This window comes from Agathobaculum sp. Marseille-P7918, assembly GCF_900625105.1.
In the GTDB taxonomy this organism is placed as follows: Bacteria; Bacillota; Clostridia; order Oscillospirales; family Butyricicoccaceae; genus Agathobaculum.
On the sequence record NZ_UYYD01000005.1, the window covers coordinates 1 to 52,563 of the forward strand.

The following is a 52,563-nucleotide window of genomic DNA, read 5'->3' on the forward strand; positions in this document are numbered from 1 at the left end:
GCCGCAGGCCGGACGCAAAGCCCAGATCGTCCTCGGTCAGCGGCAGGCCGTCTGCCTGCACCGCGACCTCGCCGTCGTGTTCGATGTCCTTGGTCACGCTCCCGAACAGCAGCGCCGCGCCCGTGCCTACGGACTGCGCCGCCTCCGGATCAGGCAGGCAGCGCGCCAACTCAACCACTTGGCTCATGTCTCCACCTCGCTTCCGCTCTCGCTCTCGCGCATCTCATTTTTGAAATTCAGCGTCAGGCGGCAGGTGTACACCCCGTTCTGCCAGACGTGCGTGTCTTCATCAATCCAGCAGGTGTTGGCCAGACCGGTGTACGGCTCGGCGATGTAGATCGTGTTGCCGGTGATGAGCTTTAAGTGCCCAAGGCAGGTCACGCTGGCGCGCCGCTCGACGCCGTTATCCGCAAGGATCTCTTTTGCCTCGGCGGTCGCGTCCTCGCCGTCCGACTGCGTCAGCACATCGGCCAGCAGGCCGTATCTGCGCACCGCATCGTCGTCCGAGATCGCGCGCAGGGTGTTGCCCTCGCTGTCGACGATGATGACGCGGTTTTTCATGTTCTCGATGCTCTCGCCGTAGGTCGCGGTCTGCAAATTCGTGCCGCGCTGCAAAATTACCGACTGCGGCGTCACCGTGCGTTCAATGACGTCCAGCTTGCGTCCGGAAAAGCGCAGCAGGTACTTCTTGCCGGTTTGCTGACTCGCGAGCGTATAGGCCGTGTCAATGATGCGGTAGATCTCGGTGGCTGAAAACTTGCGTCGGATCGCGACGCCGGTCTGCGCGAGCGACCCGACCGGCACGCCGTAGGTGCTGCACAGCTGCCGCGTGATGGTTTCGGGTGTCTCGCCCGTGTACTTGCGGCTGGCGCGGCTGTTTTTGAGGTAAAAACCGTTGTCATAGCAGGTGACCGACATGGTGGACGCGTCGGTGGACTTGTCCTTGCTCACCACCTGCCCGCAGAACAGCGTCTCACTGCCCACGCCCATCGAAATGCCACCCGCCAGCGGCAGGTAAACGTAGGGCAAACGCGGATCGGTCGCCGAGACGATCATCTCCAGCTCGAGCGACCGGCACACGGTGTCCACGTCGCCCGACCATTCGATGCGACGGAACATGTGAGACACATCCCACTCGCCGTCGCTGTTGCGCACATGCACCCACGGGTGGACGTACTGGTATTGCTCCATGCGTCCGCCCCCTTACAGCGCCGACGCGGGCGGGATTTTGATAACGCTCCCGTCGTAGATCAGGTCGGGGTTTTTGATGTTGTTGTATGCCGCGAGTTTGGGGTACAGGTTTGCGTTGCCGTAATACTTGCGGCAGATGCCGGAAAGCGTGTCGCCCGGCTGCACCGTGTGGTTCTGCACGGCGGTCTGGGCGGGTGTAGCGGTTGCGCGGGCGGGCGTAGTCACGGCGGAGGTCTGTCCGGAGGACGTGCCCTCATCGCCCACCAGCCGCACGGGGTTGGGCTGCCGGTGCCGCCGCATGGTCAGCACACAGTAGTAGTCGCCCACGCCTTCCTGCTGGCGGTATTGCAGGTTTTCCAGCAGCACCTCGCATTGCGTGCGGCTGTCCGAAACGATGAAGCGGCACACCTGCTTGTTGTCGCTCGTCATCTCAAAAAAGTCGATGTAGTGAAACGGGTCGAGCACGGTGGTCGCGTCGTTAAAGGGGTAGTCCTGCACAGGCAGCATGAACTCCAGCTGCTCGGTAAACAGCGTGCGGTCGCCCGCGAGATGTACGTCACCGAAGCCGGTCAGGTTCACGGTCTCGATGTTGACGCCGCGGTCGATCATATATTCCTTGGGCGTCACCGGCAGCACGACCTCCTGCCCGGTGGTCAGGTTGACAAAGATAATACGGCGTTTGCCGGTGCGATAGGTTTTCAGCTGCTGGGACACGATGGTGCTGACCATGTTGCCGACGATGCCGCTGATGATCCCACCGCCGATCAGAATGGACATGGGGTCGTTCCTCCTTTCACCTGTTATGTGCGCACGATGCGGCGGGCACGCAGGATACGCGCCGCGACCGCCTCCGCGATCGCTGAAATGTCGCTGTCCTGCCGGACGGTGTAGTTGCCGCCCATGTTGATGACAACGCCGCCTGTGCCGCCCTGGTCCTGCGCCCGCGCTTCGCGCGCGGTCAGCACGCGCTCGCCCTCGTGGAGCAGATAGAGCGTATTGTCGCGCGGTACGCGGTTCTCGCCGATCGCGCGATAGGGCGAGGTCGCGCCGGTCAGGTGCGAGCCGGTGGTTGTGCCGACAGATGTGCGAACAGACACCCCGGCAGCAATACCACCGCTGGTAGATACACTCTCATACAGCACCGGCACCTTAATCGGCGGTGGTGTATAGCTGTTGATATGACGGGTGATGCCTTGCGTCAGCTTTTCGCTAACCGAATAGCCCGCATTTTCATATGCATCCCCAGCACCAGCGGCGATACTATCTGCTAAAGCGATATTGGCGGCTGTCATCGTGTCAGCTGCATCGGAAGTCATATAAGTATTGTAAGCAAGCTCCTCTGCCGCACCCTTGAGCATGGCTAATTCTTCGCCTGCTGCAAATACCTCTTCCTCCGACGATGCAGAACTTTCAATGGTCGCCATCGCATTCATGTACCGCTGGTGCAGATCCTCCACCTGCGCCGCGATCTTGGCATCCATGTCCGCGGGTATCTCGCCGTTGAACATGCCGTTGAACACGTCCTGATAGATGTCCTGCTGGAGATTTTCCGCGTCGGCCTTAAAGCGGCCGAGCTGCTCATTCATCTCCATCATTTTCTGTCCAGACTCGCCTTCCAGCCAGTCGATCTGGTCGGACATGCCGATCTTCTTGCCCTCGTTGTAGCCCTCGCCCATGGCGTTTTGCAGTTCCTGATTCCAACCCTCGAGCGTAGAGGACAGGCCCTCAAAGGTCTTGCTCTGCTGCTCCATCGCGCCGGCATACATCTGCTCCATGTAGGACTGGATGATCTGCGCGGCCTCGGTGCCCGCGATATCGCCGTCCGAAATCATTTCGTACGCACCGCCCTTGCTCACGCCCTTGGCGTTTGCCAGCGCCCCGACCGCGTCGATACCACGATCCTGCAGGATGTTGAGATCCTCGAGCGTGGTCTTGTTGCTCGAGCGCATGCGGCCGAGCGCGGTGGACACATTGGTCATGTCCGCCGCCGTCATGCCGAGCGCCGCGCCTGCGTCGCCGATCGAGGTCAGCGCGGGAATCATCTCATTTGCCGCGTAGCCGTAGGTCTTGAGTGTCTTGCTCATGGCCGTCAGATCGCTGTACAGGAACGGCGTGACGTTGGCCATGGTCTTGAGCTGGTTCAGGTACTGCTGTGCTGTGTCCTTTGAGCCGAACAGGGTCGTAAACGACACCAGATCGGTCTCTCGCTGGGACGCCAGCGCCGAGCCGCTTTCCAGATCGGCCGCTTGGCGCTCCTGCACGGCGTTGTACTGATCCTGCACATAGCTTTTGAACGCCTTGTCCCGGCTTTCAAACTGCTGCGTCGCGGCCTCGATGCCGCCGGACACCGCACCGATCAGGCCGCCGACTGCCGCACCAATCCCAGCTGCCGCGGGGCCGCCTACCATCATGCCCGCAGACGCGCCCATGGACGCGCCCGAGATCGCGCTGCCAAGGAAGGACTCGACCGCTGCGCCCTCGGTCGAACCGTAGTACGAGCTGAAGAACGCGCCCGCTGCACCTGACAGGCTGCCGCTGAGCATATTGCCGAAGCCCGCCGTCGCCAGCGCCGAGCCGAGCGAACCGAACATCGATCCGGTGCTGCCGCCAGCTTCGCGGTTGGCCAGTTTGCTGCGCGTGCCTGCCAGCGAAGTTTCCTCGTTTTCTACCATGCGGATACTTTTCGATACCGCATAATACTGCTGCTCGAGCTTTTCCAGCTCGGACAGCTTATCCTTGTAGTTCTGCTCGCTGACCGAATCACCCAGCTTGCGGAACTCCTTGCGCGCTTCGCTCACCTGCTGGCGTACTTTGTCCAGATTGGTTTTTAGGTTTACTTTTGCGGCAGAAAGTGTATCCAGACTGTCCTGCAGCTTATCGATCTCATCGGCCGTCTGGCCAGACACCTGACCGACCTTTTTCAGAATGGACGAAACCTTGTCCTTCGCGCTCAGCGCAATCGAAACGTCAGGCATACGCGGCGGCCTCCTCTTGCTTCATTCGCTCGCTCTCCGCCCGCCAGCGGATGCCTTCGAGCGCCTTGGGCAGGCACTCGGCCATGACAAACGCCTGCAGCACCAGCTTCTCGCCGGGCGGGAGCTTTACATAGTCGGACGGCAAGACGTGATGCTGCCGAAAGAGCAGATACATCAGAAACGTCTCGTCGTCCTCTCTCAGTTTTTTTCGATATCCGCAAAGATCTGCAGCGTGGAGCCGCGGTAGCCGGACAGCTTCTCGATCGCGGCCTGCAAGTCCTCAAGTTCGCCTGCGCGCAGCATCTTGCGCACAACCTCGTAGGGCGTCGCCGCGCCGCACGCCTGCTGCAAGCGCTCGTCGCGCAGGTTGGGTTCGACCACGCCCGCCGTGATGATCGCCGCGGGGAGATCCTTGCCGGTGTTCATCTCCTGCAGCTCGCGCACCTTGTCATAGCTCAGCTCGCGGATGCGGAACACGACGGGATTGCCGTCCGCGTCCGTCCAGCTCTTGAACTGCAAACACTGCTCGCCGGGCGCGCGGTTGCACGCGCCCAGCAGCTTCTCGACCGTGGTCGGGGTGGGATTCTTCTTTTTCTCTGCCATGTTCATTTCCTCCTGTTATTTCGGCTGGATCAGGTCAAGGTAGTCCCAGCGCGTAAACGTGAACGGACACTCGATCTGCCCCTTGGTGGCGGCTTCCCAGTCCGCAAGCGTCAGGTCGTCGAAAGATGCGTCGTAGATGACCACGCGCTCCGCGCCGTAGGCGTCCGGGTCGTCGAGCAGCGAAATCAGCTTGACACGCGTATCCTTGCCCGCCTTGAGGTTGTCGCTGATCTTTTTCGCCATGCGGCTGTTTACCTTGTGGAAGCGAATCGTACCCGTTCCCTTGGCGCTCATCAGCTTGGTGTCGACCATAAACTGGCCGCACATCGGCACGTCCTCTTTGTTGCCCGCGACCTTGGCCTGCAGGCCGAGCGTTTCGCCGCACAGCTCGTCGTCCATCCAAGCCTGCCCGTGCGTGCCCGAAATGACGCGCGCGGCAGAATCCATGCTTGCACTCATACGTTTCGCCTCCTTTTATACCGTGATGCGGATCGTGACGTCCTCAATCGCATCCGCGATCGTGAACTTGCCCACGAGGAACACCTGCGAGCCGGTGTCCGCGTGGCGCAGCTCGTCGTCGCTCATTTCGTCGGCCGCCTCGCCCAGATAGTCGCGCACCGCCTCGGTATCGATGTCAAGCGTCGAGCTGCCCTCGATCAGCAGACCCGCCGTCTCGAGCGTATGGAAGTAATTCCGGCCCGCGGTGACGAGCAGCATGCGGTTATCGTAGGTGTTCGCCACCTTGCCGATGAAGGTGTCCTCGATCGTCGCGCGGAAGTCCGCGTCCACGCGGTCGATGACCTCGAGCGCCTTGATCTTCTGGAAGATCGCGCCGTGGTCAAGGGTGGTCGTGGTCAACGAGTTGACCGCGCGGCCGATCTTGACCTGCCGACCGTCGTGAATGAGGATCAGCTTGCCCGCGTCAATGGCGGCGTCCGCCGTCTCCTTGTCCAGACGGGTGATGTCGGTCAGCTCGGGCAGCGGCGCGTAGGTCGCGCTCATCGTCCACGGCGTACCGGCAAACAGACCAGCCATGCGCGAGCAGTATTCGGCGGTGGTGAACACGGTTTCGCCGTCGGTCATGCCGTCCGCGTCGAAGTCGATGACCGGGTCATAGTCCGCCACCGTCCCCGGCAGCACCAGCTTGATGTGGCTGTGCGCCGCGCGCACTTCCTTGAGCCACATGACCATTGCCTCGGCCTCGTCCTCGCTCAGATCGGGCGGGCCAACGAGGTAATCAACCTCCTGCGTCTCGAAATAGGCGAGCGCTTTGGCGAGGTTGGTATCCTCCGCGTCGGTGACGTACAGATACACCGCCTTGGGCGGGTTGATGTAGCCGAGGAAGGTGCGCGTCAGGTAGGCGCGGTTGTCCTCGGTCAGCTCCGCGGGGATCTTGCCCACGCGGGGCAGGTAGTGCGCGCCCGCCTGTGCGGTGTCGCGCACGATCACGCCGACATAGCCCTTGTCGCCCATGGCGATCGTGGCCTGCGCGGCGGTCTGGAACGAAATATCAATCGAAGGCAGTCCCATTGCCTTATCCCTCCTTTGGATTGGTCGGCTGCGCGCCGAGGGTCACGTCGGTGACCAGCGGCTGGGTGATGGGCGCGGCCGGGCGGTCGTCCTCGTAGGTGACGACGATCGTTACATCCGCGATGTCAAGCGAGCGCGACACATCGACGCGGTCGGCGGTCAGATGCCGGTCGCCGCAATGAAGCGCGCCGCGCTGCAAAAACGCCGCGGTCAGCGTGTCGGTCACGCCGTACAGGCGGGCAGTTTGGGTTTCGTAGTGATCGCCCACCTCATCGGCGCACTGTACCAAGATCATCTGCTCAACCTCGACCACCGCCACCGTGCGGCTGGTGATCTTGCGCCCCGCTGGGCGCAGGAAAAAGCTCGGCCGCTCGAACTGCTCGGGCATCACATCGACGTACACCGTGCGGTCAGGGTAGAGCCGGACGAGGATCGCGTTGACCCCCTCCATAATCTGCTGAACAGAAAGCATTTATCGGCCCTCCAGTCTGGCAGCCATTTCGTCGCCCCAGCGCTCGACTTCGGCTTGCAGCATATCCGGTAGCTCAGAGCGTACCGCATCGTAGAAGTTGATTCCATTCACACGCAGGACATGGATATCTGGTTTATACCCGCGTTTTGCCCTGCCGCTGGGTCGGCGGATCGCATGCCCACTGACAATCGCATTGGTGATCGCACCCGGACTGCCTTTTCCGGTCGGTGGACTGACCGGACGGACAGCGGCGTAGCCGCCGCCCGAACCGATATAGGTCTTTTGCCAGCTTGCGACCTTATCCCGGCCTCCGTGAGCGTTATTCATCATTCCGGCGATTTTCCCATGCACCTCGGTCTGCATCCGTGCACCCAGCCGCTCGTGGAGCGCGCGCTGGTCGGCGCGTTTGCGTTTCACCTCGGCGTCACAGCGATCGGCAAACTGCCGCAGGCCGTTCACGCCCTGTGCCATCAGGCGTCCACCTCCCGCGTGATCTCGTACTCGTTCTTGTACTCGGACAGCGTGTGTTCGATTTGGACACGATAGCGGGCGTCACCGATCGTCACGACCTCACCCGCCCGCAGCGTCACCGCCTTGGGGCAGATGGCGACGAGCGTGTGCGTGAGGGTGTCGTGCACGTCGCCCTGCGCAAAACCCTCGTACTTCTCGGTCAGGCAGGCCGGGAACGAGAGCACCCGCTCGGTCGCGAGCGTCGGGTTGTTGAGCGCGTTCTTCTCGACCTTGGTGCGCTGCACGGTGCATTGCACCGGCTCGGCCTGCACGACCGACAGCTCGATGTGACCGCGGTCGGGATGCGTCAGCTCCGCGAGAAACAGGAAATGCCCCCGCCAGCGCAGCGCCTGAAAGAGCGTAAGCTTCTGGCGGCGCATGGTGACGCGCCACTCCGGACGGCTCATGCCGACCGTCGAGAACAGGCTGCGCTTGCCGGTCTGCTCGACCTTGGCCCACGTCGTCTTGCCCTCCTGCCAATCCCAGCCCGTGCCGTCCGGGTTATCCACAAGGCTGAGGATAACCACGCGCTCCCGCAGCTCACCCGCCTGTACCATCGGCCGCACCTCCGTAATTACACCGGATTTTGAGCTGGTTGAACATCGACCGCACGAGCGGCGGCACGGTCTCGAGCGCCTGCTGGGGCGTGTCCGCGCCGCGCGCGTCGTACATCTGCAAGGTCATCGCCTGCACGATCAGGTCATGCTGCGCTTCGTTGACCTCGCGCCGGATGCCCGCGCCGATGAGGTATGCGTCGCTCGCCTGCATCAGCCCGGCAATCAGCTCATCGTCCTCATCGTAGTCCACGCGCATGTAGCGCTTACAGGCTGCGAGCCGCTCATCCTGCGCGGCCTTTTCCTCGGTGGTCATCAACCCGCACCCGGCAGCGTGATCTTGCCCGCAGCGACGGCGGCAGCGTCAAACTGCTTCGCATCCAGACGGGTGATCGCGCGCACCTCGGTCGAGTTGGTGTTCCACGCGTTGCCGCCGACATTGGTGGACGCGATCTCCATCGCCTGACGGCGGAACAGCGTGCCGAAGCTCATAAAATCGCCAACATACAGCGGCGCGGTCGTGTTGTTCGGCAGCACAGCGTCGCTCACGACGTGCACCGCGCGGCCGCCGACCATGTACTGCGTGCGGTCGGCCGGGTTGACCTGCAGCAGCGGGCGGCCGTTGCCGTCCTCGAGCGAATCGAGGAAGTTAAAGCCCGACTGGTTGGTCAGGAACGATGCCGAGACGCCAAAAATCGGGTCGAGCGTGACGTTGACCAGCTTTTTGATGGTCTTGAGCGCGCTTGCCTCAGCGATCGAAGTCGCAGAGCCATCCAGCGCGGTGAGCAGCGTCAGCAGCAGCTTGTTCTCGGTGATGACGGCCTTTTTGCCCAGCCAGCGGGACAGGTACGCGAGCAGGTTCTGGTCGGTGTCTTTCAGCAGGTCATTGGACACCGGCACGATGAGCGCGTAGTCCTCGACCGCGTACTCAACCTTGGCAAACGCGGGCTTGTCGTCCTTGCTGATCGTGCCCATCTCGGAAACCTTGGTGAAGCCGCTCGTCGGCGCGGTGTCACGCACGCGCGAACCGGTATTGGCGCTGACGTTCTCGACCGAGAACAGCTCGCTCAGCGGGTTCAGCGCGCGCATCTGCTCGCGGATCATGGTCTGGATGTCGGACGGCACGATCAGGCCGCCGTCGGCGGGCGTGCCCTCGGTCATGCCCTCGTTTTTCACCGCGCGGTGCACGATGTCGGCGTTCTGCAGGTAGCGCGTGCGGTCGCCTGCCGCGCCCGCGCGCACGCACTCGCAAAAGGCGTGGATGCACTCGCTCGAATTCACCAGCGCACCGGTTGCACCCTGCGCCGTGGCAGCGTTCTGCGGTTCGGGCGTCGCGTTTTCCTCGGCCTGCATCAGTGCCTTCACACGCGCGATCTCCGCGCTGATCGGCGCAAGTTCGGCCTGCGCCGCATCAAAGGCGGCTTGGTCGCCCGCCGCGTCGGCCGCCTTCATGCGCTCTACGATCGGCTTTGCCTTGGCCTGCAGATCCAGCAGTCGCTTCTTCATATCGTTTTCCTCCTTATCAATACAGTTCCGCCTCGGCCAGCGCGATCGCGCGGGCACGAGCCTGTTTGGTGTTCAAATTGGACACATCTTTCTCGGGCGGGTTGCCCTGCTGCGCTTCGCGGTACGCCGCGCGCAGCTTTTCGATGTCCGGCGCGCCGCCCACGGCGTTCCAGACGTTCATCGGGTTCGCGCTGCCGGTCTCGCCGAGGATTTCATCCACCAGCCCGGCGTCCAGCGCCTCGCGGGCGGTCAGGAAGGTCTCCCGGTCCATCATGCGGCGCAGCGCATCTCGGCTGGTCTTGCCGCCGCACTTGTGCTCGTAGGCCGCGAGGATCGAGCCGGTGACCGCCTCGAGCATCTGCACGCTCTCGCGGTGCACGATCTGGTTGCCCTCGGTATAGGTGCTCGGCAGGTGGATCATCACCTGCCCGACCGGGCTTGCCGCCACGGTGTCCGCACCCGCCATCACGACCGACGCCGCCGAACCGGCAAGGCTCTGCACCTCGGCGCGGGTGTGGACGCCCGCCGCGCGCAGGATGGAGTACATCTCAAAACCTGCGTAAACCGAGCCGCCGCCCGAGTTAATCTCGAGCACGAAGTCCTCGCCCGCGGGGTTGTCCGCGATTGCCTGCCGGATGTCCGCCGGGCTGACCGCCGCCATGCCGAAAAAACGGTAGATCGGCGCGTCCTCGTCCGAGGAAATCACGCCTTTCAGGTTGTATCTCATATTTCACCTCCTGCTGCGACGTAAAGGTTTTGCTTGTATTTCATTAGTGCAAGCCCGTTGGGTTCCCCGCACGCTAAAAACGATTCACCGAATCGTTTTTGCGGTTCGCTCGAAAATCGCTCACCGCCGCGCGAATTCGGGTGCGCGCCGCTCTGCGGCATTTTATGGCGCACCCTCATCACCTCCCCCATTGTTTGCCGGTGCATTACGGTTGACTGACAGCTCCCGGAACAGGTCGGCCGGAATATAATTGAGCGACGCATAGCGTTCATCGCCACCCGGCACGTCCGGCAAATCCTCCAGCGCCAAAATATCGTTGATGCTGTACGCACCGATTTCGCGCATACTCTTAAACCATGCGGCACGCGCCGCCCAGTCGCCGCGCAGCTCGCCCATCATGTTGCGGCGCAGCTGCAGGCCCGCGGCCTGCTCGCTCGTGGTCAGCAGCTTGTAGGTGTCCTCCTGCTCGTGCTCGGACACGATCGGGGACAGCGTTCGCTGCATGTACTCGATCGCCGCCTGCACGTTGCTCGCGTAGGTCTGCTTGCCAACGCCCAGCTTATAGAGCGGGATGTTGAACAGCCGCGCGACGTCCTCGATGCTGGCGGACTTGTTCTCGATGAACTGCGCGTCGCGATTGCTGGCTGTGATCGGCGTGTACTTCATGCCGAAATCGAGCACCGCCGTGCGGTAGGCGTTGTCCGCGCCGGTGTACAGGTGCTCCCACTCGCGGCGAATCGCGTCCTTGACCGAAATCTTTGTGCCGTCCTCCAGCGTGATGTCCTGCTGGTTGGTGAGGTCGGTTTCGGCCGATAAAACGCCCGCGAGCTTTGCGCCGTTCTTATAAAACCCGACCTCGTATTTCTGCGCTTGCAGCGCGGCCTCGATGGTTTCCGCGCCGCGCCGGAGGTAACTCACGCCCTCCAGCCCGTCCACAGAAAACGCCTTATAATGCAACACATCGGCGGGCCAGAACTTGCGGAACTCGCCCGTTCTGGGGTTGGTGCCGATGTACCACAAGCGCCCGTTGTCATCCAGAAACGGCTGCATGTAGCCGGGCGCGATCGGCAGCAGCTCAGCCGGTGCGCCCCAGCGGTCGCGCAGGATGAGCGCGTAGGCGTTGCCGTGCGCGATGCGGCGCGACTCCATCAGCTTGTGGTAGTCGAACGCCGTCAGCGCCTCGGTCGGGCGGCCGGTCAGCAGCCGCAGCGCCGGGTGGTCGGCCTGCCGCTCGCGCGTCGCGCTGTCCATCAGGTAGATGGGCATTTTGGCGACGCTGTCCGAGATGATCTCGATGCAGGCATTCACCGCGGGCAGCTTCATCGCGCCCAGCGTCTTGCCGTCGTATAGGCTGCCGCCCGTGTCCCAGCCCAGCGGGCTGTCCAGCGTCAGGCGCGCAGAGTCGGTCACGCGCCGCACCATGCGGTCAAGGATCATGCGTCCTCACCTCCGTACCGCGCCAGCAGCCAGCCCGCGCCGATGAGCATAACGCCGGTGGCAATCAGGCCGATGACCGGCGACACCATCCACAGCGCCACCACGATGCACACCGCGCCGCACGCGGCAAGGGCATCGGGCAGGAATTTCAAAATGCTTTTCATGCGAAACCCCTTTCTGCACGTTTTCCCGCGCATCTGCGCGGTATCTCATCCGCGGCTCTGTGAGCCGCATTGCAAAGTCCAGCTTTGCCGGACTTTGTAATACCCCGACCCAGCGCCCTTGGGGCGCGTCCGGGGGTATCGGCGGCTTGCCCGCCGTATATAGGGGGTATGGATACCCCCTATACGCTTGCGTCATCCTCCACGCCGTCCAGCAGCAGGCACTCGCCGGTCGTGGCGATGCCGATGTGGACGAAAAACGCGGCGCGCGCCCGCTCGTCCGACGCGCCCTGCGCCTGCTCCCACACATCGACCGCCTCGCGCCAGGTCATCGTGCGGTGCTGGTCGTTGACGCCCTGCGCAATCGCGCGGATGTCCTCGAGCGCCGCGATGTAGTCAGGTGCGGGCTTTGCAGGCGGGGACTGCGTCTCAGGGATAGTCTGCGGGTTGGTGTTGGGTTCTGCCATAGTGCGAAACCTCCTTCTTTTGAATTACAAATGCCATTTGCCGCCGGTGACCGCGTCGGCCAGCGTCGGCTTAGGTTCGAGCTTGCTCGCCGCAAAGGCGATGATCCAGCTGACCGTGATATCAATGCGGCCGCGGCTGCGCTTTTTGTTCGGGTGGATGTTCTCGTTGCTGTCCGTGTCGCACCGGACGTTCGCAAAGCACTGCCGCGCGGCCGTGTTATGGACGTGCAGCATCTCGTGCGTGCGGATCAGGTGTTCCATCTCCTTCATGGGCGGGCTGATGCTTTTCATGCCCTGCGGGATTTCCACGATCTGCGTAGACTTGCCCGCTCCCGAGATCAGCGACGCCAAGCGCTGGGTGATGGTGGTGGAAAGCCACGGGTCAAAGCCGATAATCCGCAGATCATAGGTCTCCACGGCCTGCAAGATAGTGTCAATTACATCCTCGTAGTCGATGACGTCGCCCGGACAGCCGCGGAGAAAGCCCGCGCGAATCCAGTCGCGGTAGGGCGCGTGGTCGGCGCGCTCGCGTGCCTCGATATCGTCGAGAGGTATCCAGCCGGTAAACAGCGCGACCCAGTGCTCCAGCCCGTCCTGCGGCGGGAACAGCAGCGTGAAGGCGGTAAGGTCGGTGCTCTTGGACAAGTCGCCGCCGCCGAAACACTTCTTGCCGCGCAGCAGCCGCACCGCCTCGCGCCAGTCCTTGCACCCCTCCGGGTTCCACTGCGTCTTGTCGTAGATCGTGACCGGAATCCAGCCGACCGTATGGGTGGCAATCCACTGGTTGAGCCGCAGCCAGCGGAACAGCCGCTCGGCGGCCTCGCTGCGCTTGGCTTCCTGCGCCTCGGCGCGGATGGTAGACAGCTTGACCGTTTTGCCGATGGACGGGTTGCAGCGTTTCCACAAGTCCTCGTCGTAGATGTTGATTTGCTTCAGCTCATCTTCGTCCTCGATGAGGCCCAGCCCGTAGATGATGGGCAGCCAGCGCGGGTCGTCCATGTCGCCCTCGCGCGCGCAGCCATTGCGGCAGCGCAGGATCGACAGCGCCTTTTCGTGCACTTCCCAGCCGATCGACTTGCGGTCGGGGTCGTCGCCCGCCGTTGTCAGCACGATCCAGACCGGCATCTCGCGCGCGTCGCCTGCGCCGAAGGTCATGACATCCCACAGGTCGCGGTTCGGCTGCGCGTGCAGCTCGTCGAAGATGACGCAGCTGGGCTTGTAACCGTGCTTGGAGTAGGCTTCCGAGGACAGCACCTTGAGCTTGCTGCCCGAAACCGTGTCGTAGATGGTTTTGATGCTGTCCACGATGCGGCTGCGCTTCATCAGCGCGGGACTGTGCTCCACCATCCACTTGGCGGCCGAATACACGATGCCCGCGTTGTCGCGGTCGGCAGCAACGACGTACACCTCGCCGTTGATTTCGCCGTCCGCGAACAGGTGGTACACGCCGAGCGCCGCGGCCAGTTCGGACTTGCCGTTTTTCTTGGCGATCTCGAGGTACAGGTATTGATACCGCCGAATGTACCGCCCCGCGGGGTCGGCCTCCTCGCCCTCGGCCGCGACCATCTGGCCGTAGAACTCGGTGACGGCGTCGCGCTGCCAGTCCATGAGCCGGAACGGCGCGCCGTTCGAGCAGGTCAGGTATTCGATAAATTCACAGACAAACGACGCCGCCTCGGCGTCAAACATCGGCGCACCTCCTTCCGCTCCGGCGCTCTGACGGACGGGCGGGGGTTCCGTGCCCCGCCNGTACCGCCCCGCGGGGTCGGCCTCCTCGCCCTCGGCCGCGACCATCTGGCCGTAGAACTCGGTGACGGCGTCGCGCTGCCAGTCCATGAGCCGGAACGGCGCGCCGTTCGAGCAGGTCAGGTATTCGATAAATTCACAGACAAACGACGCCGCCTCGGCGTCAAACATCGGCGCACCTCCTTCCGCTCCGGCGCTCTGACGGACGGGCGGGGGTTCCGTGCCCCGCCTGCCGCCAAAGGACAAAAACATGAAATCTCGGACGGTGCGCAAAACCGCCCGTCACAGCGCCGGAAAGATTAAGAATTACATCTTGGTGTAACGGATTCGATAATCCTCCGGTACACTGGATAGTCGCAACGACCAGACCATCTCGTCCCATATGTGGTACGGCACCGCGCCTGACAGACACTCGCTGTCAACCAGCCACTGGTCAAAAAGCAGACCTTCGGGATAGCAGAACGGTGCACTCCTCGTAAGAAAGATGAAATCCGTCCCATCTCTTAACAGCATCCGATTCGGCGTTTCCATAGCGATCTCCGCACCTGACCGCCAGCACAACTCGTGAAATCTTCTTTTGGTGTCGGGCAAACATTCCGTGTAGACACCAATCCTGAGCGGACGGGTCTTCGGCTCATAATCAATTTCGAGTACCATGCTTTTCCCCTCCCGTGTTCAATTTGGACACCTCTGCCCGCAGCTTATCATGCGGGCACTCCTGCACCCGCTCGACGCGCCGCATGGCGCTCTCGCAAAAGCCGTACTTGTTAATCATCGGGCAAAGCAGGCTGCACATGATTTGCTTGCTCATCTGATTTCGCCATCCGCGAACAAGTGGTACACACCGAGCGCGGCGGCAAGCTCACTCTTGCCGTTTTTCTTCGCGATCTCGAGGTACAGGTACTGGTAGCGGCGGATATACTGCCCCGTAGGATCGGCCTCGTCGCCCTCAGCCTCGATCATCTGGCCGTAGAACTCGGTGACGGCGTCGCGCTGCCAGTCCATGAGCCGGAACGGCGCGCCGTTCGAGCAGGTCAGGTATTCGATAAATTCACAGACAAACGACGCCGCCTCGGCGTCAAACATCGGCGCACCTCCTTCCGCTCCGGTAAAATGATTGGGCGTGGTGGACGGACTTGAACCGCCGCCTGCACGCGTTTCCCCTTTGATGGCTAATCTCCGGTTCCGCGCACACAGTATCGCCAATGTGTCACTCCCACATCGGGAGCCGCTCTGCCATCTGAGCTACACCACGCATATTGTCCGGCGCTCTGACGGACGGGCGAGGTTGCGCACTCGCCGCCCGCCATGAAAGGAAGAATGCCAGTATGCATCGGGCCTTCGCCCGTCACAGCGCCGGATACGCATCTTCAGAAAAAGACCTGTTCAAAATCCGGTTCGATCACTAACTCATCGCTGGCGTTCAGTTCTGCCACCAAAAAAGAGCGCCCCAGCCCATCTCGCGCAAAATACTCATCGGTTTCTCTGTCGAGCACACCTACGTACAACATGCCTTCGAGGATTTCGGCTAACTCCTCACCGAACCCATTGCGAATTTTTAATGCCGTCTTTGCTTTTACAAAAATGCACTCATTTATCGTTTGCATATGCTTTCCCTCCCGTGTTCAAATTGGACACCGCTTTGCGCATCTTGAGATGCGGGCACTCCTGCACCCGCTCGACTTTGCGCATTGTACTCTCGCACACGCCGAACTTGTTGAGCATCGGGCAGAACAGGCTGCACATGATTTTCTTCATGCCTTGCGCCGCCTTTCCGCCCGCTCGCGCAGCATCTGCATCATCGGATCACCCGCCGCCTCGTCCTCGGGCGGTTTAGGTACCACCAGACGACAGCGGCTGGTGATGGTCAGCCCCATGCTGCTGGCACACTGCTGGCACTGGTCAAAGTAAGTGCGAGCAACACGAGACCAGGTGCCCGCCTCTTTGGCATCGTCCATATCCAGCGCATCGCGCGCCTTGAGGTGCGCCGCGACCCATGCGTCCCGGCTCATCAGATAGCGCGCCAGGATGTCAAAATCCAGCTTAGACAGCAAGCCGACCTCGTTCAGCTCGCGGCCGAGCTTTGCAAACTCGTCGCGCAAATGCTCGGGCAGCCAGACCGGCGCACGCACCTGCTTGACCTTTTCGGTCTGCGGTTCGCTGGCGCGGCGTGCGGCCTTTTCGGCCTTGGTCTGGTGCGACCGGTCGCGCATTTCGATCACGTTTTGCGGCAGCTTTGCCGGCATCGTCTTTCCTCCTCTCCAAAAAATCCCCGCATTCGGAAAAAATCCTGCGCGGAGGGAGGCCTGCGGTCTTCCGCCCCCTGCCCCGAAACTTTTTCCGGGTGGGGGTGTGCTCGGGAAATCCACGGATTTCCCGCCGAGTCCGCGCGCATCCTGCCCGCGCCGCGCCCGTCCGAGCGTCCGGCCGGTCAACGCTTCCGGCGAGCTGCCTTTGCCCGGCTTTCCGCGATGGTTTTGCGCCCGTGGCAGCTGTGACACAGGCTTTGCAGATTGTTTGGGTCGATAAACTTCGACCAGTCGCCGTCGTGCGGCTGAACGTGGTCAACGTCGGTGGCGTAGACCCGCAGGCCACGCCGGGCACAGTCCCGGCAGAACGGCTCACGCGCCAGCTGCTGCGGCCGCAGCTCGTCCGTCCAGATCTTCAGCCTGTACCAGTGACGGTAGCTTTGGCTTGCTGCGCTGCGCCGCGCCGTGTCCGGCGGGCGATGCTTGTCGCAGTAGCCGCTGCGCACCAGCGCCGTGCAGCCCGGATGCAGACAAGGCCGCAGGGGTTTGTTAGCCACGGATATCGCCTCGCATGACCGCGATCGCATACTGGCTGTCGCCGATCGCCTTGCTGATCGAGTTGATCGACCGGTATAGCCGGAAACGCACTTCCGCCTTCGGCTCGGCCTGCATGCGCTCGTACAGCGCGTCGCGCTGGCGCTTCATGCTCTCGACGTTCGCTGCGTATTCGTCTGCGATCTCAGCAATGGTTTTCATGGCGTGCCCTCCTTCCGGGCAAAAGAAAAAGCCGACCGACCGAACCCACTCTTGGGTTTGGTCAATCGGCTCTTGGCTCAATGGCGCTTGGCTCTGGTGGAATATTCACTTTCAGCTCGTGCTTGCACGCTCTGCACTTGTGCGGCAAATTGTGCGCCGTGGTGTCCGGTTCAACCGGGAAAAGCTTCTTGCCACAATACGGGCAGCAGTACCAACCGTTTTTAATCATTGGCAGCTCCTTATCTTTAAGTATACGCGGTTTTTCGATTTTGTCGAGGTGGTTTTGGTTTTTTCTCCATGCCTGTGTGATATGTTACAGACCATTTCGAGTCAGCAACTACGCGCGTGCGTGCGCGTAGCTTTTCATTGTTTTCTCGCCTTGGTTTTCGTTTGGGCATCATGTACTTGAGATAGCGGCAGGAAGCAAAATCATTCCGTTTGATACCACTGTCATCTATCACCTGCACGCCGGGCGGCGGATCAATCATCGCCGCATCATCTACCCATTGATAGGTAACGGTTGGGCGCTTGAGGTTGCGCGAACCGACAAATTGCTTTTTTCCGTTGAGCGACGCCTCCCGCCGCTCCTTGGTAAAGTAACCGGCCCAAACATCATACCCGCGATCCTCGATATAATTGAGCTGGATATTATCGCCCCAGACCCACAAGGACTGGATCAACTCGAGGTCTCCGCCGACGGCGTTGAGGATCAGATGCACATGCGGTCGGTGGTCACCGTGCCGCCCCTCGAGGACGTAGATGTATTTGAGGTCCGGCAGCCCGCGCGCTTTGCGGTAGGCGCGGATCTGGGCGAACACCTTGCCGAGCCGCCGCCGGGTTACGTCCGGACTGGCAGGAAGATCTTTGTCTCGGTAGGTTAGCGAGAACACCAAATCGTCCGGTTCGAAATTCGTAGCAATCAACATCTCCAACTTGCGCTGCGCAGTATTGCAATTGGTCTGCGCGATCTGCTCGGCAGTCACCTCGCGGATACGCTTTCGCTCTCGCTGCGATGCATTCGGTCGCGGTACAGTGTAGATCACATCCCACACCAAACGCCCCGCACGGATGGTTTTTCGTCGTTTCATTGTCCCTCCGTGTTCAAATTGGACACAAACGGGTGCAGGGAGGCCGCAGCCTCCCATACCCGTTTTGATGATTTTTCAGAATATCCGGGATTTTTCGATTTGTCAAGAGCCTATCGCTTTTATCTGCTGCTCGTGATCGTGACCGGCTGGATCATCTCCGGCAAGAAATTGATCTCATAGTGATACGGGTCGACGCTTGCGCCGCTCACATCCTCGACGACGTACAGCGTCCACTCGTTGAGATACACATAATTGACTTTGAACTCATTTTCCCCGGTCTGGCACGTCACGACAAGCTCGCTGTCCGAATTGTTCGAAATCGAAAAGAACCCTGTCAGCTCTAAAAGCGGCTTGTCTGTGCGGGCATTGATGACGGACAACCGCCGCTCGACATTGAAATTATCCGCTTCCTTGGAGACATTGTATTTCACCCGGCTTGCCTCCCGGCAGCCCGCCAAAGTGAAGATGCTTGCAACAATCAACAACACCGCGATAAACTTTTTCATTTCGTCTTTTTCCCTTTCGCATTCTTCAAAAGATGTACTTTTCCATTCCAGAACCACTGGAACACCAGCCGGAACAGCACGTCCGCCGCCCGCCCCCATACGGCCTGACACTCACCGCAGTTGCAGCAGATCCGCACGCAGAAGATGGGCAACAAGATATAACCGTCATCATAGCCTTTTTCGTTATAATGCGTGCAGCAGCGATACGGGAATTTATTCGGATTTTGCATCAACAACTACCCCCTCCGGCGGCTCCGGCAGCGGCATCCAATGCGTTACCGTCACCTTGTCAAACTCTTCCGAACAATCCTCCAAACACCACCCGTCGGTTTGATTGTAAGTTGCAAATTGGTACGCACCGATAAACGTTATGTGCCCATTGCTCGCATAGACAATCGCCATCACTGCAGTGAAAGGGTCTCCCGGCAGATCTTCTTCCACGCTGATCCAGCGTGGGATGGCGGCCTGCAGCGGGTCCCGGGTCAGCGGCTCCGAACCTAAAACATCACGATCGGCCTTTTCCGAAACCGCTTCCGCGATAAAATCAATGGTGGCGCGTTCACTGTCGCTCGTTGACTGCTCACGCAGTTTCGCAAGCGATGCAAGTGCTCCTTCATACACTTTCTGGCTGTATTTCATTCTATTTCCACTCCCATCAGTTTTCCATACGCCGCGAGTGCCTCGAAGAACTCGTCACTTGCGGCGTCAGCCTGCGCTTTCACATCTGCCGGAATGTTGCTATAATCCACGATCTCATAGGGGCTTAACAGTTCGACGCAGCGCTTGGTTGCATCGCACATGGTGCGCAGGAGCGGAAGCTGCTCGGCGCTGTAATGCCGATCACACAACGCGCAAACATCTGGCTCGCCGAAGGAGGCGCAAATATCGCATACACCATTTGACTCGCAGGCCGAGCAGGCTTCCATGCAAACCGCGTTCTTCCTGCAGAAAAACCGATCTTTCAACTCAAACTTCATTTGATTCCTCCGGCGGCAGCGCGGCGATCAAATCTTCGGTTGTAGTGTTCATTTCATTTTCACTCCCATCAACTTTGCCCACTGCCTATTTGCGGCACGCGACGCGGCAAGTGCAGCATCAGCCTGCTTCAAAACGTCCAGCGGCACCTCTAAGATCGGCTTACCCTCATACGGTTTGAGCAATTCGGCATACCGCTGAGATGCAGCAAACGCAGATTTTGCCAATCGTTCTGCACGGTCAAGCCGCTCCTGTTCTTTTGCATATTCCAAATCATTGAGTGCAAGGCGCAGATTGCGGTCAGACAAGTCATACTTGCACATCGTCTTGATGATCCAGAGCAAGTCGGCCTTTGTGCAGTCGGACAGTTTCATTTGATTCCCTCCGGCGGCAGCTCGGCGATCAAATCTTCGGGTGCAACGTTCATTTTTCTTTTCTCCTTTCGCGCATCTTCCTTTGGCAATCCGTGCAGATCCAGCCATGTTTGCCGACCTTCCACCCGTTTGCTCTTGCAAGCCTCTCGCAACGGCTCAACGACACGGTATGTGTTGTCCAGAATAGCCCAACACTGCCGCAATGATCGCAGGAGAAATAAACATTATAGGACATACAATCACCTTCTCTCCGGCGGCAGCTCGGCCGACCACCAACGGACGTCTACTGTCATCAGGCCGTCGTCCGGCATCTCGGGCAGGTACCAGCTGCCCGCGCGATAGATATAGGCGGCGTAATTATCCCGGTTGTATTTGCTGTGGCACAGCGTCAGCACAGTCTGCCCCTCCTCCGGGCGCTCATCCGGGTACGGGTGCCAGACCGGCGCGGGCTGCAGGGCTTTCGGTAGGTATCCGCAGCGGATGCTGCACGGCTCTGAACAGGCGATGCAGCACGCATACGGCTGATTGCAGCACTGCGCCGAACCGCACACGCCGTATGGGTTCAGCCCGGTCACACATACATGGCCGTTACCGTTCACCTGCGGCAGATCTGCGGTCGCCTGCCGCATCTGCTCGTCCAGCTGGCGCAGCGGTGCGCCCTCCGGATTGCCGAACAGCAGTTCCGACAGGTCGATACCCACTTGCTCTGTGATTTTGAGCAAGTCAGACAAGGAAATGCTATGATACGCGGCTGGGTTATCTGTCCATATCCAATCGCCATACACAGCATGCGAAAGATCACGATACCCATGTACGCCATACGTTTCCAGCGTCTCCCGCAGGTGGCGGCGCAGCTTGCCGAGCGGCGATGCCTCAAACTCCTCATTTGCCTGCTTGCGCTTGGCTTCCCGGTCCTCGGCCTCCGCGTGGGCGCGGTTTTCCTTGCTGACGCGCCCGCACACCCACTCGCAGCCGTCTGCCTTGTCGCAGTCATGGCAGCAGCCGGGACACTCTCCGCGCTTGACCGCCGCGGCGCGCTTGTCCGTGCCGACGCACGGCTCGATGCCGGGCTGCTCCGCCGGGCATTGCAGCGGCGCAAAGCCCGCAGCCGCGGCTTTTTTATGAGTTTTCACGTCCTTGGCATCCAGTTGCCACATCTGGCCCTTGTACAAGTCATGCAGCTCGCGCTGCAGGTCGTCGCTGCACTGGCTCAGCTCGTAGGCGACCGAATCATTGATATTGGCTTTTTTGTAGTCGCCCTTCCACGACTTCGACAGGTGCGCATTGATCGCGTCCGCCCGCGCGATCGCGGCTTCGCTCACCTTGAGCACGTCCGCGACGTAGGCGCGCAGCTTTCCCGGCAGCTCGATCACGCCGCGCTGCTTGAGATCGAGCAGCGCCTCCTTGATCTCCTTGGCGGCTGCAAAGGTGTTTTCAGCCGTCAGGCCAGCGCCTCCGCGCGCCATGGTGTTCGTCCAATGCAGGATCAGCACGCGCAGCGACGGGTCGAGGTCAGCATCCAGCACGACGCACGGCGCGGTTTTGTGTTCCAGCTTTTCCAGCGCGCTGCGCCGCCGGTGACCGGCAAGGATACGGAAGCGGCCGTCCTCCACCGGCACGACCACGAGCGGCTGCTGCAAACCGATCACTGTGATCGACTCGGCCAGCTCGTCAATGTCGGTCTGCGCGTAGGAGTTGTCCGGGTTTTCCTCGAGCTGATCCAGTGGGATCTCGCGCACCTGCATGGTGTTCAATTTGGACACCGTATCGCCCAGCACCTCGGCCAGATTAAACTTTGACTTCGCCATTTGCTTCGCCTCCGAAATACTCGTCCACGAACTTCCGGTAATCCCGCGCCGCCGCGCTGGTGGGCGAATAGTCGAGCACGCTCTCGCGGTAGTAGGCGCTCTCGCCGACCTTGTCGGTGCGCCGGATCACGGTGCGGAACACGCGCCCGGGAAACGCCTCGCGCATGCGTGCCTCGCCTTGCACGACCAGCGGCGCATTGTGCCACATGGTGACCAGCAGGCCGCCGAGGTGCAGCTGCGGGTTGACGGATAACATGCCGTCGATCTGTCGGGTCAGGTTTTCCACGCCCCACTCCTCGTACTGACCGATGCTGGTCGGGATAATGACCTCGTCCGCCGCGTACAGCGTCGCGGCGCAGCTTGCCGAAAACGCAGGCGGGCAATCGACCAGCATGTAATCATACACATCGTCCTCGGCCAGCGCCGCCGCAAAGTCGCGGATCGCAGCGCGCCGCTGCGGGTTTCCGTTAAGTACGCCCAGATCATAGGCCATCAGGTCGAGCGAGCCGGGCACGATGTCCACGCCGCGCAGATAGGTGTGCTGCAGCAGGTTCTCGTAGTACGGCTCTTCGCCGTCCAAGATCGTGCAAACGTCCGGGGCATCCATGTCCGCGCGCAGGTGCAACGACAGATTGCACTGATGGTCTGCGTCCAGCAGCAGCACCCGTTTGCCGCGCTCGGCCAGCGCCGCCGCGACCGAGATCGCTGTCGAGGTCTTTCCTACGCCACCCTTGAGATTCACGATCGAGATGGTTTTCATTGGGCTTCACCGCCTTCCTGCCGTTTCGCCGTTTCGAGCACCGTGCCGTCGGCACAAACCCGGCCAACCCACGACAGCAGCGCGTCCCCGTCCCCAATACGCCCATAGGCGTTATAGAGCGCGGCGAGCAGCTCGATCATGTCAGCCTCAAACTCTATTTCCGTTTTGGCGTCCACATGAAGGGACGCATACGGACCGTTTACTTCTGCTTTCAGCATGGTTCGTCCTCCCCATATTCCCGGTCGTATTCCTCCGGCGTTATCAGACGGCAGTCAGCCGGGGTGTACTCTTTATCCAGAATGAGCAGCTGCAGCACATCTTCGATGTTGAGCTTCCGGATAAATTCGTCATACTCTGCGCCGGTCATCTCCTCGGCGTCCTCGTCGCCCAGTGTCAGGCAGACGCCCGCCGGGCACGGCGAGCCAAGTTCGTCCTCGCCCAAGCCTTGCACCTCAAGGCAGATGCGGATTTTCTTTTTCATTTGCCCTTTTCCTTCCTCCTGTGCTTGTCACCCTCCCGCGAGACGATGTCGGCTGCAATGCCGAGCGCGCGGGCGGTATGTTCGTAGTCCTTGGCAAAGGCCGGGTCGCAGACCCGGCTCATCGCCAGCACACGGCGGCGCTCAAAGCGCAGCGTGCGCACCACTTCACGCAGGTTCATCGTCGTCCTCCTCTTCGCCCCAGTCGATGTTCATGCCGCAGTACGGGCAGAATGAAAAGCCGTTTTCCTCTGGGCCGTCTGCCTCAAAACGGTGCAGCGCGCCGCAGTGTCCGCATTGCCAGACGTTGTGCTCCACGTCCTGATACGTCCAGTCGATAAGGCGACAACAGCCCGCCAGTTCTTTCACATGCGCCGGGTTTAGACCGGTCTCCTCGTAATCCTTGAGCTTGTACAGCGCGCCATACAGGCCGTCCGGGATCTCCGCCCACGACACGCCCTTGACGCCCCAGTTTCCGTTCGGCTCCCGGTAAATCAACTTGCTCATGTATGTACCTCCTATGCGGTTTCGATTTTCGTCTGTTTGTACGGGTCGTCCTCCATCTGGACGACCTGCGCCTCGTCAAAGCCGTCCCACTGCTCGACGAACCGCTGATACCGTCCCTCGAACCAGAACGGCAGCGTGCGGCGCGAACCGTCGCGGTTTTTCGCGATCTTGATGACGCGCAGCTGGTCGGCGTCGCACGCCTTAAACTGTTCCGGCGTTTTGAGTTTCTTCCGATCCGGCGCGCCGATGCGCAGCACCGCGTCCGCGTCCTGCAAAATCTGTCCCGAGCCGCGCAGGTCGCCCGACCGGTTAAGCTGGCTGAGCGCCAGCACCACCCGCCCCGACCGCGTCAGCTGCTGCAGCGTCTTGGTGCTGTGCGTGATCGTGGTGTACTCGTCCGCCCGCGGGTCGGACGGCTCGATCAGCTGCAAATAGTCGATGATGGCCACGTCGGTGCGCGTCGCCTTGACGTCGGCCGCGATCTGCTCGGCCGTGCAGCCGCTCGCATGCACGATGCGAAACGGCAGGTTGAGCAGCTTTGCTTTGGCCCGCGCCTGCATTTCCAGCTCGGGCGCCGTGAACCGGTGCGCCTTGATGTGCCCCAGATCGACCAGCGCCGTGCGCGCCATGATGCGCTGCATCAGGCGGCGCTTGTCCGTCTCGAGCGTGTAGAACGTCACGCGCGCCTGCCGCGCGAGCGCCACCGCGACAGACAGCGCAAACGCGGTCTTGCCGGCCGACGGCTCGGCGGACAGGATGACATACTGGCCGAGGTTCAGCTCGGTTTCGAGCGCCTGCGTCACCGACGGGAAGCCCCAATCGAGGAACTTCGGCCGCTCGTCCATTGTGGAAAAGTAGTCCAGCAGCAGCGCGTTCATGTCGCTGCCGCGGTCCTCATTTCCGGATGCCAGCACGGTCTGCATGCGCTCGACCAGCGCGGCCACCTCGGGCAGCGGCACGGCGTAGGCGATGCTTGACCGCGTCTCGTGCAGCAGCGTGTCCAGCCGGTAGCGGATCGCGCAGTCCCGCAGCTGGCGGATGTAAGCGGCGCAGTTGCTGGGCGTCATCATCATGTCGGCCAAGTCCTTGACCAGCTGCATGTACTCGGTGCCGCACGCGGCGCGCACGGTGTATGGGTCGATCTGGTCATTCCGGGCGAACATCGCCCGGCAGGTGTCGAAGATGTAGCGCCGCTCACCGTTGAGGAAATCCTCCGAGCGCACCTGCCGGAACACGTCGGCGGCGTTCATCGGCGCGTCTGCGATCAGCGCGCCGAGCACGCTTTGCTCAGCGTCGTTGTACAGTTTGAGCGCCTCGTCTGTCAAAGCCATGTGTACTCGTCCTCCTTGCGCTCGGGCGGCGTCGACGGCGTGGGGATGCCGTCCGGCTCGTCCTCCCAGCGGCGACCGTTCAGCCATGTCGCCGGGTTGGGCACATAGCGGCCACCGTCCTTGGTCCACTGCTCAGACTGCGACTGCCACTGCAAAGCCGCCAGCATCTTGTCCAGCAGCGCCCGGTCGACTTTCAGCCGGTCGAACGCCCGGCGCGCCGGTTTTTTGGCGACGTGCTTCGGGTAAGCTGCCCAGAATGCATCAAACAGTCCGTCGTCCCCATTGGGGACTATAGGGGTATTATTCTTACTTGTATTATTCTTCCTATTATATTGGTAGAAGTTTTCTTCCATAGGGTCAGGAAGTTTTTTGCTATACCTATGGAAATTTTCTTCTATAGGGGTCTGCACCTTTTCCGCGGCGGCGCGCGCGTTTGCCTGCACCCAGATTTTGCGCGCGGTGACCGCACCCTTCGCGTCCCGCTCGACCTCGATGCAGATATAACCCGTGTCTGCGAGCACACCCACCGTCGCGCTGATCGTGCGCTTGGACTTGCCAAACTGCGTGGCGAAATAGTCATTGGTGGCGTCGCAGTAGCCCTTCTTGTTGCACAGCGCCGTGATGTCGCTGTACAGCAGCTTTGCAAAATCGGACAGGCGCTCATCATAGCGCACGTCCGCGGTCAAGATGGAAAAATAACTCGGACTTGGCATCAAGCGCCGCCTCCCTTCTTGCCCGGCGTTCTCACCTGCGCCACCGCCTTTCCATCGGCTGCACCAGCAGCCTGTCCACCAGCATGCCGAGGCCGAGGTAGGCGCAGCCTACCCCCAGCAGGGCGATCACAGCGTAGATCATGGCTGCACCTCCGGTTTAAGATATACCGCAATCGCTCGGGCGCATGCCCTGCAGACTGCCCGCCCATTCGGCAGCTCAAGCAGCAAGTCGTCGCTGCCGCACAGCGCGCAGCCGCGCGCGTACTTGCGCAGTATGATGCCGTCCTCTTCCGTGCATATTTCCATAGCGCAGCCGGTGTCGATGCCCATTGTGCGGCGCAGTTCCTTCGGAATGACAATGCGCCCCAACTCATCCACCTTGCGCACAATACCTGTGTATTTCATGTTTTCTCCTTCCCCCGGCGCGGCCCTCTTGACAGCGCCGGGCTTTTCCGGTATCCTTGTAAGTACAGTTATTTGATTTGCGCTCAGTCGCGGTTGCCGCCGCACTGGGCGCTTTCCTTTTGCGCGGCGCAGTCCAGTTCGTAATATGTCGTTGTGAGCTCTTGCAGCTCCGCCATGATTGCGTCGTGGAGCGGACGCTCTTCGGCGGTGATAACGCCGTCCTCATTGATCTCCATCAGCTGATCCAGACGGCCGCTCTTGGCAAACTCGCCGAACAGCCGCACAAAACGCATCGTTGCTTGCTCAAGCGACTTCTGCCGCACGTCCGGCAGCAGGTCTCCCAGCTCGCCCGTCGCAAGATGCTGATAGCACAGATATGGATAGTCATACAATCGCGCCATGCGCAAAACGACCTTATCAGGCGGCCGCCGACGGTTCTGCTCATACGCGCCTAGGGTGTCGACCGATATGTCCAGTCGCTCGGCGGCGGCTTCCTGCGTCAAACCCTTCATTTCACGCGGACTTTGATAAATATTTCCCTGCTTTTGCACACTGGTTTCCCTCCTTTTTTCATGGTATAATGCTCACGCACCGGGGATAAAACCGACACGCTGCTGCCGCAGGCGCTCCATATCGGCTTTCTCTTTGGCTTTTTCAAAGCGCAGCAGCTCATCCTGCCGCACCTTCCAGCCGCCGAGCTTCGCACCAGACAGCTGGCCGCTGATAATCAACTTGCGGACATAATCCTTGGAGCAGAGCCAGCGTTCTGCGATCTCGTCGATGGTCATGTACTTTCCGGCCATTACGTCACTTCCTTCCCCTTATCGTTTGGTTCAAAACCGCCGAACGACGGCCCAGACTCCAAAAGACGCCGTATATAGTCCACCAGTGCGATCGTTTGCAGATAGGTAAACCCCGCACGCTTCGCTTGTTCCAGCAAAGACTGCGCAATCGGCGCGATTCTCTCGCGGCCTGCAGCGTCCAGCAGCGCGTTCCGTTCAGCATGCGACAGCTCGAGCTTCATGCTGCGCCCACCTTTCTCTCCAGTAAGGCAGCTCCGCCTCCATAGCAGCGGAATTGTCTGCTATATTGGAAATCATCGTTAACATGATAAGGCTGTCCTCTTGAGGCACGTTTTCGAGAATTTCATCCATCTCAAAAATAAGTTCCCACACAGCTCGAGCCGCTGAGACATCCTCACCGTTTCGATCGATCAGCGCGACGGCTACCGCAGTTGCAGCGTCCTCACTGCCGCACAGCAGATCATACAGGTCATACATTTCCTTCGGGTGCGCATCACAAACACCTATCGCGTAATTCTTCATTGCTCCCATGATTATTGTTCTCTCCTTTCAGTTTCTTCACACTGGCGGTTACCCCGCCTCCTTTCCCGGATCGTCCGCGTACAGCTCGTCGATGGTGCAGCCAAGGAAGTCTGCGATCTTCGGGAAAAAGCGCGGGCGCGGATATGTGCCCTCTGCTTCCCATTTGGTGACCGTGCTGCGATCTACACCCAGCGCATCGGCCATAGCCTGCTGGGTCGCGCCAATCGCTTCGCGTTTGGTCTGGATAGATTTCATCGTTTTCACCCCTTTCTTGTGGTTGCTTGCCCTTTCCCACTCCATGTGTTACCATGAAATGGGAAAGGAGGTGCCAATGATGGCTGATAACAGCAGTTTTCCGTCTAAGAAGAATGAAGTCCTCGCCATGCTCTATGTTCAATCGCAGGATTTGAGCCAAAAATCCCCCGTTGAAATTGCTGAAATGTACGAGCAGGCATATCATCAAATTGATCAATATTACGGGGACAAACTCAGTAAAGACGTGCAAAACGGAAAGTGGTCACTCTAATTGCTCACCTTCATTTGCAGCAATGCCTCTTTAACGTGATCGAGCAGCAACTGGGCTGTCACAATTTTCATGCCGTCCAACGCTTTGAGAATTGCGGCAGCCCGCTCCACTTCATAATCCTGAAACAGCTTATCGTCAATGCTAACGATCTTCCCGTCCTCGACGATAACTTTTCTAAAAGCTTGCATCCCCTCTCGCCTCCTTTTCTTTATCTTCATGCGGATGAAGTTTCTTCACCTTTGTGCCTATATTATAGGTGACGCTTCTTCTCTTGTCAAGTGTATTATATGAAATTTCCGCACCTTTATTGAAATGTGAAGTTTCTTCCCTTAAAATACAATTGGGGTGATACCTTGAACAATCTAAGAACTGTGCGGACTACTGATCCGCGAAAATTGACCCAAAAAGATGTCGCACTTTTCCTTGGTGTAGATCGCAGCACCTATAACAAATATGAAACTGGCGACAGCGAACCTAATTTTGAAACGATTTGCCGTCTATCAGACTTTTTTGACGTATCGGTCGAGTATTTAATGGGGCGTCCGGGCGCAAAAAAAGCACCCGCTCATCAAGAAGCAGGTGCCGAAACCGAAACCGCATGGGACGAAATCAGAAGTCTTTTAGAGAGTGCTCCTCCGGATAAAGCCGAGGACGCTGTTCGAGTTGTTCGGGCTTTATTAAGTCCTCAAGAACACACAAAATGAACGCAGCGGCATCAGCTGGCCGCGATGTCTCATTTGCAATTTTTTTTAATTCAGCTAACGCGTTCATTTGCACCCCTCCAAAAAATCGAACAAGTGTTTGCTTTATTATAATACAGCCGCATGCTCGATTTGTCAAAGGGATTATGTACGGCTGCGGCCGTCAAATATAGAACAGATCCTCAACACTTACGCTCATTGCTTGGGCCAGCATCAGCGCTATGTCCACGCCGGGCGTGCGCTTTCCGCTTTCGATCTCACTGATAGTTGATGCAGGGACACCTGAAGCCTGTGACAGCATATCCTGAGACCATCCGAGAAGTTTTCTCATTTCTTTTACATTGTTTTTCACATTCTATCCTTTTCTACCGATTTTTGTCGATTTTTCTTTCAAAACTTCTGATATCAGAAGTTTTACGGATAGTATGTGCATTTGATGTAATATTATGCTAAAATTATATGGTGTTCAAATTGAACACCTCAAATGGGGGATTACAAATGAAAAAATCCATCATTTTATCTGTTCTACTTTTCTCGTTAACTCTATGCGCTTGTACCACTTCAAGGACTTCCGATTATCCTACATTTGGAGCAAGCGCCGAACGTTGTGCAGATGCAATGGGCACTTCACTTGAAGGCGGCGGCACATATAATGCTTTTTCAGAAGAGCCTACAATAACTGAAGAGGAAAACGAAACCTTCGGAACAATCTTATGCTACAGTTATCCTGTTTGCGACGGTGTTTATGCTCTACTCTATGAAAACAAAAACACTGAGCTATGTTACCAACTTTCACTTTCAGTTAACTGGAGTGAAGTAAATACATGGAATAACAGCATTGATTTAATCAGCGGATATATGGCAATTCTAATTCTCACAGCGGAGCAAGACAATGCAAAAGCTGAGGACATTGCTTCTGAACTCGGTCTACTCTCCATGGGTGACGCTTATGCCGATACCAATATGACCGCCGAAAGTGACACTGCTTCCTATTCTTATACAACACAAAATAAATTTACGATGTTAAATGTCTTAGCTCAATAATCGCCCACACGCTGCTTACTGCAATTTAATTCAGTGTTCAAATTGAACACATAAAAAGCACCCGTCCCGGGGCTCTACTACCGGAACGGGCAAAGATGGAGTGTTTCACGATTCTCCGAAATTATTATACATGATTGGGTAATTTTGTCAACCGCAGACCACAACCGAACACCGTTCTCTTGTGGTCTGCATTTTTACGCCCCTACAAACCGAACAAATGTTCTAATTCTATGCAAGGAGGCCGCTTCATGCCCGAGCAAACCAAGAAAAAATACACCTACAAATACGTCAAGGCGATCACGGTCGGGCACAAGCCGGACGGCAAGCCGATCCGCAAGTATATCCGCGAGAACAATAAAGCGATCTTTGAACAAAAGGTGCGCTACTACCAGAATCTCAACTCTCGCGGCGTGCAGATCGTCGGCCGGTCGCTTACAGTCGAACAATGGGCGTGGCAGTGGTACCACACCTACAAAGAGCCGAAGATCGGCGCGAGCCAGCGCATCAATTACGAAACCAACCTGCGACGCCATATCCTGCCGGTGATCGGGTTCATGGCTGTCAATGCCGTGCGGCCGTACCACCTGCAGCAGCTCGTCAATGATGCCCGGCGTGAGGACGGCCAGCCGCTGGCGCAAGGCACGGTGCGGCAGATCCTGTACACACTGCGGCAGATCTTCGAACAGGCCGAGATCAACGGTCTGATCGAGGTCACGCCCTGCCGCCGCATCGAGAACACCGCGACCGGCAAAACCGCTCGACGTGCATTGACCCGTGAGGAGGAAGCGCTCGTCCGCAAGGTAGCTGCCCGCCACTGGGCAGGTCCGTGGGTGCTTCTCATGCTGGACTGCGGCCTACGGCGCGGCGAAACCGTGCCGATCGGCAAGGCCGACCTGTGCAAGGACGGCACGATGCTGCGGATCAGCAGCGCCGTCACCTACGCCGAAGGGAATCAGGCTAAGCGTAAAAGCACCAAGACTGCCGCCGGGGAGCGGTTTGTCCCTATGCCGCCCGCGCTGCTTGCACAGCTGGACACCTCCGGCCGGTACTTCTTCCATGGGCAAAACGGCAGGATGCTCACGCTCACCCACCTGCGCCGCATGTGGGGCAGCTTCCACCGCGCATGCGACCGGGAGGCCGGTGCCAAGCTGTACCGCAACAAAATCATAGAGCACGCTTTCGACCCGGCAATCACACCCCACTATCTCCGGCACACCTATTGCACCAACTTACGCCGTCAGGGCATTGATCTGAAAACCGCGCAATACCTCTTGGGACATGCCAGCATCACCACTACAGCGAACATCTATGACCACGTCGATATGGACGACATCGCCCAGCTCAGCTTGCATGAAGCACCAAAAGAGACGTGATATTTTGCAACACATTTGCAACGCCTTTTTGCATTTGCCTGCGTTCGCATCCGTTTTATCTGTTTTATCAAAAATTGCGAATACCGGAATTTCAAAACATCAAAAGGTGAGCGCCTTGAAAAGTTCCCGAAAACACAAAAAAGCCGTCACTTTCGTGACGGCTTTTGCTGGTGGGGTTGGCGGGGCTCGAACCCACGACCTCTCGCGTGTGAGGCGAACGCTCTGACCAGCTGAGCTACAACCCCGTTTGTTCGGTTTACCTTATTACTATACCAGAAACAAACGGGGTTTGCAAGCCTTTTTTCACGGCTGGCCGTTTTTATCCAACCGTCCGAGCAGCGCCACGATCAGCGCGATCACGGCCAGCACCGTAAAGATGCCCGCCATGCCCTGTCCGAGCAGCATAATCGCCATTCGTACCGATTCAGTCATCTGTCATACGCCCCTTTCTCACATAAAGAACCCGAGGATCACGCCGCCTGCCACGACTGATGCAATCTGACCGGCAACATTCGCGCCGACCGCGTGCATGAGCAGGTGGTTGGTCTTATCCGCTTCCACACCCAGCTTTTCGATCACGCGCGCGCTCATCGGGAAGGCCGAGATGCCCGCCGCACCGATCATGGGGTTGACCTTGTTCTTGCAGAACAGGTTGAGGATCTTGGCAAACACCACGCCGCCGATCGAGTCCAGCACAAATGCGATCAGGCCAAGGCACAGGATGAGCAGCGTATCCGGAGTGACGAACTGCTCGGCGCGCATGGAGAACGAGATCGTGATGCCGAGCAGCAGCGTGATCAGGTTGGCCAGTTCATGCTGCGCAGTTTTGGACAGGCTCTCGAGCACGCCGCACTCGCGGATGAGGTTGCCGAACATCAGGAAACCGACGAGCGACACCGACGCGGGCGCGACCAGTCCGGCCACGATCGACACGACGATCGGGAACAGGATACGCGTGCGGCGGCTGACCTTGTTCGCGGCATACGGCATCTTCATCGCGCGCTCTTTTTTGGTCGTCACCAGTTTGATCGCGAACGGCTGGATGATCGGCACGAGCGCCATATAGCTATACGCCGCGACCGCGATCGCGCCAATGTATTTCGAGCCGAGCACCTGCGAGACCAGCAGCGAAGTCGGGCCGTCCGCCGCGCCGATGATGCCGATGGACGCCGCGTCAACGATGTCGAAGCCGAAGGCCGCCGCCGCGATGATGGTCAGGAAAATGCCGACTTGCGCCGCTGCGCCGAACAGGAACAGCTTGGGATTGGCCAGCAGCGGACCGAAGTCGATCATCGCGCCGATACCGATGAACAGCAGCAGCGGGAACGCCTCGCTCGCCTCAATGCCGCTTTCAAACAGCCATTGGATGATGCCGTTGGTTTCGCCCACGCCCTGCGTGATCTGATCGATCACGCCCGACATCGGCAGGTTGACCAGAATCGCGCCGAAGCCCATCGGCAGCAGCAGCGCCGGCTCATACTGCTTTTGGATCGCCAGCCAGATCAGCAGACCGCCGACACAGTACATCACAACCTGCTGCCACGTCACCGACAGCAGTCCTTCGTATAAAAATTCCATTTTACCGCCCCTTTCGATAAAAAAATGACCTGCGTTTTCCTCAAAAAAAGGAAAACGCAGGTCTGGTCATTTCAGGCAACAGCCAGAACGGGATCATACGCCCCGTCATGCTTGTTGGCGATGCCGCGCGGACAAGCCGCGCCGACTACTCCCCTTTGTTTGGCATCATCTTATCATGGGAAAGGGGCGGTGTCAAGGCTATATTGCTGTTAAGTTTTCGTCAAATTGTGCACTCAATAACCATATGCGCCGTTCTCAAGCACCCATTTGCCGTCCGCGCCGCGATACAGCGTAAACGACCAGCCTTCGGCCTGCTCGCGCCACGCGTCCTCGCTGAACTGCGCGTCGCCCATGACGGTAATCACGTTGTCGATTGTCAGGCCGTCATACAGCACGTTGTCCTGCAAAACGCCGCCTTTCATAATCCCCTGCGAGAAGCTGAAATCGTGACTTGCATCATAGTGCAGGTTTTCGACCGAAAAACCGTGCCATCGCGCATAGCTGCGCACCGCCGCATAGGCCGCTTCGATCTCCTCATCCGAGAACCGCGCACCAAAGATGTCCGGATTGGCCGTCTTGTGCTGCTGCCACATGGTCTGCACCTCTGCGCCGAAGCCTGCGACCGCGTCCTCGACCGCGTCCTCGTCCTGCTGCCAGCGTTTGTCCAGCTCGGCAAACACAGCCTCGGCATACGCACCATCGACCCAGCCCATCTCGAGCGCTTGCAGCAGTTCAACCGTCGTGCGGTAGGGGTAGTACTCCATCATGTTCGCGACTACGCGGAGATACGGCGGATACTGCGGAATAGAGCCGTCATAGCCGAACGGCAGCCACAGCACCGGGCTGCTGTCGGTCAGCTGCACGCGCTGCACGCGGATGGTCATCTCGCCGTCGTCCCAGCGGTAGGTCAGACCCATCTCGGTATCGTCCTCGCTGCCGGTTTTGCCGACCCACTTGCCGCCCACAAAATGCAGCACATATTCCGCGCAGGCTTCGGGACTTGACAGGTCTGGATTCTCGAGCGAGGCAGGCTTTGCCGCCATCTCGCTTAAGCTTTCCAGCCCGGTCGTATCAAACACCGGGAAGCCCTGCTCGAGCGGAAACGCATACCAAAACTCTTCGAGCGAACGCACACCATCCGAGGTGTTGACCAGCGCTTCGGTGCGCGAGGGCGTGGTGGTATCCGTGCGGTCATACCACACGCGCTCGACCGTGGTGAAGAAATAGTCCCTAGTCGGTACGACGAATCGGATAACGACCAGTGCGGCATTGTCCGCAACCTCCGGCTGGATCGTCACTTCGTCGCGGATCAATTCAGCGGTGGAGTCGTTCTGCGCCGCGTAAACGCGCGCCAGCGCGCGCAGCAGCAGCGCCTGTTCGTTGGTGCGCTGCTCCGCCGTCTGCCCGTCAAATGAGAGTGCCTCCGCGCCCAGCGCCTGCGCCGCCTGATACATTTCGGTATAGGCCGCGGTGATCTCCTCGTCCGTCGGGTCATACTGCACATCAGACGCAAACGCCAGATACCAGGTCAGCCCATCTCGCTCGGCCAGTTCCTTGCATGGTATCACATATTCCGCTTGCCAGTCCTCGCCATAGAGCTCCCGCAGATAAGCGGTCGCCTCGACCTGCAGCGTCATCACCCCGCCGCCATCTGTCGGGTCGTCCGAATAGCCCGGCAGCGCATTTTGCAGGCCGAACTGCACGATGCCGTCGCTCTCGACCGCGTAACCCTGCTCAACAAAGCAGTCGGGCAGCGTCAGGGTGTAGCCGTAGGTGGCATTGTGATATTCGGTCGAATGGATGGTGTAATCCGTATTTGGCACGCCTTCGTTTGACAGCCGGTAGACGAACGCCGCGGTGTATTCCTGTTCCGTGCCGGTATACGCGCTGGTGCGATAGGTCACCGTCACGCCGCGATAGACCACCGCGGTAGGCGTCGAGGACAGCGCCTCGGCCGCCAGATGCTCCACCTTGTACAGGTATACCGCGCTGCCGCGGTCATAAACATCGGTAAAGCGAATATTGGTCTGCTGCGTCTCCTTGTCGGTGTATTGCAGCGTGCCGTCCGCGTGGATGACCGCGTCGGTCAGCACGGCATCCGTTGCGGTCAGCTTGCCGTACAAAGGTTCCAGTTTAATGGTCTGTCCGGCTTCCAGCAGCGGGATTTCGCCGTTTGCGTTCTCGATCGCCTGCTGGATGGTCGCGCCGACCGGCAGCTGCACATAGCTGACCGGGCTGTCTCCCTCGACCAGATACGCGCCGAATCCTTCGTCAAACTGCGTGACCAGCCCGACCGGCAGCCAGTAATCGCCGGTTTTGCGCATCTGCACATCGACCGACGGACTGTTATCGACAAAGTTCAGCCGCACCGTGGCTTCGCTCTCGTCCTCGGAGACCACTTCGCTGGTGAACCAGCGTTCTGTTGTGATCTGATGCTGGTTGCCCTCGATGTGCTCGACATTCTCGCCAAAATAGCCGAACACGGTTTCCACGGCGTCCTGCACGCGCGTCAGCGTGTCGAGCGATGCACCGTTAAAGCTCTGCGCGCCCTCCGAGACGGTCGGCCACGGCAGGCCGGAATCGTAATAAAGTTTGAAAAGATCACTCTTTGTATAATTACTTGCTGCAACCTCGGTCACGCTGTTGATCACCCGACGGCCGTCCGCGCGCGCCGTGGTGACCAGATACGCGCTGCGCGTATCATCCACGCCGCCGCCGTACATCTGGAACACGGCAATATACTCACCGCCGCTCGTCGGCACAAGCGTATAATTCCGGTAAGACGGGGACGAACCGCCGTACTTCCAGCTGAAACCGCCGTCCGGCAGCTGCTGTGCGGTGCGGTAATCCTGCTGCTTCTGCGCGGTCAGAATGGGGTAAATATACTGCCCGCTCTTGTGCGTCACGCCGCGCGCGTACTGCCCCGCAAGGTCGGCGGCGGTACGGTTATTCTTGCCGCCGTCATAGGTGAAGTCCTGCGGCAGCCAACCGTCGCCGAATTGGTTTACCATGGTGAGAGTCACTTCGCTGCCGTCGGCAAACCCGACCGTCAGATCCATAATATCGTCACCCATCGTGCGGTCGAGGGACGAGCCGCCGCTCGTACCGATGGTCTTGAGGTGCAGCAGATACACAGCCGCTTCGGTTGGATCGCCCCACGTATCCGGATCCAGCTGCGTAAACGAGTCCTTGCCGACCTCCAGCGGATCGGGCAGACCGAGGTCGTTTTCATACAGGATGCGGAACTCATCCAGCGAGGTCACGCCATCCGGTGCGACCGGCTCGGCCTTTGCGACCTGCCAGCCGTCCGCCCCCCGCTCAAAGACCAGCTTTTCGCCCGTGCGATAGGGCACAACCTCGTCCGGCAGGTTGTCGAACTGCACATCGTACAGCACATAGGTATCCTCGCCGTCTAATTTGACCGCATAGCCGAGGTTTTCCGTCTGCTGCGCCCACTGCTGTGCCAGCGCAACGCGGTCTTCCTCCGTGAGCTTCTTCTTACTCTCCCCTACCGAAAATGTGCAGCCGAGCGTGCCGACCAGCACCGCCGCCGCAACCACCAATGCGATGCCGCGCTTTTTGGCTTTTTTGTCGAACAGCCCCTCAAACCGCCGCATCAGCGTCTTTTTGTCGCCCGTGAAGCACGACACCAGCGCGCGGCGCTTGACCTGCGCCTCCACCGAGCGCAGAATGGTTTCGCCGTAAGCGCGGCGCGCGGCCACGTCCATGCCGCGCACGACTGCGTCGTCGCACGCGAGCTCGATGTCCTCCTGCGCGAACCGTGCCAGCAGATGCACAAGCGGATTGAACCAGTGCACCGCCCGCGCCGCGACCAGCGCCAGCTTGAGCCACAGGTCGCCCCGCTTGTAGTGCGTCAGCTCATGCCGGAAGATGAACGCCGCGTCCTCAGCGGACAGCGCTTCATCCGGCAAATACAGCGTAGGGCTGACAAATCCCGCCAGCATCGGGCAGTCCGCCGCCCGCGTCACCCGCAGCGGGATGTCCCGCCGGATGCCGAGTGCGCGCTTCTGCTCCTCGAACACCGCACGCAGCGTGTCGCGCTGGGCGGATTCGCCGGTCTGCCGCACCAGATAGCAGAAGGATACATAGCCATAGATCTGCCAGATCGCAAACGCCAGCATGCCCGCGCCCCACAACACGAACAGGATTTTTGCCACCGGCACCAAGGTATCGCTTGTCAGCGAATCGTCCCAACTTGCGTTCTCGGCATCAGCCGTCACACGCGCAGGCGCATCCTGCGTCTGATCCTGTACGGTGCTGTCCGTTTGCTCGGCCACAGGCGAGAAATCCGCCTCGTCGGACGCTGCCGGCGCCGCGCCCGTCCGGGCACTCGTCTGCAGCGACACATATTTCACCGGCGTCACCTGCACCGGCGGGTCGGGCAGCGTCAGCTGCACGGGAATCAGCAGCCGCAGCGCGAGCACCGCCCACACAATGCACATCGCGCGCGCCGGATAGCGTTTTTTGAGCGTCTTGCGCAGCAAAAACAGCACCAGCGCCGCCGCCGATACGGTCAGTCCGATCTGCAGAAGATTGTTGAGCAGATCCGTCCATTCAAAGCGTAACATATCCTACCCCTCCCTTCCTACCGTCCCTGCGCGTCGAGGAAAGCGCGCAGTTCGTCGATGTCGTGCGCGGTCAGCGCGCCCGCATCCGACAGGCTTGCCACGAGGTTTTTCACCGACCCGCCGCACACGCGTTTGACAAAGCTGCAGCTTTCGCGCTGCAAATATTCCTCACGCGTCACGCACGGCGTGTACTGGTTCTGCCGTCCCTCTTTCTCGCACGAAAGGAACCCCTTGTCGCACAGGCGTGACAGGAAGGTCAGCACGCTTGTCGCCTTCCAGTCGCTCGGCACCTTGCGCTGCACTTCCGCAGCGGTCACCGGCGCCTCCAGCGCCCAGACCGCCTGCATCACCTCGAGTTCGGCGTCCGGCAGCCGTTTGCTTTTCTCCATGTTGTTCCCTCCTTTTCTACAAATGTAAAATCCTTTCTGTGCTTACATTCTACAATGGTAGAAATTCATTGTCAAGTCATACTTTGTTTACACTTTGAAAATTGACAAATGGCACTGTTCTGCGCTATGCTTATAGTGTAAAATCACCGAACCCCCTACCGACAAAGGAGCCGGAACCTATGCGAAAATCCATGGCGCTCGGATTCGCCATTTGCAGCACGCTGCTGCTCATCCTGCTGTTTATCGCAGGACGTATGCTGTATATCAAACTGTATCATCAGTCCTATGCGGACATCACCGATAAAACCACGCAGACCTCAATCACACTCACGGAAAACCAGACCGTCGTGCAGACCGTCACCGACCCTGCACAGCTGGAAAGCATTACAAACCTGCTCAAAAGCTACACCTACACCCAATATCCGCACTTTTTCAAACCCGGCAAGGAAGAGCTGACCGGCAACCTGCTGACCGTGACCTTTGAAAACGGCAGCTCCATCGGCGTCAACGCGGACGGATATGTCTTTGTAAACGGCGACCTACGCGATATCGAAGGCAGCCGCGGACAGGAATTTTATCACAAGCTGTATGTTCTGTTCTATCCGAACGCTTCCTGACGCGGCCGGAAGCATATGGTTTTAGGGGGAGAAAACAACATGCGTCAACTGCTGCTGGATGCAGAATCGTATTACACGCGATCGCAGGTGCACGACGCGCTGGCGCGCGCCTTCGGCTTTGGAGCGGATTACGGCGGCACGCTGGACGCGCTGTACGACCGGCTTTGCGTCTGTCCGCCCACGCGGCTGACGCTGCGGCATGCGGAAATGCTGGTGGTCAACCTCGGCAACTACGGCGAGCTGCTGCTGCGCGTGCTGGCCGGTGCGGCAGCGGAAAACCCCTTGTTTGTGCTGAACACCGAATAAAAAAAGACGTGCAAAGCACGTCTTTTTTTATTGCCCTTACAGGCGTCTGCCGTTGAATTTCTGCGCCGCCGCGGGACAGCCCTCGGCGATGATGCAAGCCGCGGCGTCCACCGCATCCGCGCAGGCCTTGTCGATGCCCTTTTGCTCGTCGGCGGTGAACTTGCTCAGCACCCACGCCGCAAGGTCGTAATCCGGGTGCGGCTTTTTGCCCACGCCGATCTTGACCCGCGGAAAGTCCTCGCTGCCGAGGTGATAGATGATGTTTTTCAGGCCGTTCTGCCCGCCCGCCGAGCCTTTCGCGCGCACGCGCAGCGTGCCCACGTCGAGCGAAACGTCGTCCGACAGCACGATGATGCGCGCGGGCGGAATCTTGTAAAAGGCCGCCGCGTCGCGCACGGCCTCGCCCGACAGATTCATAAAGGTCTGCGGCTTCATCAACAGCACGCGCGCACCGCCGAGCGTCGTCTCCCCGACGAGCGCCTTGAACTTCATTTTGTCGATCCGGCAGCCGCTGCGCGCGCAATAGCTTTCCAGCGCGCGGAAGCCCGCGTTGTGGCGGGTGTTGTCGTATTTGCTGCCCGGATTGCCCAGCCCGACGACCAGCCACTCGATCGGCTGCGCCGACTGCGCGGCCGCGGCGGCCTTTTGCTCGTCCAGCTTTTTGAAAATATCGAATACTGACATGATTTCACTCCAAAACAAAGCGCCTCCCCCGCAGGGAGGCGCTTTTTCTCGTTGTTTATTCCACGGAGAGGATATAATAGTAAACCGGCTGTCCGCCGTCGATCACCGAGATCTCCAGCTCCTTGTTCTCCTTGCGCAGCAGCGCTTCCACCTCGGCCGCCTGCTCCGCGGAGACGCCCTCGCCGTAGATGACGGTGGCAAACGCACTGTCGTCGGTCACCATCTCGCGCACGAGCTTTTTGATGACCGAAGTCTCGCGCCCGCTCGCGCACAGCTTGCCTTCGCGCAGCGACAGATACTCGCCCTGCTTGATCTTCTTGCCGTCAAACTCGCTGTCACGCGCAGCATAGGTCACCTGACCGCTGCGCACATGGGCCGCCGCATCGCGCATCGCTTCGGCGACCAGTTTTTCGTCCTCGCAGTCCGGATCGACCGCCAGCATCGCGGAAATGCCCTGCGGCAGCGTCTTGGTCGGCACGACCACGATCTTCTTTTCCTCGGACAGGTGCACGGCCTGCTCGGCCGCCATGATGATGTTCTTGTTGTTGGGCAGCACGAACACGATCTCCGCCGGGACGGCGTCCACCGCGCGCACGATCTCATCGGTCGAGGGGTTCATGGTCTGGCCGCCCTGCACGACCACGTCCACACCCAGATCGGTGAACACGTTCTTCAGGCCCTCACCCGCGGCGACCGCGACAAAGCCGAACTTCTTTTCCGCCGGCACGATCACGCGCTCGGCCGGTGCGTCCGCCGTGCCCTCGATCACCTTGGCGGTGTGCTGCTCGCGCATGTTCTCGATCTTGACGGTCAGCAGCGGGCCGAACTTGAGGCCCTCTTCGAGCGCCTTGTTGGGCTGGTCGGTGTGTACATGCACCTTGACAATATCGTCGTCCTCGACGACGACTAGGCTGTCGCCGATCTCGTTCAGAATCGCGCGCAGACGGCCGACATTGCGGGCCTTGTCCTTGCGCTCGGCGATGAACTCGGTGCAGTAGGTGAAGGTGATATCCTCATCCGCGATCGCGGCGAAATCCGCGGCCGCCTTGGTCGGCTCGGCCGCCTTGCGTTCCTTATGGATGCCGCGCAGCGCGTCCAGCATGCCTTCGAGGATGGTCAGGTAGCCGAAGCCGCCCGCGTCCACCACGCCCGCCTTTTCCAGCACGGGGTTCTGGTGCACGGTTTCCTCCAGCGCCTTGCGGCCGCATTCCAGCACCGCTTCCAGCACCTGCTCGGCCGAAAGCTCGGGCTCGGCCTGGCAGGCCTCGACCGCGTGCTGCGCGGATACGCGCGACACGGTCAGGATCGTGCCTTCCGCCGGCTTCATGACCGCCTTGTACGCGGTCTCCACGCCTTCGCGCAGCGCCAGCGCCAGTTCCCGGCCGCCCGCCTGTTCGGTCTCACGCAGCTTTTTCGCCACGCCGCGGAACAGCAGCGACAGGATGACGCCCGAGTTGCCGCGCGCACCGCGCAGCAGGGCGGAAGCCGTCGTATCGGCGGCCTTGGCGAGCGTCGGCTCGGTCAGTTTTTCCATCTCGGTCATGGCCGAGGCCATGGTCATGGACATATTCGTGCCCGTATCGCCGTCCGGCACAGGAAAAACGTTCAGTTCGTTGACCTGTTCCTTCTTTTCGGCAATGGCGAGCGCGCCCTCGATCACCATGGACTGGAACAGCGCGCCGTCAATTCTCTGATCTGCCATTTATTAACTCTCCCCGAATTCTTTTTTGGCCGCGCGTTCAGTCCGCACGGATGCTCTCTACATAAATATCCACGTTCTTCACGTCCACGCCGGTCAGGCGCTCAACATGATAGCGCACCTCGCTGATGATCGAACGGCACACGGTCGCGATATTGACGCCGTGCTCGACCGCGATGTGCAGGTCGATATTGACGCCGCCGTCCGGCGCTTCGGTCACTTTGACGCCGCGCGACTGGTTTTCGCGTCCGAGCAGATGCGCGAGTCCGTCCGACATGGAGCGGATGGTCATGCCCTTGACGCCGAAGCACGAAGACGCCGCATAGCCCGCAATGCCGGCCATCACCTCGTTTGTGATTTCGATATATCCGAGATCGGTCTTGATCGTCATAGAAAAACCCTCCCTGCGATCGTTTGATACTGTTTGGAGGAAAAACGCCGCGAACCCCTCGGTCCGAATCGTTTTTCTTCCTATATGATATAACAAAACCGTCCCAAATACAAGCAAACCGGTAATTTTTTTGCGAATGGTTCAACAATTCGCCGAAGAATCGACAGGAAAATGTACACCATTTCCGAAATTTCCGTTTTTGCCCGTATTTTCACAAACAAATGTTTGCCTTATTGCCCAATTTAGGGTATAATAAAGAAAAATACGAACGTATGTTCCAAAAGGCAGCAGCAAGGAGTGCGTCCCTATGAAAAAAATCTCCGCCAAACAGCAACGGATTTTGGATTATATCAGTGAATTTTCCCTTGAACACGGCTATCCCCCCTCGGTGCGCGAGATCTGCGCCGAGATGAACCTACGCTCGCCCTCGACCGTGCACGCGCATCTGAAGAAATTGCAGGAAGCGGGCTACCTTGAGCCGAGCGAGCACAAATCCCGCGCGCTGACGCCGGTTTCCGGCCCGTCCATGGTCACGCGCGTGCCTATCCTCGGCCGCGTCACCGCCGGTATGCCAATCCTCGCGGTCGAAGAGCACGTCGGCTATGTCCCGTTTGAGCCGGCGGCCAATGGCGGCGAATACTACGCCCTGCGCATCCGCGGCGACTCGATGGTCGGCGTGGGCATCATGGACGACGACCTGGTCATCGTCCGGCAGGACGTGCAGGCCCGCAACGGCGATATCGTCATCGCCCTTTTGGAGGACGAGGCGACCTGCAAAACGCTCAATATCACGCCGGACGGCGTGTGGCTGATGCCGGAAAACTCCGCCTACCCGCCCATCGACGGCACGGGCTGCCAGATCCTCGGCGTGGTCAAGGCGGTTTACCGCGAATACTAAAATATCTTCGATGGAAACTACAGTTTCCATCGAGTTTTGCCGATGGCGGCGCGCGCCCTTCGGGCACACTTGCCATCGGTTTGTATAGCCCGTAGGCCTCTATCCTTTTGCCGCATTTGCGGCTGGTTCAATGAGAGAAAACCGTGATACACGGCCCAGGCCGCCCTCTCTTGGCCTGCGGCCAATTCACCTTGTGCTCCCGGTTTTTATGAACCTTGCGCTCTGTCGCAAGGTTCTGTTTTATGTGCGCTGCGGCGCGGAGACCCACCGCGCGGTAAGGAGGAGTTATGCCCGCACTCGAGGACAGCATCCGCTTTGTCAAAGGCATCGGCCCGAAAAAGGCGGCTTTGTTTGAAAAACTGCATATCCGCACGCTGCGCGACGCGCTCGAAACCTATCCGCGCGACTACGAGGACCGCACGCGCATCACCCGTATCGCGGATCTGGACGAGGACGGCAAATACGCCATCCGCGCCATTGTCGGCAGCGAGCCCAAAACCACGCACATCCGCAAGGGCATGACGCTGGTCAAATGCACGATCTTCGACGAATCCGGCTCGCTGCATGTGACCTACTTCAACAACCCCTACGCCGCGGCGCTGCTGCGCGTCGGGCAGGAATACCTGTTTTACGGCCGCGTGCAGACGAACGGCCGCATGCGCATGCTGATCTCGCCGCAGTCGGAAAAGGTGTCGCCCGACGCAGACCACCCCGGCCGCATCGTGCCGGTGTACCCGCTGTCCGCCGGGCTGACCCAGCGCGACATGGCGCGCGTGACCGAAGCGGCGCTGGACGCGGTGCCGGGCGACTGGCCCGACCCGCTGCCCGAGGTGCTGCGCGCGCGGTATGACCTGCCGGATGCGGCGGACGCGCTCGCCGCCATCCACCGGCCGCAGACTGCGCAGGACGTGACCGAAGCGCGCCGCCGCATGGTGTTTGAAGAGCTGTTCCTGCTGTGCTGCGGCTTGCAGCAGCTCAAGGAACGCCGCAAGGCGGACGCGGGACTGGTGTTTTCCGACGCCGCCCTGCCGGATTTTTTCGCGGCGCTCCCCTTTTCGCCCACAGGCGCGCAGCGCCGCGCGATCGATGAGATCGCGGCGGACTGCGTCTCCGGCAAACCGATGAACCGGCTGGTACAGGGCGACGTCGGCTCGGGCAAGACCATTGTCGCCGCCGCCCTGTGCGCGCTGGCGGCCAAAAGCGGCTGTCAGGCCGCCTTTATGGCGCCGACCGAGATCCTTGCGGCGCAGCACGCGGAAACGCTCGCACCGCTGCTGGAACGGCTCGGCATCTCGTGCACGCTGCTGACCGGCTCGATGAGTGCGCCCCAGAAGCGCGCGGCGCTCGCCGCGATCGAAAGCGGCGCGGCGCAGGTCGTCATCGGCACGCACGCGCTCATCCAGCAGGGCGTCACCTTCCACCGGCTGGGCGCGGTCGTGGCCGACGAGCAGCACCGCTTCGGCGTGGCGCAGCGCGCGGCGCTGTCCGCCAAGGGACAGACGCCCCATGTGCTGGTCATGTCGGCAACGCCCATCCCGCGCACGCTCGCGCTCATCCTGTACGGCGATCTGGACGTGTCCGTGCTGGACGAAGTCCCGCCCGGCCGGCAGCCGGTCGAGACCTACGCCGTGGGCGAAAACATGCGGCGCCGCATCACCGCCTTCATCGACAAGCAGATCGCAGACGGCGGACAGGTCTATGTCGTCTGCCCGCTGGTCGAAGAGGGCGAAATGCACCTCAAAAGCGCCGAGCAGCACGCGCTCGACCTGCAAAAGGCGCTGCCGCAGCGGCGCGTCGCGGTACTGCACGGCCGCATGAAAAGCGCGGAAAAGGAGCGCGTGATGCAGGCGTTCGCCGCCGGGGAATACGATATTCTGGTCGCCACGACCGTCATCGAGGTCGGCGTGGACGTACCGAACGCCAACCTGATGGTCGTCGAGGACGCCGACCGCTTCGGCCTGTCCCAGCTGCACCAGCTGCGCGGCCGCGTCGGACGCGGCACGCGGCAGTCCTACTGCATCTTTTTCGGCGCGGACAAGGGGCAAACCGCGCGCGAACGGCTGAAAATCCTGTGCAAAACGAACGACGGCTTTGAGGTCGCGCGCGCCGACCTTGCGCAGCGCGGCCCGGGCGACTTTTTCGGCCGGCGGCAGCACGGCCTGCCCGCGCTGCACGTCGCCGACCCGATCGCCGACCTTGCGCTCATGCAGAAGGCGCGCGAGGAAGCCGAAGCCATCCTCTTGGCCGACCCGACGCTTGCGGGCTATCCCGAACTGCGCGCGCGTGTGCATCGCATGTTCGAGGAGCGGGACGACGAGGCATTCAACTGAAAAAAGGGAGAAACCGAAATGGTTTCTCCCTTTTTTATTCTTCGGTCTTTTTGCCCGAGCCGTCGCGTTCGGAGAGCACCAGTCCGCCGAGCGCCAACACCGTGCCCAGCCACATGGACGGAGTCATGGTCTCATGCAGGATGAGCGCTGAGCTGACAATGGTCACGATCGGGGTCGCGTAAATGTACGCGCTCGTGCGCACCGGCCCGAGCAGGAATACCGCGCGGTTCCACGTCACAAAACAGGTCGCGGACGCCCCCAGCCCGAGGAACAGCAGGTTTGCCAGATGCACCGGCTCGAGCCATGCCCCTGGCCCTGCCGGAAAGCCCTCGAGAAACGCGGGGATGAGCAAAAACAGCAGCCCGTAACCGAACACCCGGCAGGTCAGCGGCACGGTGGCGTAGCCCGCCGAACCGAGATACCGGATGATGACCGAATACACGCCCCACACGAGCGCCGCGCCCACGCCGAGCAGCGCGCCCAGCGGGCTGAAGTGCAGCTCGCTCACGCCCGCCAGCGACACCAGCGCGATGCCCGCCATCGCGCAGACAAAGCCGCAGAAAAACCAGTGCCCCAGCTTTTCATGCAGCAAAAGCGCGGCAAACAGCGCGGTGAACAGCGGTGCCGCCGCCACGATGATGCCGACGAGCGACGCGGATATGTAGGTCAGCGCGATGTTTTCCATCAGGAAATACAGCGTCACGCCGGTCAGCCCGGCCAAGGCGAACAGCACCTCATGCTTTCTTTCCTTGGCGCGCATCCAGCCGCGCGAGGCGATCAGCAGTGCCACAAACCCAAGCGCAAAGCGCGTGACCATGATCTCGACCGGTGAAAAGGTGCGCAGCAGCACCTTGGTGGACACAAAGGTCGTGCCCCAGACCAGCACGGTGAACGCGCCCAGCAGGTGCCCCTGCAAATGATGATTTTCCCGCATTGTTTTCTCCTTCCGCGCGCCCCCCGCGCAGCCTCAAAAGAAAATGGCGGCAAGCCGCCATTTTTTATTCGATAAATCCGCCGCCGATGACGATATCGCCGTCGTACAGCACTGCGCTCTGCCCCGCGGCCGGTGCACGCACCGCATCCTCAAACACGATCCGGGCGCCCGTGCCGTCCGGATAGACGGTCGCGCGGTCGCTGCGGCGCGAAAAGCGCACGCGCACCTCGCAGGCAAACGGCCCGTTTTCCGCGTATTCGGGCGCGATCAGGTGCATATCGCGCACGGTGATCTCCCGGCGGTACACATCCTCGAGCGACAAAACGACCTCGTTGGTCTCGGGCCGCAGCTCGTGCACGAACAGCCGTCCCTCCGCCGCGACGCCCAGCCCCTTGCGCTGACCAACCGTATAGCAGTGGATGCCCTTGTGCTGCCCGAGCACCTTGCCGTTCTCGTCCACAAAGTTGCCCGGCGGGCAGGCCGCGCCGTGGCGCTCCAGCCAGCCCTGCGTGTCGCCGTCCGGGATAAAGCACACATCCATGCTGTCCGGCTTTTCCGATACGGCAAGCCCGATTTCGCGCGCGTTTTCGCGCACCTCGGCCTTGTTTTCCGCCTCGCCCAGCGGGAACACGCAGCGCGCGACCGTTCCCCGCGGCAGGCGGTACAGCATATAGCTCTGATCCTTTTCCGCGCGGGCGCGCCGCAGCAGCGCACGGCCTTCGGCGTCGCGTCCCGTGCGCGCATAGTGCCCGGTCGCGATATAGGGCGCGCCGATCTCGTCGGCGTAATCGGTCAGGGCGCGGAATTTGATGAGCGGGTTGCACACCACGCACGGGTTGGGCGTGCGCGCATTGCGGAAGGAATCGGCAAAGTACGCGCAGATCTGCTGCTCGAACGCCTCGCGCCGGTGCGCAATATACAGCGGGATGCCCAGATCGTCCGCCGTGTGCTGCGCGGCTTCCTCGCCGCCCAGACCGACTTCGAGGAACAGGCCGTGCACGTCATAGCCCATGTCGCGCAGACGCGCCGCCGCCACGGCGGAGTCCACCCCGCCGGAAAGTCCCAATACTACCTTTTCTGCCATGAAAAACTCCAATCCATGCTTTTCCGCGCATTGCGCGGCATTGATCCGCCGCTCTGTGAGCGGCATCGCAAAGTCGAGCTTTGCCCGACTTTGCGATCCCCTGACTTAGGCGCATTGTGCGCCGTCATTCGGGTATCGGGCGCTGGTTTCTTTGGGAACCAGCGCCCGTATATAGGGGGCTTTTGAAGCCCCCTATTCGGTACTCGTCCACGTCTCCAACGCAGCAAACGCGTTATACGGCGAGGGCGCGTAGTTGTCGATCAAGCCCTTGCGGATGATGATCTGCCCGCGCTCAAACGCGATCGGGATAATCGGCATCTGCTCGAGGAACAGGCTGTAAAAACCGGAAACATCCTCGCCGCTGCGCGCAGCCGCAATCGCAGCCGTCATCTGTTCGCTCGAATAGCCGCCGTAATTCAGGCTGCCGCCCGAGGAAAGCAGCGGGCGCAGGTCGAAGTCCGCGGTCAGCTGCGTCTCTCCATAGTATACGTCAAACGAGCCGGATTGCAGCATGGAAAGAAATGTATCGTACGGCTCTTTGTCCACCGTCACCTTTACGCCTTCTAGCGCATTCCACGACGCGGCGATCTGCTCGGCCGCCGCCACCTTGAACGCGTTGTCCGAGTTGACCAGCAGCCGGATGGACACGGTCTCGCCGCCGGTGCCGAGCGCCGCCGTGCTCAGATCGTCCTCCGCGTCGTCCGACAGGCCGTCCTCTTCCTCCGTCGTGTCGGCGTCCTCACCGTCGGTGTCAACGTTGTCCCCGTTGTCCTCGTCGGAGACCGTCTCGTCTGTATCCTCGTCCGATACGGCCGTATCGTCAGACGCATCCGTATCCGATCCGCCGGTCAGGCCCTCGCTCAGCAGCTGGGCGGCTCTCGTCGCATCCGCCGACATGTTGAGCGACAGATTGCCGTCCGTGGGCTGCGGGTTGACCGGCAGCACCGCCGGGTCGGCAAAGGTTTGCAGCTGGGTATCGCACAGGCTCTGGCGGCCCAGCGCGGCGGAAAGCGCCTGGCGCACCTTGGCGTTTGCCAGCTGGCTGTTGGCATAGTTGATGCCCAGATAGTGCAGCGACGCGCTGGACGTCTGCACGGTGTCCACCGAGCCGCCGACCGACGGCGGGTTGGGCGCGATGCGCGCCGCGCGCATGAGCGACACGTCGCCCGTCTGGAAGCTGGACATGGCCGCGTCCGCGCGCGTCATCGCCACGAGCGTGATCTTGCGGATCGAGCCGAGGAAGCCGCCGTGCCAGTTCTCGTTGGCCTCCAGCGTCCACTGGCGTTCATTCTCGACCGGCTGGAACGGGCCGGTGCCGTCAACAAAGCCGTTGTCGTTCTCCGAACCCTCCCGATAGACCGGGATATCCAGCAGGCGCGGGAAGTTGATGTTGGGGGACGTGAGCGTGATGCGCACCTCGCGGTCGCTGATCGCCTCGATCGAAGAGACCTCGGTCAGCCGGTTGTGGTAGGGCGAGGTTTCGTTGTACTGCGCCGCCTGCAGGCTCGCGACCACGTCGCGCGCGGTCAGCTGCTGACCCGACCAGAAGGTCACGTCGTCCCGCAGGGTGAAGGTAAAGGTCGTGCCGTCGCCCGTATAGGAGTCGCACAGCACGTTTTCCGCCGTGAAATTCGAGGTGACTTCAAACAGGCCCTCGTACAGTGCTTCGCACAGCACGCGATTGATGCTGGTGTTGTCCAGCACCGGGTTGAGCGTGCCGTTCTGGTACCAGGCAAGGCCGAAATACGCGTCCGACACCTTGACGTTGTCCACCGGCGCGTCCTCGCCGTCCCCGCCGAACGGGCCGCAGCCGCCCAGCAGGCACAGCGCCGCGAGCACCCCGGCACACACGCGTTTTTTCCATTTCATAAAACCGACTTCCTTTCGGTTACAGGCAAATCACACCGCCCTGCACGCCGCGCAGGCCGTGGGTCGCGCGGTGCGACCAGAATTCGTCGGCGTGGCACATGGTGCAGATGCCGCTGTCGATCACGTTTTCCGGTGCAAGGCCCGCGTCCTGCAGCAGTTTGACGCCGATGCCCTGCAAGTCCACATGGAACTTGGGGCCTTTCTCCATAATATAAGGTTGCACCAGCGCGCCGAGCTGCCGCTCCATCGCCTCGGGCACATCCGCGTCGGTCTCAAAGCACTCCTGCCGGATGGACGGCCCGAGCACCGCGATCAGGCTGTCGCGTTTGGTGCCCAGCTTTTGCTCCATCACCGCCACGGTCTTGGGCAGGATGCCCGCGGCCATGCCGCGCCAGCCCGAATGGCACACGCCCGCAGTGTGGGTCGCAGGGTCATACAGGAGCGTGACCACGCAGTCCGCGTAAAAGCCGATCAGCGGCGTGTCCGGCAGAGCGGTCACGATCGCGTCCGACTGCCACGCCATCGGCTGGTGCAGGCCCATGCCTGCCTGCTCTTCCTCCACCACCGAGACCCCGGTCTCGTGGATCTGCTTTGTCAGCGTCCAGCGCGCGTCGGGGACGCCCAGCGCCTCGGCCAGGCGACGGTAATTTTCGCGGACGTTCTCCTCGGTATCCCCGCGGTTAAAGCCCAGATTGAGGCTTTCGCAGTGGCCCGTGCTCACGCCGCCGAATTTGGTGGTGAAAGCATGGCGCACCGGCAGGCGGCGGCAGGTATAATAAACAAACGGGCCGCGCTGGATGCGGCACATGGACTGGTGCATAAGCGTTCCTCCCGATATATTCGTTTTATTATAGCAAATGAGCGCCCGTTTCACAAGGGCGCGCCCGGCCTGTTCTCAAAATACGCCAAAATCTGTACGGTATGGCATGGGTTTTTCTTGACAGTTTGACCAACAGGCTTTACAATAAATTGTAGTATAATACCTGCTGTAATATAGCCTGCGCGGACCCGCGCAGGGCTTTTTTCAAAGGCATTATAACCCGGCGTTCCCGCAGAACGCCATTTGCTACGCAGGGCCGCGCCTGTTTGTCCGCGATCACCGGCCTGCTGCGCTGTTTTTTGTCATTATTTTCCGCATGTTTTGCCAGATAGAACGCCTTTTTGCGTGTTTGCGGCAAATCTGCGTCCCATTTTGCCGAAAGATGCCGCGCAAGCCGTTTTTTGCCCAAACCGGTGCTGCCTCAAATTCACAAAACAGGAGGACACACCAAAAACATGACCGACATCATCATACCGATCATAGCCGGTATCGTGTGTCTCGTTGTGGGCGTCGTCATCGGTTTCCTCTACCGCAAAAGCGTTGCGGAAAAGGAGATCGGTTCCGCCGAAACCGAAGCGACACGCATCATCAACGAAGCCATCAAAGCCGGTGAAACCAAGAAACGCGAATCCATTCTCGAAGCCAAGGACGAAATCCACAAGCAGCGCACCGAAGCCGACCGTGAGCTCAAGGAGCGCCGCAACGAGACCCAGCAGCTCGAGCGCCGCCTGATCCAACGCGAAGAAGCGCTCGACAAAAAGAGCGACACGCTCGACCGCAAGAACGAAGAGCTGACCCGTCAGCTCGAAGCGACCCAGAAGGAAAAGGAAGAGCTGGCCCGCGTCAAGGCCGAGCAGCTCGAGAAGCTCGAGCAGATCGCCAGCATGACCCGCGACGAAGCGCGCGAAATGCTGGTCCGCTCGATCGAATCCGAGGCCACGCATGACGCCGCCGTCAAGCTGCGCGAGATCCAGCAGAAGCTCAAGGACGAAAGCGAGCAGACCGCGCGCGAGATCATCTCGACCGCGATCCAGCGCTGCGCCGCCGACCATGTTTCCGAAGCGACCGTATCGGTCGTGCCGCTGCCCAACGATGAGATGAAGGGCCGCATCATCGGCCGCGAGGGCCGCAACATCCGCACGCTCGAAACGCTGACCGGCGTCGATCTGATCATCGACGACACGCCTGAAGCGATCACGCTTTCCTCGTTCGATCCGGTGCGCCGCGAGATCGCGCGCCTGGCGCTCGAAAAGCTGATCGTGGACGGCCGCATCCATCCCGCCCGCATCGAAGAGATGGTCGAAAAGTCCCGCCGCGAGGTCGAGCAGATCATCAAGAGCGAGGGCGAGCGCGCCACCTTCGAGACCGGCATCCACGGCATCCATCCCGAACTGGTCAAGATCCTCGGCCGTCTGCGTTACCGCACCAGCTACGGCCAGAACGTACTCCAGCACTCGATCGAGGTTGCGCACATCGCCGGCATGATGGCCAGCGAGCTGGGCCTCGACCCGCTGCCCGCGCGCCGCGCCGGCCTGCTGCATGATATCGGCAAGGCGATCGACCACGAGGTCGAAGGCAGCCATGTCCAGATCGGCGTAGACCTTGCCAAGAAGTACAAGGAAGCGCAGCCGATCATCCACGCGATCGAAGCCCACCACGGCGACGTGGAAGCCAAGACCACGGTGGCCTGCCTCGTGCAGGCAGCGGACGCGATCTCGGCCGCACGGCCGGGCGCACGCCGCGAGAATCTGGAAAACTATATCAAGCGTCTGGAAAAGCTCGAGAGTATCGCCAACGAGACGCCCGGCGTTGCCAGCTCGTATGCGATCCAGGCCGGCCGCGAGATCCGCATCATCGTAAACCCCGACAAGATCTCGGACGATGCGATGGTCTTGCTGGCCCGCGATGTGGCCAAGAAGATCGAGGACGAACTCGATTACCCCGGACAGATCAAGGTCAACATGGTTCGCGAGACCCGCGCGATCGACTACGCAAAATAAAATACTCGACCAAACCGTACAGGTTTGGTCGAAGGGGACGCACCGCGGCAAAGCTGCGGATGCGTCCGAAGCGAGAAAAAGTTCCGACAAGCGAAACTTTTTCTCTCCCTTGTATCAAAGCGCCCGGCAAAGCCGGGCGTTTGATGAAAAAAGGCCGCATTTGCGGCCTTTTTTCTGTTTTATGGCGTCTTGCGGCGCGGGTACTATTCGGTTTTGTCCTGCGGCGGGTCGTTTTGGATCTGCTTTTGCGCTTTGGTTTTGCGGTATATACGCACGCGCCAGAACACGACGCCCGCAATACCCAACAGCACCAGCACCGGCCAGAGCGTGACTACAATCAGGATCAGCCCGCGCACCGCCGTCGTCAGTCCGCCAAGTCCGCTCTGCGCCGCGTGCGCGACCTGCGCGCCGAAGCCCGATCCTTCGGAAACTGCGGTCAGCGTCTGCACCTCGCTGAGCGTGACGTTGAAGGTCGAGAAGCCGACCAGATCGTCGTAATGCCGCTTTTCGCCCGTCAGGCTGTCGATCTCGTATTCGCAGTCGGCCAGCGCATTCTCAAGCGAGATAATGTCCTCCATCTTGGCCGCCTGATCAAGCAGCGCGAGCAGACGCTCGTGCTTGGTCTGCAAGGTGGCAAGCCGCGTCTCGATATCGGTGTACTGCTCGGTCACGTCCTCGCTCCAGCGGTTGGAGGACACCACATGGCAGGTCTCCCCGAGCTGGGTGAAGAAGGTCTCGAATTTCTCCTGCGGCACGCGCAGCGTGTAGTTTGCCGTGCGGCTGCCCTTTTCGCCGTAGCTGCCGCTCGACTGGATGTACCCGCCCGCCTTGGCGGCCATCTGCTCGATCGCCGCGCAGGACGCCTCATAGTCCTGCGTTTCCAGCGACAGGTCGGCGGAAAGGATCAGTTTGGCGTTCTGCCGCACCGCGGAAAAGTCCGCCGTGCTTTCCGTGGTCCCGCTGTCCATCGCGACCGCGTCCCCGGTCGATGCGGCAGCGCCGTTTTCCGCTCCCGCGGCATCGCTCGATGCGCCGCCCGCGCCCCCACACGCGGCAAGGGACAGCAGCAAAAGCAGCGCCAACAGCATACATAAGCCTCGTCTTTTCATCACAGGACACCCCTTTCCGGTTTTGGTTATCCTGTTAGACGGGTTTATTTTCCATCCGTTCCCACTTGTTTCCGCTTTGTAAACAGTTCTTTTGCGCCGATCACCAACAGAAATACCCCGAACGCGCGCCGCAGCAGACCGGTGTCCAGATGCGCGGCCAGCAGCGAAGCCGCAATCGCGGCCGGCACCCCCGCGGCAATGCACCAAAGGGCGGCACGCCGCTCGATCAGGCCGTTTTTGTAATGCGCCCAGAGCGCCGCGGGCGCGCAGGCGAGAAAGTACAGCAGGTTGATGCCCGCGGCCGTGTACTGCGCCACGCCGGCAAACAGCGTCAGATACAGCATCAGCAGCGAACCGCCGCCAACCCCGCAGCCGGACAGGATGCCGGTCGCAAGACCGACCGCCGCCGCCCACACCGCGCTCACAGCAGCAGCACGGCGCGCACACCGCCGTACACGAGCAGCAGGC

The 52,563-nt window shown here is 60.4% G+C and carries 72 protein-coding genes and 2 tRNA genes (1 of these 74 only partly in view); 9 read left to right on the top strand and 65 right to left on the bottom strand.

All coding sequences use genetic code 11. The features are described from left to right. From EJL02_RS08340 to EJL02_RS08550, 47 genes are all read right to left on the bottom strand, one after another. Positions 1–187, bottom strand: a 187-nt coding sequence (locus EJL02_RS08340; RefSeq protein ID WP_164510351.1) for a hypothetical protein, incomplete at its 3' end; no start/stop codon positions are given. Then, a complete protein-coding gene (locus EJL02_RS08345) occupies positions 184–1,191 on the bottom strand; it encodes an XkdQ/YqbQ family protein (protein WP_125115957.1) in 1,008 nt (335 codons plus the stop codon). The genes EJL02_RS08345 and EJL02_RS08340, both read right to left, overlap by 4 nt. Positions 1,192–1,203: 12 nt before the next feature. Continuing rightward, positions 1,204–1,968 carry a LysM peptidoglycan-binding domain-containing protein gene (locus EJL02_RS08350; RefSeq protein ID WP_125115958.1) on the bottom strand — a complete coding sequence of 255 codons (765 nt, stop codon included), beginning with the start codon at positions 1,966–1,968 and terminating at the stop codon, positions 1,204–1,206. Positions 1,969–1,991: 23 nt separating this feature from the next. Continuing rightward, positions 1,992–4,166 carry a tape measure protein gene (locus EJL02_RS08355; RefSeq protein WP_125115959.1) on the bottom strand — a complete coding sequence of 725 codons (2,175 nt, stop codon included), beginning with the start codon at positions 4,164–4,166 and terminating at the stop codon, positions 1,992–1,994. Continuing rightward, positions 4,159–4,341, bottom strand: a complete 183-nt coding sequence (locus EJL02_RS08360) for a hypothetical protein (RefSeq protein WP_125115960.1) — start codon at positions 4,339–4,341, stop codon at positions 4,159–4,161. Before EJL02_RS08360 ends, EJL02_RS08355 begins: the two co-directional genes overlap by 8 nt. 23 nt (positions 4,342–4,364) lie before the next feature. After that, positions 4,365–4,769, bottom strand: coding sequence for a phage tail assembly chaperone (locus EJL02_RS08365; protein ID WP_164510352.1), 405 nt, complete (start codon positions 4,767–4,769; stop codon positions 4,365–4,367). Between the two features lie 15 nt (positions 4,770–4,784). Then, positions 4,785–5,228 (bottom strand): phage tail tube protein, encoded by a 444-nt coding sequence (locus EJL02_RS08370; protein ID WP_125115962.1) that lies wholly within the window; start codon positions 5,226–5,228, stop codon positions 4,785–4,787. 15 nt (positions 5,229–5,243) lie between these two features. Further along, positions 5,244–6,299, bottom strand: coding sequence for a phage tail sheath C-terminal domain-containing protein (locus EJL02_RS08375; RefSeq protein ID WP_125115963.1), 1,056 nt, complete (start codon positions 6,297–6,299; stop codon positions 5,244–5,246). Positions 6,300–6,303: 4 nt separating this feature from the next. Continuing rightward, positions 6,304–6,771, bottom strand: a complete 468-nt coding sequence (locus EJL02_RS08380; protein ID WP_125115964.1) for a phage tail terminator family protein — start codon at positions 6,769–6,771, stop codon at positions 6,304–6,306. Beyond that, the gene (locus EJL02_RS08385) at positions 6,772–7,242 is read right to left on the bottom strand and encodes a hypothetical protein (protein WP_125115965.1); all 471 of its coding nucleotides are present in this window, start codon (positions 7,240–7,242) and stop codon (positions 6,772–6,774) included. Beyond that, complete coding sequence (locus tag EJL02_RS08390; protein WP_125115966.1) at positions 7,242–7,838, bottom strand: hypothetical protein; 597 nt, start codon at positions 7,836–7,838, stop codon at positions 7,242–7,244. Before EJL02_RS08390 ends, EJL02_RS08385 begins: the two co-directional genes overlap by 1 nt. Further along, complete coding sequence (locus tag EJL02_RS08395) at positions 7,822–8,151, bottom strand: head-tail connector protein (RefSeq protein ID WP_125115967.1); 330 nt, start codon at positions 8,149–8,151, stop codon at positions 7,822–7,824. The genes EJL02_RS08390 and EJL02_RS08395 overlap by 17 nt, the downstream gene beginning before the upstream one ends. Next, entirely contained in the window at positions 8,151–9,341 is a 1,191-nt protein-coding gene (locus EJL02_RS08400) for a phage major capsid protein (protein WP_125115968.1), read from the bottom strand. Before EJL02_RS08400 ends, EJL02_RS08395 begins: the two co-directional genes overlap by 1 nt. A 16-nt stretch (positions 9,342–9,357) precedes the next feature. After that, on the bottom strand, positions 9,358–10,068 hold the full coding sequence (locus tag EJL02_RS08405) for a head maturation protease, ClpP-related (RefSeq protein ID WP_125115969.1): 711 nt from the start codon (positions 10,066–10,068) through the stop codon (positions 9,358–9,360). A gap of 162 nt (positions 10,069–10,230) precedes the next feature. Continuing rightward, entirely contained in the window at positions 10,231–11,505 is a 1,275-nt protein-coding gene (locus EJL02_RS08410) for a phage portal protein (protein WP_125115970.1), read from the bottom strand. Further along, positions 11,502–11,669: a hypothetical protein gene (locus EJL02_RS14165; RefSeq protein ID WP_164510353.1), complete on the bottom strand. Its 168-nt coding sequence runs from the start codon at positions 11,667–11,669 to the stop codon at positions 11,502–11,504. Before EJL02_RS14165 ends, EJL02_RS08410 begins: the two co-directional genes overlap by 4 nt. 179 nt (positions 11,670–11,848) lie before the next feature. Beyond that, positions 11,849–12,133, bottom strand: coding sequence for a hypothetical protein (locus tag EJL02_RS08415; protein ID WP_125115971.1), 285 nt, complete (start codon positions 12,131–12,133; stop codon positions 11,849–11,851). A 24-nt stretch (positions 12,134–12,157) separates the two neighbouring features. After that, complete coding sequence (locus EJL02_RS08420) at positions 12,158–14,131, bottom strand: terminase large subunit (protein WP_442858009.1); 1,974 nt, start codon at positions 14,129–14,131, stop codon at positions 12,158–12,160. 54 nt (positions 14,132–14,185) lie between these two features. Beyond that, positions 14,186–14,536: a hypothetical protein gene (locus tag EJL02_RS08425; protein ID WP_125115972.1), complete on the bottom strand. Its 351-nt coding sequence runs from the start codon at positions 14,534–14,536 to the stop codon at positions 14,186–14,188. Next, positions 14,520–14,690, bottom strand: coding sequence for a hypothetical protein (locus tag EJL02_RS14170; protein ID WP_164510354.1), 171 nt, complete (start codon positions 14,688–14,690; stop codon positions 14,520–14,522). Before EJL02_RS14170 ends, EJL02_RS08425 begins: the two co-directional genes overlap by 17 nt. Beyond that, positions 14,687–14,965 (bottom strand): hypothetical protein, encoded by a 279-nt coding sequence (locus EJL02_RS08430; protein WP_164510355.1) that lies wholly within the window; start codon positions 14,963–14,965, stop codon positions 14,687–14,689. The genes EJL02_RS14170 and EJL02_RS08430 overlap by 4 nt, the downstream gene beginning before the upstream one ends. A 32-nt stretch (positions 14,966–14,997) precedes the next feature. Next, positions 14,998–15,134: transfer RNA gene (locus EJL02_RS14175), tRNA-OTHER, on the bottom strand. Between the two features lie 115 nt (positions 15,135–15,249). Beyond that, positions 15,250–15,486, bottom strand: a complete 237-nt coding sequence (locus tag EJL02_RS08435; RefSeq protein ID WP_125115974.1) for a hypothetical protein — start codon at positions 15,484–15,486, stop codon at positions 15,250–15,252. Beyond that, positions 15,470–15,637: a hypothetical protein gene (locus EJL02_RS14180; protein WP_164510356.1), complete on the bottom strand. Its 168-nt coding sequence runs from the start codon at positions 15,635–15,637 to the stop codon at positions 15,470–15,472. The genes EJL02_RS08435 and EJL02_RS14180 overlap by 17 nt, the downstream gene beginning before the upstream one ends. Then, complete coding sequence (locus tag EJL02_RS08440; protein ID WP_125115975.1) at positions 15,634–16,125, bottom strand: phage terminase small subunit P27 family; 492 nt, start codon at positions 16,123–16,125, stop codon at positions 15,634–15,636. The genes EJL02_RS14180 and EJL02_RS08440 overlap by 4 nt, the downstream gene beginning before the upstream one ends. A gap of 185 nt (positions 16,126–16,310) precedes the next feature. Further along, positions 16,311–16,685: an HNH endonuclease gene (locus EJL02_RS08445; RefSeq protein ID WP_243114438.1), complete on the bottom strand. Its 375-nt coding sequence runs from the start codon at positions 16,683–16,685 to the stop codon at positions 16,311–16,313. Beyond that, complete coding sequence (locus EJL02_RS08450) at positions 16,678–16,884, bottom strand: hypothetical protein (RefSeq protein WP_125115977.1); 207 nt, start codon at positions 16,882–16,884, stop codon at positions 16,678–16,680. The genes EJL02_RS08445 and EJL02_RS08450 overlap by 8 nt, the downstream gene beginning before the upstream one ends. Positions 16,885–17,129: 245 nt before the next feature. Continuing rightward, on the bottom strand, positions 17,130–17,972 hold the full coding sequence (locus tag EJL02_RS08455) for a rolling circle replication-associated protein (protein WP_125115978.1): 843 nt from the start codon (positions 17,970–17,972) through the stop codon (positions 17,130–17,132). A 119-nt stretch (positions 17,973–18,091) separates the two neighbouring features. Further along, positions 18,092–18,478 (bottom strand): LptM family lipoprotein, encoded by a 387-nt coding sequence (locus EJL02_RS08460; RefSeq protein WP_125115979.1) that lies wholly within the window; start codon positions 18,476–18,478, stop codon positions 18,092–18,094. Then, on the bottom strand, positions 18,475–18,708 hold the full coding sequence (locus EJL02_RS08465) for a hypothetical protein (RefSeq protein ID WP_125115980.1): 234 nt from the start codon (positions 18,706–18,708) through the stop codon (positions 18,475–18,477). The genes EJL02_RS08460 and EJL02_RS08465 overlap by 4 nt, the downstream gene beginning before the upstream one ends. After that, positions 18,692–19,117: a DUF551 domain-containing protein gene (locus EJL02_RS08470; RefSeq protein ID WP_125115981.1), complete on the bottom strand. Its 426-nt coding sequence runs from the start codon at positions 19,115–19,117 to the stop codon at positions 18,692–18,694. Before EJL02_RS08470 ends, EJL02_RS08465 begins: the two co-directional genes overlap by 17 nt. After that, a complete protein-coding gene (locus EJL02_RS08475) occupies positions 19,114–19,455 on the bottom strand; it encodes a hypothetical protein (RefSeq protein WP_125115982.1) in 342 nt (113 codons plus the stop codon). Before EJL02_RS08475 ends, EJL02_RS08470 begins: the two co-directional genes overlap by 4 nt. 48 nt (positions 19,456–19,503) lie before the next feature. Beyond that, complete coding sequence (locus EJL02_RS08480) at positions 19,504–19,935, bottom strand: hypothetical protein (protein ID WP_243114439.1); 432 nt, start codon at positions 19,933–19,935, stop codon at positions 19,504–19,506. Positions 19,936–20,066: 131 nt separating this feature from the next. After that, on the bottom strand, positions 20,067–21,635 hold the full coding sequence (locus EJL02_RS08485) for a ParB/RepB/Spo0J family partition protein (RefSeq protein WP_125115983.1): 1,569 nt from the start codon (positions 21,633–21,635) through the stop codon (positions 20,067–20,069). After that, positions 21,616–22,395, bottom strand: a complete 780-nt coding sequence (locus tag EJL02_RS08490) for a ParA family protein (protein WP_125115984.1) — start codon at positions 22,393–22,395, stop codon at positions 21,616–21,618. Before EJL02_RS08490 ends, EJL02_RS08485 begins: the two co-directional genes overlap by 20 nt. Continuing rightward, complete coding sequence (locus tag EJL02_RS08495; protein WP_125115985.1) at positions 22,392–22,613, bottom strand: hypothetical protein; 222 nt, start codon at positions 22,611–22,613, stop codon at positions 22,392–22,394. Before EJL02_RS08495 ends, EJL02_RS08490 begins: the two co-directional genes overlap by 4 nt. After that, positions 22,607–22,876, bottom strand: a complete 270-nt coding sequence (locus EJL02_RS08500; protein ID WP_125115986.1) for a hypothetical protein — start codon at positions 22,874–22,876, stop codon at positions 22,607–22,609. Before EJL02_RS08500 ends, EJL02_RS08495 begins: the two co-directional genes overlap by 7 nt. Beyond that, on the bottom strand, positions 22,873–23,055 hold the full coding sequence (locus tag EJL02_RS08505) for a hypothetical protein (protein WP_125115987.1): 183 nt from the start codon (positions 23,053–23,055) through the stop codon (positions 22,873–22,875). The genes EJL02_RS08500 and EJL02_RS08505 overlap by 4 nt, the downstream gene beginning before the upstream one ends. Beyond that, positions 23,042–23,380: a hypothetical protein gene (locus EJL02_RS08510; RefSeq protein ID WP_125115988.1), complete on the bottom strand. Its 339-nt coding sequence runs from the start codon at positions 23,378–23,380 to the stop codon at positions 23,042–23,044. Before EJL02_RS08510 ends, EJL02_RS08505 begins: the two co-directional genes overlap by 14 nt. 11 nt (positions 23,381–23,391) lie before the next feature. Continuing rightward, positions 23,392–24,711: a replicative DNA helicase gene (locus EJL02_RS08515; RefSeq protein WP_164510357.1), complete on the bottom strand. Its 1,320-nt coding sequence runs from the start codon at positions 24,709–24,711 to the stop codon at positions 23,392–23,394. Further along, entirely contained in the window at positions 24,702–25,424 is a 723-nt protein-coding gene (locus EJL02_RS08520; RefSeq protein ID WP_125115990.1) for a helix-turn-helix domain-containing protein, read from the bottom strand. The genes EJL02_RS08515 and EJL02_RS08520 overlap by 10 nt, the downstream gene beginning before the upstream one ends. 138 nt (positions 25,425–25,562) lie before the next feature. After that, on the bottom strand, positions 25,563–25,829 hold the full coding sequence (locus EJL02_RS08525) for an AbrB/MazE/SpoVT family DNA-binding domain-containing protein (protein WP_125115991.1): 267 nt from the start codon (positions 25,827–25,829) through the stop codon (positions 25,563–25,565). 83 nt (positions 25,830–25,912) lie between these two features. Then, positions 25,913–26,380, bottom strand: coding sequence for a helix-turn-helix domain-containing protein (locus EJL02_RS08530; RefSeq protein ID WP_125115992.1), 468 nt, complete (start codon positions 26,378–26,380; stop codon positions 25,913–25,915). Between the two features lie 33 nt (positions 26,381–26,413). After that, positions 26,414–26,632, bottom strand: a complete 219-nt coding sequence (locus EJL02_RS08535) for a helix-turn-helix domain-containing protein (protein WP_125115993.1) — start codon at positions 26,630–26,632, stop codon at positions 26,414–26,416. Further along, the gene (locus EJL02_RS08540) at positions 26,632–26,853 is read right to left on the bottom strand and encodes a hypothetical protein (protein ID WP_125115994.1); all 222 of its coding nucleotides are present in this window, start codon (positions 26,851–26,853) and stop codon (positions 26,632–26,634) included. The genes EJL02_RS08535 and EJL02_RS08540 overlap by 1 nt, the downstream gene beginning before the upstream one ends. Then, positions 26,828–27,163 carry a hypothetical protein gene (locus EJL02_RS08545; RefSeq protein WP_125115995.1) on the bottom strand — a complete coding sequence of 112 codons (336 nt, stop codon included), beginning with the start codon at positions 27,161–27,163 and terminating at the stop codon, positions 26,828–26,830. Before EJL02_RS08545 ends, EJL02_RS08540 begins: the two co-directional genes overlap by 26 nt. Before the next feature lie 39 nt (positions 27,164–27,202). Beyond that, positions 27,203–27,409, bottom strand: coding sequence for a helix-turn-helix transcriptional regulator (locus EJL02_RS08550; RefSeq protein ID WP_164510358.1), 207 nt, complete (start codon positions 27,407–27,409; stop codon positions 27,203–27,205). A 79-nt stretch (positions 27,410–27,488) separates the two neighbouring features. On the opposite strand from EJL02_RS08550, the gene EJL02_RS08555 reads away from it, so the two are divergent. Beyond that, complete coding sequence (locus EJL02_RS08555) at positions 27,489–27,680, top strand: hypothetical protein (RefSeq protein WP_125115997.1); 192 nt, start codon at positions 27,489–27,491, stop codon at positions 27,678–27,680. On the opposite strand, the gene EJL02_RS08560 is transcribed toward EJL02_RS08555, so the two are convergent. Then, a complete protein-coding gene (locus EJL02_RS08560) occupies positions 27,677–27,868 on the bottom strand; it encodes a hypothetical protein (protein WP_125115998.1) in 192 nt (63 codons plus the stop codon). The two genes, EJL02_RS08555 and EJL02_RS08560, sit on opposite strands and share 4 nt — an antisense overlap. Before the next feature lie 165 nt (positions 27,869–28,033). Here EJL02_RS08560 and EJL02_RS08565 point away from each other — a divergent pair, with 165 nt between their 5' ends. Further along, positions 28,034–28,384 (top strand): helix-turn-helix domain-containing protein, encoded by a 351-nt coding sequence (locus tag EJL02_RS08565; RefSeq protein WP_125115999.1) that lies wholly within the window; start codon positions 28,034–28,036, stop codon positions 28,382–28,384. A 160-nt stretch (positions 28,385–28,544) separates the two neighbouring features. Here EJL02_RS08565 and EJL02_RS08570 read toward each other — a convergent pair whose 3' ends face one another. Beyond that, positions 28,545–28,733, bottom strand: a complete 189-nt coding sequence (locus tag EJL02_RS08570) for a helix-turn-helix transcriptional regulator (RefSeq protein ID WP_243114440.1) — start codon at positions 28,731–28,733, stop codon at positions 28,545–28,547. A 146-nt stretch (positions 28,734–28,879) separates the two neighbouring features. Here EJL02_RS08570 and EJL02_RS08575 point away from each other — a divergent pair, with 146 nt between their 5' ends. Together EJL02_RS08575 and EJL02_RS08580 are read left to right on the top strand one after the other, a co-directional pair. After that, complete coding sequence (locus tag EJL02_RS08575; RefSeq protein WP_125116000.1) at positions 28,880–29,425, top strand: hypothetical protein; 546 nt, start codon at positions 28,880–28,882, stop codon at positions 29,423–29,425. A gap of 248 nt (positions 29,426–29,673) precedes the next feature. After that, complete coding sequence (locus tag EJL02_RS08580) at positions 29,674–30,798, top strand: tyrosine-type recombinase/integrase (protein ID WP_164510359.1); 1,125 nt, start codon at positions 29,674–29,676, stop codon at positions 30,796–30,798. Between the two features lie 168 nt (positions 30,799–30,966). On the opposite strand, the gene EJL02_RS08585 is transcribed toward EJL02_RS08580, so the two are convergent. The 5 genes from EJL02_RS08585 to EJL02_RS08600 all read right to left on the bottom strand — a co-directional run bounded on the left by EJL02_RS08585 (position 30,967) and on the right by EJL02_RS08600 (position 37,354). After that, positions 30,967–31,043 (bottom strand) — tRNA-Val (locus EJL02_RS08585). Positions 31,044–31,101: 58 nt separating this feature from the next. Further along, positions 31,102–31,230 (bottom strand): hypothetical protein, encoded by a 129-nt coding sequence (locus EJL02_RS14575; RefSeq protein WP_279221209.1) that lies wholly within the window; start codon positions 31,228–31,230, stop codon positions 31,102–31,104. Positions 31,231–31,248: 18 nt separating this feature from the next. Then, positions 31,249–32,376, bottom strand: coding sequence for a sodium ion-translocating decarboxylase subunit beta (locus EJL02_RS08590; RefSeq protein ID WP_125116002.1), 1,128 nt, complete (start codon positions 32,374–32,376; stop codon positions 31,249–31,251). Between the two features lie 233 nt (positions 32,377–32,609). Further along, complete coding sequence (locus tag EJL02_RS08595) at positions 32,610–36,965, bottom strand: M56 family metallopeptidase (protein ID WP_125116003.1); 4,356 nt, start codon at positions 36,963–36,965, stop codon at positions 32,610–32,612. Between the two features lie 17 nt (positions 36,966–36,982). Then, a complete protein-coding gene (locus EJL02_RS08600; protein WP_125116004.1) occupies positions 36,983–37,354 on the bottom strand; it encodes a BlaI/MecI/CopY family transcriptional regulator in 372 nt (123 codons plus the stop codon). 179 nt (positions 37,355–37,533) lie between these two features. On the opposite strand from EJL02_RS08600, the gene EJL02_RS08605 reads away from it, so the two are divergent. Together EJL02_RS08605 and EJL02_RS08610 are read left to right on the top strand one after the other, a co-directional pair. Continuing rightward, the gene (locus EJL02_RS08605) at positions 37,534–37,971 is read left to right on the top strand and encodes a hypothetical protein (RefSeq protein WP_125116005.1); all 438 of its coding nucleotides are present in this window, start codon (positions 37,534–37,536) and stop codon (positions 37,969–37,971) included. Between the two features lie 39 nt (positions 37,972–38,010). Then, positions 38,011–38,277, top strand: a complete 267-nt coding sequence (locus tag EJL02_RS08610; protein WP_164510360.1) for a barstar family protein — start codon at positions 38,011–38,013, stop codon at positions 38,275–38,277. A gap of 36 nt (positions 38,278–38,313) precedes the next feature. On the opposite strand, the gene pth is transcribed toward EJL02_RS08610, so the two are convergent. Genes pth through EJL02_RS08625 form a run of 3 tightly spaced genes read right to left on the bottom strand, consistent with a single transcriptional unit; the run spans position 38,314 to position 41,051 of the window. Continuing rightward, entirely contained in the window at positions 38,314–38,961 is a 648-nt protein-coding gene (pth, locus tag EJL02_RS08615) for an aminoacyl-tRNA hydrolase (protein WP_125116007.1), read from the bottom strand. Positions 38,962–39,016: 55 nt separating this feature from the next. Beyond that, a complete protein-coding gene (locus tag EJL02_RS08620; RefSeq protein ID WP_125116008.1) occupies positions 39,017–40,663 on the bottom strand; it encodes a DAK2 domain-containing protein in 1,647 nt (548 codons plus the stop codon). A gap of 37 nt (positions 40,664–40,700) precedes the next feature. Further along, a complete protein-coding gene (locus EJL02_RS08625; RefSeq protein ID WP_125116009.1) occupies positions 40,701–41,051 on the bottom strand; it encodes an Asp23/Gls24 family envelope stress response protein in 351 nt (116 codons plus the stop codon). Positions 41,052–41,358: 307 nt separating this feature from the next. Here EJL02_RS08625 and lexA point away from each other — a divergent pair, with 307 nt between their 5' ends. After that, positions 41,359–41,949, top strand: a complete 591-nt coding sequence (gene lexA, locus EJL02_RS08630; protein WP_125116010.1) for a transcriptional repressor LexA — start codon at positions 41,359–41,361, stop codon at positions 41,947–41,949. Between the two features lie 287 nt (positions 41,950–42,236). Further along, positions 42,237–44,279: an ATP-dependent DNA helicase RecG gene (gene recG / locus EJL02_RS08635; protein ID WP_125116011.1), complete on the top strand. Its 2,043-nt coding sequence runs from the start codon at positions 42,237–42,239 to the stop codon at positions 44,277–44,279. Positions 44,280–44,313: 34 nt separating this feature from the next. Here recG and EJL02_RS08640 read toward each other — a convergent pair whose 3' ends face one another. The 5 genes from EJL02_RS08640 to EJL02_RS08660 all read right to left on the bottom strand — a co-directional run bounded on the left by EJL02_RS08640 (position 44,314) and on the right by EJL02_RS08660 (position 49,395). After that, complete coding sequence (locus tag EJL02_RS08640) at positions 44,314–45,213, bottom strand: DMT family transporter (protein WP_125116012.1); 900 nt, start codon at positions 45,211–45,213, stop codon at positions 44,314–44,316. Between the two features lie 64 nt (positions 45,214–45,277). After that, positions 45,278–46,297, bottom strand: a complete 1,020-nt coding sequence (mnmA, locus tag EJL02_RS08645) for a tRNA 2-thiouridine(34) synthase MnmA (protein ID WP_125116013.1) — start codon at positions 46,295–46,297, stop codon at positions 45,278–45,280. Positions 46,298–46,489: 192 nt separating this feature from the next. After that, positions 46,490–48,166, bottom strand: coding sequence for an ABC transporter substrate-binding protein (locus tag EJL02_RS08650; RefSeq protein WP_125116014.1), 1,677 nt, complete (start codon positions 48,164–48,166; stop codon positions 46,490–46,492). Positions 48,167–48,185: 19 nt separating this feature from the next. Beyond that, complete coding sequence (gene pgeF / locus EJL02_RS08655; protein ID WP_125116015.1) at positions 48,186–48,986, bottom strand: peptidoglycan editing factor PgeF; 801 nt, start codon at positions 48,984–48,986, stop codon at positions 48,186–48,188. 139 nt (positions 48,987–49,125) lie between these two features. Further along, positions 49,126–49,395 carry a hypothetical protein gene (locus EJL02_RS08660; protein ID WP_125116016.1) on the bottom strand — a complete coding sequence of 90 codons (270 nt, stop codon included), beginning with the start codon at positions 49,393–49,395 and terminating at the stop codon, positions 49,126–49,128. 46 nt (positions 49,396–49,441) lie between these two features. On the opposite strand from EJL02_RS08660, the gene rny reads away from it, so the two are divergent. Further along, positions 49,442–50,986: a ribonuclease Y gene (gene rny, locus EJL02_RS08665; RefSeq protein ID WP_125116017.1), complete on the top strand. Its 1,545-nt coding sequence runs from the start codon at positions 49,442–49,444 to the stop codon at positions 50,984–50,986. 203 nt (positions 50,987–51,189) lie between these two features. On the opposite strand, the gene EJL02_RS08670 is transcribed toward rny, so the two are convergent. The 3 genes in view from EJL02_RS08670 to EJL02_RS08680 are tightly spaced (at most 44 nt apart) and all read right to left on the bottom strand, a layout consistent with a single transcriptional unit that may run on beyond the window. Beyond that, positions 51,190–52,095: a DUF4349 domain-containing protein gene (locus tag EJL02_RS08670; protein WP_125116018.1), complete on the bottom strand. Its 906-nt coding sequence runs from the start codon at positions 52,093–52,095 to the stop codon at positions 51,190–51,192. A gap of 44 nt (positions 52,096–52,139) precedes the next feature. Then, positions 52,140–52,520: a TSUP family transporter gene (locus EJL02_RS08675; RefSeq protein ID WP_125116019.1), complete on the bottom strand. Its 381-nt coding sequence runs from the start codon at positions 52,518–52,520 to the stop codon at positions 52,140–52,142. Next, a protein-coding gene (locus tag EJL02_RS08680) for a sulfite exporter TauE/SafE family protein (protein ID WP_125116020.1) crosses the window boundary here: on the bottom strand, positions 52,517–52,563 show its final stretch. The gene runs 313 nt beyond the window's last position; the window shows 47 of its 360 coding nt (coding positions 314–360); its start codon lies beyond the right edge, outside the window; its stop codon occupies positions 52,517–52,519. The genes EJL02_RS08675 and EJL02_RS08680 overlap by 4 nt, the downstream gene beginning before the upstream one ends.

Excerpts from the sequence above, each read along its gene's own strand:
- EJL02_RS08475 (WP_125115982.1), bottom strand. The coding sequence starts at position 19,455 with ATGAAGTTTGAGTTGAAAGATCGGTTTTTCTGCAGGAAGAACGCGGTT.
- EJL02_RS08365 (WP_164510352.1), bottom strand. The coding sequence starts at position 4,769 with ATGGCAGAGAAAAAGAAGAATCCCACCCCGACCACGGTCGAGAAGCTG.
- EJL02_RS08520 (WP_125115990.1), bottom strand. The coding sequence starts at position 25,424 with ATGCCAAGTCCGAGTTATTTTTCCATCTTGACCGCGGACGTGCGCTAT.
- EJL02_RS14170 (WP_164510354.1), bottom strand. The coding sequence starts at position 14,690 with ATGAGCAAGCAAATCATGTGCAGCCTGCTTTGCCCGATGATTAACAAG.
- rny (WP_125116017.1), top strand. The coding sequence starts at position 49,442 with ATGACCGACATCATCATACCGATCATAGCCGGTATCGTGTGTCTCGTT.
- EJL02_RS08505 (WP_125115987.1), bottom strand. The coding sequence starts at position 23,055 with ATGAACCTGCGTGAAGTGGTGCGCACGCTGCGCTTTGAGCGCCGCCGT.
- EJL02_RS14180 (WP_164510356.1), bottom strand. The coding sequence starts at position 15,637 with ATGAAGAAAATCATGTGCAGCCTGTTCTGCCCGATGCTCAACAAGTTC.
- EJL02_RS08555 (WP_125115997.1), top strand. The coding sequence starts at position 27,489 with ATGGCTGATAACAGCAGTTTTCCGTCTAAGAAGAATGAAGTCCTCGCC.
- EJL02_RS08425 (WP_125115972.1), bottom strand. The coding sequence starts at position 14,536 with ATGGTACTCGAAATTGATTATGAGCCGAAGACCCGTCCGCTCAGGATT.
- EJL02_RS08480 (WP_243114439.1), bottom strand. The coding sequence starts at position 19,935 with ATGGCTGGATCTGCACGGATTGCCAAAGGAAGATGCGCGAAAGGAGAA.
- EJL02_RS08625 (WP_125116009.1), bottom strand. The coding sequence starts at position 41,051 with ATGACGATCAAGACCGATCTCGGATATATCGAAATCACAAACGAGGTG.
- EJL02_RS08600 (WP_125116004.1), bottom strand. The coding sequence starts at position 37,354 with ATGGAGAAAAGCAAACGGCTGCCGGACGCCGAACTCGAGGTGATGCAG.
- EJL02_RS08640 (WP_125116012.1), bottom strand. The coding sequence starts at position 45,213 with ATGCGGGAAAATCATCATTTGCAGGGGCACCTGCTGGGCGCGTTCACC.
- EJL02_RS08460 (WP_125115979.1), bottom strand. The coding sequence starts at position 18,478 with ATGAAAAAGTTTATCGCGGTGTTGTTGATTGTTGCAAGCATCTTCACT.
- EJL02_RS08500 (WP_125115986.1), bottom strand. The coding sequence starts at position 22,876 with ATGAAAAAGAAAATCCGCATCTGCCTTGAGGTGCAAGGCTTGGGCGAG.
- EJL02_RS08400 (WP_125115968.1), bottom strand. The coding sequence starts at position 9,341 with ATGAAGAAGCGACTGCTGGATCTGCAGGCCAAGGCAAAGCCGATCGTA.
- EJL02_RS14165 (WP_164510353.1), bottom strand. The coding sequence starts at position 11,669 with ATGAAAAGCATTTTGAAATTCCTGCCCGATGCCCTTGCCGCGTGCGGC.
- EJL02_RS08580 (WP_164510359.1), top strand. The coding sequence starts at position 29,674 with ATGCCCGAGCAAACCAAGAAAAAATACACCTACAAATACGTCAAGGCG.
- EJL02_RS08370 (WP_125115962.1), bottom strand. The coding sequence starts at position 5,228 with ATGAGTGCAAGCATGGATTCTGCCGCGCGCGTCATTTCGGGCACGCAC.
- EJL02_RS08435 (WP_125115974.1), bottom strand. The coding sequence starts at position 15,486 with ATGCAAACGATAAATGAGTGCATTTTTGTAAAAGCAAAGACGGCATTA.
- EJL02_RS08515 (WP_164510357.1), bottom strand. The coding sequence starts at position 24,711 with ATGGCTTTGACAGACGAGGCGCTCAAACTGTACAACGACGCTGAGCAA.
- EJL02_RS08485 (WP_125115983.1), bottom strand. The coding sequence starts at position 21,635 with ATGGCGAAGTCAAAGTTTAATCTGGCCGAGGTGCTGGGCGATACGGTG.
- EJL02_RS08670 (WP_125116018.1), bottom strand. The coding sequence starts at position 52,095 with ATGAAAAGACGAGGCTTATGTATGCTGTTGGCGCTGCTTTTGCTGCTG.
- EJL02_RS08450 (WP_125115977.1), bottom strand. The coding sequence starts at position 16,884 with ATGAAAACCATTGCTGAGATCGCAGACGAATACGCAGCGAACGTCGAG.
- EJL02_RS08650 (WP_125116014.1), bottom strand. The coding sequence starts at position 48,166 with ATGAAATGGAAAAAACGCGTGTGTGCCGGGGTGCTCGCGGCGCTGTGC.
- EJL02_RS14575 (WP_279221209.1), bottom strand. The coding sequence starts at position 31,230 with ATGACTGAATCGGTACGAATGGCGATTATGCTGCTCGGACAGGGCATG.
- EJL02_RS08455 (WP_125115978.1), bottom strand. The coding sequence starts at position 17,972 with ATGAAACGACGAAAAACCATCCGTGCGGGGCGTTTGGTGTGGGATGTG.
- pth (WP_125116007.1), bottom strand. The coding sequence starts at position 38,961 with ATGTCAGTATTCGATATTTTCAAAAAGCTGGACGAGCAAAAGGCCGCC.
- EJL02_RS08415 (WP_125115971.1), bottom strand. The coding sequence starts at position 12,133 with ATGGCAGAACCCAACACCAACCCGCAGACTATCCCTGAGACGCAGTCC.
- EJL02_RS08605 (WP_125116005.1), top strand. The coding sequence starts at position 37,534 with ATGCGAAAATCCATGGCGCTCGGATTCGCCATTTGCAGCACGCTGCTG.
- EJL02_RS08410 (WP_125115970.1), bottom strand. The coding sequence starts at position 11,505 with ATGATCCTTGACCGCATGGTGCGGCGCGTGACCGACTCTGCGCGCCTG.
- EJL02_RS08610 (WP_164510360.1), top strand. The coding sequence starts at position 38,011 with ATGCGTCAACTGCTGCTGGATGCAGAATCGTATTACACGCGATCGCAG.
- mnmA (WP_125116013.1), bottom strand. The coding sequence starts at position 46,297 with ATGGCAGAAAAGGTAGTATTGGGACTTTCCGGCGGGGTGGACTCCGCC.
- EJL02_RS08465 (WP_125115980.1), bottom strand. The coding sequence starts at position 18,708 with ATGCAAAATCCGAATAAATTCCCGTATCGCTGCTGCACGCATTATAAC.
- EJL02_RS08595 (WP_125116003.1), bottom strand. The coding sequence starts at position 36,965 with ATGTTACGCTTTGAATGGACGGATCTGCTCAACAATCTTCTGCAGATC.
- EJL02_RS08380 (WP_125115964.1), bottom strand. The coding sequence starts at position 6,771 with ATGCTTTCTGTTCAGCAGATTATGGAGGGGGTCAACGCGATCCTCGTC.
- EJL02_RS08385 (WP_125115965.1), bottom strand. The coding sequence starts at position 7,242 with ATGGCACAGGGCGTGAACGGCCTGCGGCAGTTTGCCGATCGCTGTGAC.
- EJL02_RS08525 (WP_125115991.1), bottom strand. The coding sequence starts at position 25,829 with ATGAAATACACAGGTATTGTGCGCAAGGTGGATGAGTTGGGGCGCATT.
- EJL02_RS08550 (WP_164510358.1), bottom strand. The coding sequence starts at position 27,409 with ATGAAATCTATCCAGACCAAACGCGAAGCGATTGGCGCGACCCAGCAG.
- EJL02_RS08620 (WP_125116008.1), bottom strand. The coding sequence starts at position 40,663 with ATGGCAGATCAGAGAATTGACGGCGCGCTGTTCCAGTCCATGGTGATC.
- EJL02_RS08440 (WP_125115975.1), bottom strand. The coding sequence starts at position 16,125 with ATGCCGGCAAAGCTGCCGCAAAACGTGATCGAAATGCGCGACCGGTCG.
- EJL02_RS08345 (WP_125115957.1), bottom strand. The coding sequence starts at position 1,191 with ATGGAGCAATACCAGTACGTCCACCCGTGGGTGCATGTGCGCAACAGC.
- EJL02_RS08575 (WP_125116000.1), top strand. The coding sequence starts at position 28,880 with ATGAAAAAATCCATCATTTTATCTGTTCTACTTTTCTCGTTAACTCTA.
- EJL02_RS08560 (WP_125115998.1), bottom strand. The coding sequence starts at position 27,868 with ATGCAAGCTTTTAGAAAAGTTATCGTCGAGGACGGGAAGATCGTTAGC.
- pgeF (WP_125116015.1), bottom strand. The coding sequence starts at position 48,986 with ATGCACCAGTCCATGTGCCGCATCCAGCGCGGCCCGTTTGTTTATTAT.
- EJL02_RS08405 (WP_125115969.1), bottom strand. The coding sequence starts at position 10,068 with ATGAGATACAACCTGAAAGGCGTGATTTCCTCGGACGAGGACGCGCCG.
- recG (WP_125116011.1), top strand. The coding sequence starts at position 42,237 with ATGCCCGCACTCGAGGACAGCATCCGCTTTGTCAAAGGCATCGGCCCG.
- EJL02_RS08395 (WP_125115967.1), bottom strand. The coding sequence starts at position 8,151 with ATGACCACCGAGGAAAAGGCCGCGCAGGATGAGCGGCTCGCAGCCTGT.
- EJL02_RS08540 (WP_125115994.1), bottom strand. The coding sequence starts at position 26,853 with ATGAAGCTCGAGCTGTCGCATGCTGAACGGAACGCGCTGCTGGACGCT.
- EJL02_RS08350 (WP_125115958.1), bottom strand. The coding sequence starts at position 1,968 with ATGTCCATTCTGATCGGCGGTGGGATCATCAGCGGCATCGTCGGCAAC.
- EJL02_RS08590 (WP_125116002.1), bottom strand. The coding sequence starts at position 32,376 with ATGGAATTTTTATACGAAGGACTGCTGTCGGTGACGTGGCAGCAGGTT.
- EJL02_RS08495 (WP_125115985.1), bottom strand. The coding sequence starts at position 22,613 with ATGCTGAAAGCAGAAGTAAACGGTCCGTATGCGTCCCTTCATGTGGAC.
- EJL02_RS08430 (WP_164510355.1), bottom strand. The coding sequence starts at position 14,965 with ATGTTTGACGCCGAGGCGGCGTCGTTTGTCTGTGAATTTATCGAATAC.
- EJL02_RS08355 (WP_125115959.1), bottom strand. The coding sequence starts at position 4,166 with ATGCCTGACGTTTCGATTGCGCTGAGCGCGAAGGACAAGGTTTCGTCC.
- EJL02_RS08490 (WP_125115984.1), bottom strand. The coding sequence starts at position 22,395 with ATGAAAACCATCTCGATCGTGAATCTCAAGGGTGGCGTAGGAAAGACC.
- EJL02_RS08360 (WP_125115960.1), bottom strand. The coding sequence starts at position 4,341 with ATGTATCTGCTCTTTCGGCAGCATCACGTCTTGCCGTCCGACTATGTA.
- EJL02_RS08470 (WP_125115981.1), bottom strand. The coding sequence starts at position 19,117 with ATGAAATACAGCCAGAAAGTGTATGAAGGAGCACTTGCATCGCTTGCG.
- EJL02_RS08510 (WP_125115988.1), bottom strand. The coding sequence starts at position 23,380 with ATGAGCAAGTTGATTTACCGGGAGCCGAACGGAAACTGGGGCGTCAAG.
- EJL02_RS08375 (WP_125115963.1), bottom strand. The coding sequence starts at position 6,299 with ATGGGACTGCCTTCGATTGATATTTCGTTCCAGACCGCCGCGCAGGCC.
- EJL02_RS08390 (WP_125115966.1), bottom strand. The coding sequence starts at position 7,838 with ATGGTACAGGCGGGTGAGCTGCGGGAGCGCGTGGTTATCCTCAGCCTT.
- EJL02_RS08535 (WP_125115993.1), bottom strand. The coding sequence starts at position 26,632 with ATGGCCGGAAAGTACATGACCATCGACGAGATCGCAGAACGCTGGCTC.
- lexA (WP_125116010.1), top strand. The coding sequence starts at position 41,359 with ATGAAAAAAATCTCCGCCAAACAGCAACGGATTTTGGATTATATCAGT.
- EJL02_RS08545 (WP_125115995.1), bottom strand. The coding sequence starts at position 27,163 with ATGGGAGCAATGAAGAATTACGCGATAGGTGTTTGTGATGCGCACCCG.